Genomic DNA, 56,050 nt, shown 5'->3' on the forward strand with positions numbered 1-56,050 from the left:
GCAGGTGCGCTGCCTCGTTGCAGGCCAGCAACGTGCAGAACAAGGGGCGTCCGCGTTCGCGCAGGTGCAGCTCGGCACGATCCAGCACCTCCAGCCGCCGATCCCGGGACATTGCATCCAGCGCCACCAGCAGCGGCGGCTGGCGCAGATACCCACTCAGTTCCACCGGCTCCAGCGGCTCGCAGGAGAGATCGGCAAAGCAGGCGGCGGCCACCTGGGTGGGGTCGATGATGGCGTGGGTCTGCGCAAGGAAGGTGCGATGGCCCATGTCGATAGGCGCGTTGACGTGCGTGTCCAGGTCCATTGGAACTCTGCATCGGTGGATGCAGGCAGGCTACGAGGCGCGCGGGGGTGTAGCGAAGAGCCAGAACCGACAGTGCTTCGTGGGCTTCACAGTTTTTCTATTTCGATTTGCAGATGGCTCGCGAGCTTCCATATGGCATGCCTATCCGTGGCACGGACCTCCAACGCTCCGCAGCGGCGCATGATGGGCACGCCGCGCGGGCAACGCAGTCACCGGTGCTGTTCCACCAGTTGCCGCAGCGCTGCATCTTTCGGCACCAGCACGTCGAACAAGCCCAAGGCGTGCAGCCCGGGCAGCAGCGTCAGCAGGTCGCGTTCGGCGGCGTTGCGCGCCGCGGCATCCTGAGCGGCATCGAGCAGGATCGTCGCATTGGCCAGGAACGCGCCGACGCTGCCCTTGCGCACGGTGATGCCGGCGCGTTGCACATGGTCGTGGTCATCCGGCAGCAGGTCTTCAGGTCGCATCGGGGCAGGCTCCAAGTGGGGAACGCCAGTATCCAAGGGCAACGGCGGCGGTTCTGTCGTATAACTGCCACCTGATATGGCAGATCCGACACACTCCGCCCTGCTCGACCCGGCGCTGGCCGATGACCCCGCCGGCCCGCTTCTGTTCGCTGCCCGCACCTTCCCGCGGGGAGGCAAGGCCGGTCCACGACGCACACCGCGCCACCAGCATGCGCGTGGGCAACTGCTGGGCGCCGACAGCGGCCTGATGCAGATCGATGTGGGGGCCACGCACTGGCTGTTGCCGGCCGGCCACCTGGCCTGGATTCCGCCTGACCTGCCGCACGCGTTGCTGGCGCCACAGGGTTTCGAGGGGTGGAGCCTGTACTTCAACGTGGCCGCCAGCGCGCTGCTGCCCGACCAGCCCCGGATTCTGGCACCGGGCCCGCTGCTGCAGGCCGCCATCCAGCGCGCGCAACAGTGGCCACCCGGTCCGTTGGATGCTGCACAGCGACGTCTTGCAGGGGTGATCGTGGATGAGATCGCCACCCATCCGATGTTGCCGTTGGCCCTGGCACACCCGCAGGATCGACGCTTGCGACGCGTGGCCAGCGCGTTCGCCGCCCATCCCGAGGACAACCGCAGCGTCGAGCACTGGGCCGCGTTCGCCGGCCTGTCCAGCCGCACGCTCACCCGCCAATGGCAGCGCGAAACCGGCATGGGGCTGTCGCGTTGGCGGCAACGGCTACGGGTGCTGCATGCTCTGCCCCGGCTGGCGGCGGGTGACACGGTCACGCGTACCGCGTTGGCGCTGGGGTATGAGACCGCCAGCGCGTTCATCGCGGTATTCAAACGCGAACTGGGCGATACACCGGCGCGGTACGCGCGGGATGCACGCGGATGAGAGCAGGCGCCGAGGGGGCAGCCACGCATGGCGTGGCTCTACCTTGTGGGGAGCGAAGCAGAAAGGGGCGATGACGCACTCGCCATCGCCCCGGTGTGCTCAACCCGAAATCGCCAACCGCTCCTGGTGGTAACGGCGCACCGCCGCATACCACAGCACCGCGGCAAGGCCGAAGCCGGCGGCCAGGTAGACGGCCCACATCTGCATGCTGATCGCCTCGTGTCGGATGATCTTCAGCAGCATCTGGTTCTGCGCCAGGAACGGCACCGCGAACTGCCACAGCTCGCTCTTCAGCGGATACACCATCAGCGCGTAGCCGGGCAGCATTGGCAGCAGCATCAGCCAGGTCATGTGGCTCTGGGCTTCCTTCATGCTCTTGGCCGCTGCCGACAGGAAAGTCAGCAGCGAGGTGCCGATGAACAGCATCGGCAGCATGATCAGCAGCATCTGCGCCATCGGCAGGAAGCCCATGTTCAATTGCCGCCCTGCCCCGCTGCTGGACAGCTGCGCACTCAGTTTGAACGCGAGCAGGGTGAGCAGCAGCGACGCCATGCCGACCACGCAGGCAGCGGCGATCTTGCCGCTGACGATTGCACTCCGCGATGCGGGCGTGGCCAGCAGCGGTTCCAGCGATTGGCGCTCGCGCTCGCCGGCGGTGGTGTCCATCACCAGGTAGGCACCGCCCAGGAACGAGGTGATGGTCAGCAGCACCGGCAGCAGGAACGACAGCACCTGGCCACGCTTGGCCTCGGCCGTGGCCAGGTCCTGGGTGGCCAGGTCCAGAGGCCGCGCGACCTGCGCATCCACGCCACGGGCAAGCAGGCGCAGCGCGCCCACCTGCTGGTTGTAGCCGGCCAGCGCGGTCTGCAGGCGCATGCTCGGGATGTCGGCGGCGCGGCGGGTGCTGTCCTTGACGATCTCTACCAGCGCCGGGCGCCCTTCGGCCCAGTCCTTGCCGAAGTCCGGGCTGATCCGCAGCGCGACGTCGATCTGCTGGTCGCGGATGGCTGCGGTCAGGTCCTTGGGCGCATCCACCGCATTGAGCCCCTGCGCGGCCAGGAAGCGCACCAGGTTGGGGGCGTTCTCGCGGCCGATGGTGGCGATCTCCAGCGGTTTGTCGATCTGGGTCTTGACCCGGCTTTCGGCCAGCTTGCCCATGCCCAGGATCAGGATGGGATACAGCAGCGGGCCCAGCAGCAGGGTCAGCGCGAGGGTGCGACGGTCGCGGGAAAGATCGCGCAGTTCCTTGCGCATCACGGTCAACAACGTGCTCAACGAACTCATGCGTGCAATCCTTCTTCCGAACCGATCACCTTGACGAAGGCATCTTCCAGGTTGTCTTCCCCGGTCTGTGCACGCAGCTCATCGGCGCTGCCGGCCGCCATGACCGTGCCGTGGGCGATGATCACGATGCGATCGCACAGCGCGGCCACCTCCTGCATGATGTGGCTGGAAAAAATCACGCAGCGGCCCTCGTCGCGCAGGCCACGCAGGAAGCCACGCAGCGCGCGCGTGGTCATTACGTCCAGGCCGTTGGTGGGTTCATCCAGGATCACGTTGCGCGGGTCATGCACCAGCGCGCGGGCGATGGCGGTCTTGGTCCGCTGGCCCTGCGAGAAGCCGTCGGTCTGGCGGTCCAGGATGTCCTCCATGTCCAGCGCCTGCGACAGCACCTGGGTGCGCGCGCGGATCTGCGCGGCGCTCATGCCGTGCAGCTGGCCAAAGTAGGCGATGTTCTCTCGGGCGGTCAGGCGCTTGTACACACCGCGCGCGTCGGGCAGCACGCCCAGCCGGCGGCGTACCGCGACCGCATCGCTGGCCGCGTCGATGCCATCCACCAGCACGCGGCCCTGGTCGGGCGTCATCAGCGTGTACAGCATGCGCATGGTGGTGGTCTTGCCGGCGCCGTTGGGGCCGAGCAGGCCGGTGATCTGGCCGTCCTCGGCCTGGAAGCCGACGTTCTCCACTGCCTTGATCAGGCCGGTCTTGGTCTTGAAGGCTTTGTGCAGGTTCTCGGCGACGATCATGGTTCCCATCCGTTGAACGAGGTGAAGGCCGGCACCGGACTCAGCGAGTCCAGGCAGGTGGCGTCGAGCGATTTGGCGTCTGCCTTGTCCATGAACTGGCCCAGCAGGCGCGGCATGCAGCCGGCGTTGAGGGTGCCGTGGCCCTGGCCCTTGGCGATCAGATGACGGCCATTGGGCAGGGTCTTGAGCACCTGCTCGGCGTAGCGCGGCGGGGTGACCGGATCGAACTGGCCCGACAGCAGCAACACCGGCAGGTCGCTCTTCAGCGGTGCGGTGAACTCCTTCGGGCGCGTGCCGACCTTCCAGCCCGGGCAGGCGGCGAAGAACATGCGCGCCACTTCGGGGCCGAGCAGGCGATCGCTGGCGGCCGGCTCCTGGTAGCGGTCGGCATCCTCGGCGCAGATGACCGACCACTGCATGCCACGGTTCATCTGTACCCCCAGGGAGCGGCTGGCCATCCTGCTCAGCGACATCAGCGGGGCGTAGCGGCCGTGCGCCGCCTCATCCAGCACCACCGGCAGCAGCGAGGACAGCTCGGGCATGTAGGAGAACATGAAGGCCAGGCCGGTGACCGAATCGGACGTCAACACATCGCGCTTGGTGTCGGCGGTCCCCGGGTCACGGTACTCGACCTCCACCGGAGCCTTGGCCAGCGCGTCCATGACGTTCTTGAGCTGGGTGTGCGTATCGATCGGGAAGCGCTTGGCGCAGGCGGCATCCTTCCTGCACTGCGCCGCCTGCAGGTCGATGGCGGCTTCAAAGGTGTTGGCGAAATCACCGCCCACCACCACGTCGTTCGGGGCCACCCCGTCGATCACCACCGCACGGGTGTGCTTCGGGTAGTGCGCGGCGTACTGCTGGGCCACGCGGGTGCCGTACGAGCCGCCGATCAGATTGATCTTGTCCACGCCCAGCGCCGCACGCACGGTGTCGATGTCGGCGATGGCCTGGGTGGTGGTGTAGAAGCGGGTGTCGGCGCGGCTGGCCAGCGGCGCGGCGCACTGGGCGGCGAAGTCGGCAATGGCCTGGGTGGTCGGGGCGATGCTGTCGTCCAGCGCCATTTCCTTGCCGTCGGCCCCCAGGCAGGTGAGCGGGTTGGATTTGCCCGTGCCGCGCTGGTCGACCAGGATGATGTCGCGTTGCTTGCGCACTTCGCGCAACGCCACGTTGATCACCGCGGCCACTTCAGTCGCTGCCTGGCCCGGTCCACCGGCCAGGAAGAACACCGGGTCGCCCTTGCCCTCGCCTTCGTTGCTGGTATCCAGCCAGGCGATGTTCAACCCGATCTTGCGCCCGTCCGGCGCGGCCGGGTTCTCGGCCACCTGCAGGGTGGCGCACTGCGCTTCCACGTTGTCGCTGGCCTGGGTGCTGGTCAGCGTGCACGGCTTGAACGTCAGGTGTCCGTACTGGCGTTGCGCGGCTTCCGGGGTGGCCTCCGGTGTGGCCTGGCAGGCGGCCAGCAGCAGCAAGACTGCACCGGTCGCCAAGGGACGGCAGGAAACTCGCATGTTCGATCGCATCCTGGATTGAAGGGTCTCAGCATGCCATGACGAAGGGGCGCGCTGGATGTGACCAGCGCCCTGCCGACTGGGCGGACGCCTCGCGCCGGCCGGCCTCAGGCAGGCTGTGGCACCGCACTGACCGTGCGATCGCGGCCGTCGGCCTTGGCCTGGTAAAGCGCCCGGTCGGCGGCGGCCAGCAAGGCTGCGAGGTCGTGCGCGCCCGTGCCGACCACCAGCCCGATGCTGGTGGTGACCACCACCGGCGTGTCGCCCACGTGTGCGGGATGGGCCTGCAGCTGCGCACGAATGCTGGCCGCCTGTTCCCGGGCCCGGGCATGATCGCCCCCCGGCAACAGCACCACGAACTCCTCCCCGCCGTAGCGGCCCAGCAGATGCTGCTGGCTGGCCAGGCTGCCGGCCAGGACCGCGGCGAAGTGGTGCAGCACCTGGTCGCCGGTGAGATGCCCCCAGCGGTCGTTGATCTGCTTGAAGTGGTCCACGTCCAGCAGCAGCAGGGCCAACGGTTGTTGCTGCCGTTGGCACTGCAGCAGGCATGCCTGGCCATCGGCCAACACCGCGCTGCGGTTGAGCAGGCCGGTCAGGCCGTCGGTGCGTGCCGCGCGGCGCAGGTCCACCAGCATCCGCTCCACCAGCAGCAGGACCAGCGCGAAGCAACGGGCCAGCTCCAGGAAGATGCCCGCGAGGTAGGTGGCGAACATCGGCGCCCCAGCCCGGAAGATGTCCTGGCCGGCGTCGGGGGCCACCGGCAGCCACAGCCGCACCAGGTACACCACCGCTTCGGCCGCGAAGATGGCCGCGGCCAGCCAGCAGCTGGTGCGCTGCTGGGGCGGCGCATGGCGTACCAGCATCCAGGCCATCCAGCTGTTGACCAGTACCGAGAACAGGCTGGCCACGTTGAGCCGGACGGCCAGGTTCGGGAACGGCACCACGAACACAACGATGCCGGCCACGTATGCACCGGCCAGCACGGCCGGCTGCCAGGCCGGCAGCGGCCGCTGCAGGTGGCGCGCCACCCCGTACAGCATCAGCACCGCCGAGAGCGCCAGCACCGCATTGCCGAAGATCACCAGGGGAACGACGGGCAGCTGCGCGCGCAGCGCCACCGAGGTCAGGCTGAGTGCCAGCAGCCACAGGCTGGCCGTCCACAGGCGCAGCGCCGGTTGCCCGCGCAGGACCAGCAGCAGCAATGAGAAGCCCACTGCGATGCCCAGGCACAGCAGGTAGCCGAGCACGGCGACGGTGGGGAAATCCAGGGACATGCGGCCTCGCGCATGAGGGCGGCGCGCGCATCTTAGCGCGCGCCGTGCAGGTTACTTGCTGCTGACGTACTTCTCGCGCCGCACCTGCGGGGTCGGCAGGCCGGCGTCCTTCAACGCCTCGAAGGTGGCATCGACCATGTCCGGGTTGCCGCACAGGTAGGCGATGTCGGTGGCCGGGTTCGGGGCGAACTCGGCCAGGTGCTGCTGCACGTAGCCGTGGCGCACGTCCGGATGCGGGTTCTCCGGCAGCTCGCGCGACAGGCACGGCACGTAGCGGAAGCCCGGGTGGGCGGCCGCGAAGGCATAGAAGTCGTCGCTGTAGAGCAGCTCGGCGGGGGTGCGGGCGCCCTGGAGCAGCACCACCTCCACCCCACGGTCGGCCATGGCGGTGGCCAGCAGCGGCAGCATCGACCGGTACGGGGTGACCCCGGTGCCGGTGGCGATCAGCAGGTAGCGGGCGTTGTGGTCGCCCAGCTGCAGGCAGAACCGGCCGAACGGGCCGCTGGCGGTGACGTGGCCGCCGATGTCCAGGCCCTCGAACAGGGCCGTGGCGGCGCCGCCGGGGACGAAGCTGACCGCGATATCGACCGCTTCGCCCGCGCCAAGGGCGTGGTTGTGAATGGTGGCCAGTGAGTAACTGCGCTTGGTGGCGGTGCCGTCGGCGTACTCGAAATGAACCTGGATGAACTGGCCGGGCTGGAAATCCAGCGGCTGGCCGTCATCTCGCAGGAACTGGTAGTGGCCGACGGTCGGGGCCAGCATGCGCCGGTCGACCAGTTTGAGGGGGAATTGAACAGGCACGGCTTTTCGGGACGGTGTGTAGCCGGGGCAAGCCCTCGGGGTCTTCTATAATAGCCGCTCCCCGCCCCTATCCAGCGCCAGCCCATGGGCGCGAAGGCAAGAGCTTGGCTTCCCAGAACACTTCCGCGACCGGTACCCCCCCCGCCCTGCGGGTCCGTGACCTCCGTAAAACCTACGACAACGGCACCCAGGCCCTGAAGGGCGTCTCCCTGGATGTGGCCCCCGGCGACTTCTTCGCCCTGCTGGGCCCCAACGGCGCCGGCAAGTCGACCCTGATCGGCATCATCAGCTCGCTGGTGAACCTCAGCGAGGGCCAGGTCGAGGTGTTCGGCAGCGACCTGGTGCGCAACCGCAGCGCCACGATGCGCCTGATCGGCCTGGTACCGCAGGAGATCAACTTCAACCTGTTCGAAAAGCCCTTCGACATCCTGGTCAACTACGCCGGTTTCTATGGCGTGGCCCGTGCCGAGGCCGAGAAGATGGCCGAGGAGGAGCTCAAGCGCGCCCACCTGTGGGAAAAGGCCCAGGTGATGAGCCGCACCCTGTCCGGCGGCATGAAGCGCCGGCTGATGATCGCCCGCGCGATGATGACCCGCCCGCGCCTGCTGATCCTGGACGAGCCCACGGCCGGTGTGGACATCGAGATCCGCCGCGATATGTGGCGGGTGCTCAAGGAGATCAATGCCGCCGGCACCACGATCATCCTGACCACGCATTACCTGGAAGAGGCCGAGCATCTGTGCCGCAACCTGGCCATCATCAACCACGGCCAGATCGTCACCCAGGGGCCGATGCGTGAGCTGCTGGCCAAGCTGGACGTGGAGGGCTTCCTGTTCGATATCGACGGCAGCCTGCCGGCCGAGCTGCCGGTGATCGAAGGCGCCACGCTGATCGCCACCGATGGGCACACGCTGGACGTGGACATGCCGCGCGCGATGGACCTCAACCGGGTATTTGAAGCCTTGAACGCGGCCGGTATCCGGGTGCGTTCGATGCGGACCAAGAGCAACCGCCTGGAGGAGCTGTTCGTGCGCCTCACCGGCAACCAGGAGAATGCGGCATGAGCACCACCCCTACCCCGGTCCTGACCGACGGCCAGCGCAACCGGATCGCGTTGATGACGATCGTGCGCCGCGAAGTGGCGCGCATCCTGCGCATCTGGGGCCAGACCCTGGTGCCGCCGGCGATCACCATGACGCTGTACTTCCTGATCTTCGGCGGGCTGATCGGCTCGCGCGTGGGCGAGATGGGCGGCTACAGCTACATGCAGTTCATCGTGCCGGGCCTGGTGATGATGAGCGTGATCCAGAACAGTTACGGCAACATCAGTTCGTCGTTCTTCGGGGCCAAGTTCGGCCGCCACGTGGAAGAGCTGCTGGTGAGCCCGATGCCGAACTGGGTGATCCTGTGGGGCTACGTGTCCGGTGCGGTGCTGCGCGGCCTGATGGTGGGCGTTATCGTGCTGATCATCGCGATGTTCTTCACCCCGGTGCGCATCCCGCATCCGCTGGTGACGCTGACCACGGTGCTGCTGGGCGCGACGATCTTCTCGCTGGCCGGCTTCATCAATGCGGTGTACGCGAAGAAGTTCGATGACGTGGCGATCGTGCCGACGTTCATTCTGACGCCGCTGACGTATCTGGGCGGTGTGTTCTATTCGGTGAAGCTGCTGCCGACGTGGGCGGAGGCGGCGACGCACGCGAACCCGATTTTCTACATGGTCAATGCGTTCCGCTACGGGCTGCTGGGCACGAGTGATGTGCCGCTGTGGGTGGCGTATGCACTGATGATCGGGTTCGTGGTGGCGCTGACGGCGCTGGCGTTGTGGCTGCTCAAGCGCGGCGTGGGCATGCGGAGCTGAGGTGGGTGTAGTTTGCCGGGCCTGCGGCCCGGCGGCCCGCTTTACTGCCACAGCCAGAGCTGGAGCAACTGCAACAGCAACAGCAACTGCGGCTCTGGGTTGAATCGGGGTAGGCAGGGTGTGTGAGTCTGCGGGGGACGCCGCAAGTACGTCCCTGTAGGCTCGGTCGCGCCATCCATGGCGCTCACGCCCCCGCACACTCACACACCCCGCCTTCGACAGTTTCCTGGTGACGGCAGGGGAACAGCGATGACGGTTGCGGGATTCCGGTAGTGCCGGCCGCTGGCCGGCAACCTCGCGGTAATGATCGTTCCTGTGGAGCCGGGCTTTTGCCCGGCTCTTTTCGTATGCGATTGGATGAACTGTGAAGTTGGAGGAGAAGAATTCGGGTGTTGAAGCGCGGTGGTCTCGGCCGTGCGCTGGGCCACTTCGGCTTTTGCAATTGATGGGGTTGTACTGTGTGATTGCCGCCGTGCTCGACATCCATCGGTCCTGCTCAAGAAGGCGCTCCGCCAACCGCCACATAACGCCCTGCGGGTAGTGAGAAACTCCGGCACAATCGCAGGGTGAATCCCCCAACTGCAGTGAGCGTGCGATGCGTATCCTGATCCTCGGCGCCGGTGGTACCGGTGGTTACTTTGGTGGTCGGCTGGCCCAGGCCGGTGTGGACGTGACGTTCCTGGTGCGTCCCGCGCGTGCGGCGCAGCTGGCGGCCGAGGGGCTGGTGATCCGGAGTCCGCTTGGCGATGCCCGCGTCCCGGTGGCGCATGTCACGGCCGATGCGCTGCCTGCGTTGGCGGCGGCGCAGCCGTTCGATCTGGTGATGCTGAGCTGCAAGGCGTACGACCTGGACAGTTCAATCGAGGCGATTGCCCCGGCGATGGGACCGCGTACGACGCTGCTGCCGATCCTCAACGGGTTGCACCATTACGCGGCACTGGACGCGCGCTTCGGGCGCGATGCGGTGCTGGGCGGGCTGTGTTTCATCAGTGCGACCAAGGCCGCCGATGGGGCAGTGCTGCATCTGGCACCGGCGGCCAAGCTGACCTTCGGCGAGCGCGACGGTACCGGCAGCAGCGCGCGGGTGTTGGCGCTGGCGGCCGCGTGCGTGCAGGCGAACGTGGACCATGTGGCCAGCGATGCCATCGGGCAGGAGCAGTGGATCAAGTACACCTTCCTGACCACGTTGGCGGCGGCGACGTGCCTGCTGCGCGCCGACGTGGGCACGATCGTGGCCACCGACGATGGGGCGGCAATCGTGCGTGGGCTGTATGACGAATGCCTGGCCGTGGCCGATGCCGCGGGCGAGCCGATTCCGGCCAAGGCGCGCGAGATCGCGCTGACGGCCACGACCCAGGCCGGCTCGGCGTTGAAGGCGTCCATGCTGCGCGATCTGGAAGCGGGCCAGCAGGTGGAAGCCGAGCAGATCGTGGGCGACATGCTGGCGCGTGCACGCGCCGCCGGGCAGGCAGCGCCGCTGCTGGCGGTGGCCTACAGCCACCTGCAGGCCTACCAGCGCCAGCGCGGCGCCTGAGCATGCAGATGGCCGCGCCGGCGCACGTGCTGGTGCTGGGCATGGGCTACAGCGGGCGGCACCTGGCCGCCCTGCTCCAAGCCCAGGGCATCGCGTGCAGCGGCACCGTGCGCGACCCCGGCACCGCCCCCGATGACGGGCTGACGCGGTATCGGCTGGCCGAGGGCGTGCCGGTTGATGAGGGGCTGCGCACGGCGCTCCAGCGCGCGGACGCGATCGTGTGCAGCGTGCCGCCGGAGGACGCGGGCGACCCGGCGCTGCGCCTGCTCGCCGATGCACTGCACGACAGCCCCGCGCTGCGCTGGGTGGGCTACCTGTCCTCGACGGCGGTCTATGCCGACCGCGACGGGGGCTGGGTCGACGAACAGTCCAGCGCCGATGCTGACAACGACACCGCCCTGCGACGGCTACGTGCCGAGCAGCAGTGGCGTGCGTTCGCGCAGGCACGCGGTATCGCCTCGGCGGTGTTCCGCCTGCCCGCCCTGTACGGTCGGGGGCGCAACGCGCTGGTGCAGCTGGCGCAGGGCAAGGCCCGGCACGTGGTACGGCCCGGGCTGGTGTTCAACCGGCTGCATGTGGAAGACCTGGCCGCTGCAGTGCTGGCGGCGATGCAGCGTCCGCAGGGCCACGCGCTCTATCTGCCGGCCGACGACGCGCCGGCCCCGCCGCAGGACGTGCTGGCGCATGCCGCGTTGCTGAGTGGCCTGCCACTGCCCGCCGCGCAGGCCTGGGATGACCCGGCCCTCCCCGCCTCGCTGCGACGCTTCTACGCCAGCAACAAGCGCATCGACAGCCGCGGCACGCGTGCGGCGTTGCAGTGGCAACCCCGCTTCGCGACCTACCGCGATGGCCTGGCCGACGCCTGGGCAAACGGCGACGGCCGGTAGCCCACGACCGTTGGTCGTGGGGGCGGTATCAGGCGACGTCAGGCAACCGGAAGAACGCACGCGTGGCTGCGGTCGCGTTGGCGGCCGTGGTCTGCACGTCTTCGCCCCGATCGCGCGCCAGCTCCTCGACGATGTGCGACAGGAACATCGGCTCGTTGCGGCGGTCCTTGGGCATCGGCTTGAGCGAGCGCGGCAGCAGGTACGGCGCGTCAGTTTCGATCATCAGGCGGTTGGCCGGGATGTGCTTCACCAGCTCACGCAGGTGGCCGCCACGGCGTTCGTCGCACAACCAGCCGGTGATGCCGATGTACCAGTCCTGGTCCAGGTAGTCGAACAGCTCCTGGCGCTCGCCGGTGAAGCAGTGCACCACCGCCGCGCCCAACCGGCCGTCGAAGTTCTTCATCTGCGCCATGAAATCGGCGTGCGCATCGCGCTGGTGCAGGAACAGCGGCTTGCGCGCGCCATCGGCCGCCACCACGTCGGCCGCCAGCTGCAGCTGGCGCTCAAAGGCGCGGTGCTGGGCTGGGCGCGGGGCGAAATCACGGAAGTAATCCAGCCCGCACTCGCCCACCGCCACCACGTCGGCATGCGCATGCAGCGCGCGCATCTCGGCATCGCATTCGTCGGTGTATTCCACCGCGTGGTGCGGGTGCACGCCGGCGGTGGCATACAGGACGCCGGGATGCTGGCGTGCCAGCGCCAGCGCCATCGGCGAATGCTCGCGGCTGGCCCCGGTAATGATCATCTGTGCCACCCCCGCCTCGCGGGCACGCGCCAGCACGGCGTCGCGGTCGCGGTCGAAGGAGTCGTGGGTGAGGTTGGCGCCGATATCGATCAGTTGCATGGGGAGCTACAAGGCAGGTAACCCGCGCATTGTAGCTGCCCCCGCGCAGGCTCACTCCGGATCCGGCCCGGTGAGCAGCCGCTGCACCAGTTCACGCGACAGGCCTGTCAGCACGATCCGGTCGCCGTCGCGCATCACGGTGATGAACGGGTAGCCATCGCGTTCGAGGGTGTCGGCCGGTACGGGGCTGGCATCGACCGTGCCGCCTGCGGGAATGCGCAGGTACCAGACTTCCGCGCACAACGCAGAGAACGCCGGCAGCGGTTCCGGGTAGGTGCCGCCCCGGCCCGCCACCTCGGCGGTCTTCAACAACGCCAGCAGGCGCGGCAGCAGGTCGCCATAGGGCGTAGCGTCATCGAGGCCGAGCGAGGCGCCCAAGGCCTCGGGGGCGGTGCTCATGCTGAACAAGGTCGCGGTGGCGCGCGAGCGCGGCACCAGGCTGGTGCGAAGGGTCAGGCCTTGCCCCTTCCAGAGCGCCTCGCTGGCGCCGTGCAGGAACGGCTGGAGGTCGTGGTCGAAGCGCGTCAGCCACGCGTCGTACTGAAGGCGTGCCGCGTCCAGGTTCCAGCGTGGCAGCGCGCATTGCGCACCCGGTGCCTGGCGCTGCCAGCGCTCGGGAATCCCCACGCCCGCGCACTCGCGGCACACCAGCTCGGTGTCGGTCGGGCCCTCGAAGTGCAGGCTGGGCGCGTGGGCGTCGGCGCAATCGTCACTGTCGAGCAGCAGGCGAAAGCCCGTGGTGCCGGCGCAGCGCACCAGTGTGTTGCCATGCATGCCCAATGTGCTGTGGCCGAACTGCGAGAGCCAGACAAAGGCGCGGTCGTCGGCCAGCTGCAGGCTGGGGTAGAGCGGCTCGCGCAATGTGCCATGGGCCACCGCGCGGCGGATCGCCGCCTCGTTGTCCAACCCGGCAGGCAGGTACCGGGCATCCAGCGTGGGCTGCAGCAGCATCGCCAGCGGGTGGCCGTCGTAGGGCATGTGCAATCCCTCGCCCAGGTCGTCCTCAGGCGCCGCAGCGGGGCTGGCGGCGCTGACCGAGGCCAACGGACAGAGCAGAAGGAGCGACAACAACAGGCGAGCCAAGCGCGACATCTACACGTCCGGGTACGGCGGGGCGGCACAGGGAAGCATGCCTGCCCGGCGGCTGGCAATCGGCACGTCCGGCAGACGCCGTATCCTTGCGCTATGACTGCCCCGATTTTTCCAATCTCCCCGCTGCTGCCGCAGATTCTCGACCACCTGGCCGGCCACGCGCGCCTGGTGCTGGAGGCGCCCCCCGGCGCCGGCAAGACCACCCAGGTGCCGTTGGCCCTGCTGAACGCGCCGTGGCTGCAGGGCCAGAAGATCATCATGCTGGAACCGCGACGGGTGGCCGCGCGCAGCGCCGCGCAGTTCATGGCGCGGCAGCTGGGCGAAGCGGTGGGCGACACCGTCGGCTACCGCATCCGTTTCGAGAACAAGGTGTCGGCCCGCACCCGCGTCGAAGTGGTCACCGAAGGCATCCTGACCCGGATGCTGCAGGACGACCCGATGCTCGACGGCGTGGGCGCGCTGCTGTTCGATGAATTCCACGAGCGTCATCTGGCCGCCGATCTCGGCCTTGCACTGGCGCTGGACGTGCAGGCGCAGCTGCGCGAGGACCTGCGCATCGTGGTGATGTCGGCCACGCTGGATGGCGAGCGGCTGGCGCAGTTTCTCGACGCGCCCCGGCTGAGCAGCGCGGGCCGCAGCTTTCCGGTGGCGATCAGCCATTTCCCCGCCCGTCGCGAAGAATCGCTGGAAGCCCAGGCGCGGCGCGCGGTGGAACAGGCGCTGGCCGAGCATCCCGGCGATGTACTGGTGTTCCTGCCGGGCCAGCGCGAGATTGCGCGCACCCAGGCCGCGCTGGAGCAGGCGCTGCCAGCCACGGTGCAAGTGCTGCCGCTGCACGGCGAACTGCCGGTGGAGCAGCAGTCGCGGGTGCTGCAACCCGACCCGCAGGGCCAGCGCCGCGTGGTGCTGGCCACCAACGTGGCCGAATCCTCGGTCACGTTGCCGGGGGTGCGCGTGGTGATCGATGCCGGGCTGGCGCGCGAGCCGCGCTACGACCCCAACAGCGGCTTCGCCCGGCTGGACGTGGTGAGCATCGCGCAGGCGTCGGCCGACCAGCGCGCCGGGCGTGCCGGGCGTGTGGCCGAGGGCTGGGCGTGGCGGCTGTGGCCGCAGTCGCAGCGGCTGGAGGCCCAGCGCCGGCCGGAAATGGCGCAGGTGGAATTGACGTCGCTGGCGTTGGAGTTGGCCGCGTGGGGCAGCGATGACCTGCGCTTCGTCGACCCGCCACCGGTGGGCGCACTGGCGGCCGCGCGCGAGCTGTTGCAGCGGCTGGGTGCGATGAGCGACAGCGGCGGGCTGACTGCGCTGGGCCGGCGCATGCTCACCCTGGGCACCCACCCGCGGCTGGCGGCGATGCTGCTGGCGGCCAACGGTGGCAGCGAGCAGGCGCTGGCGTGCGACCTGGCCGCGCTGGTGGAAGCACGCGACCCGCTGCGCCACGGCGGTGACGCACTGGCCGCGCGGTGGCGCGCCTTGGCCGCGTTCCGCCAGGGCCGCGCGCCGCACGATGCCAACCGCGGCGCACTGGCCACCATCGATGCCGCCAGCACGCAGTGGCGGCGACGCCTGCGCTGTGACGCCGCGCCACCCACGTCGGTGGAGGCACACCAGCTCGGCGATCTGCTGGCCCACGCCTTCCCTGACCGCATCGCCGCGCGCCACCCCACCGATCCGCTGCGCTACCTGCTGGCCAACGGGCGCAGTGCGCGCCTGTTCGATCCCAGTGATCTGCGTGGGGAACCGTGGCTGGTGGCGGTGGAACTGCGCTATGAGGCGCGTGATGCCTTGCTGCTGCGCGCCGCGCCGGTCGATGAGAACCGACTGCGCCGCGATTTCCCCACCCGCTTCACCCAGCAGGACGTGGTGCGTTGGGACGGCGACAAGCGTGCGCTGGTGGCGCGCCGCGAAACCCGTTTCGACCGCATCGTGCTGGACAGCCGCTCGGCCGGGCGCGTGGATCCGGCGCATGCCGCACAGGCGCTGACCGAGGCCGTGGCCGAACTCGGCATCGACGCGCTGCCGTGGACCGACGGCCTGCGCCAGTGGCAGGCACGGGCGCTGGCGCTGCGTGCTTGGCTGCCGGAACTGGAGCTGCCGGACGTGTCCGATGCCGCGCTGATGGCGACGCTGCCCCAGTGGCTGACGCCCGCGTTCACCGGCAAGACGCGGCTGGATGCGCTGGACGAAGCCAGTCTGGGCGAGGCCCTGAAGTCGCCGTTGCCGTGGGCGCAGCGGCAGCTGATCGATCGGCACGCGCCGGTGCGAATGGCGGTGCCGTCGGGCATGGAGCGGCCGATTCACTACGCGGTAGACGCCGATGGCGTGACCCCGCAGGGACCGGTGCTGGCGGTAAAGCTGCAGGAACTGTTCGGGCTGGCCGACACCCCGCGCATCGCCGATGGCCGCGTGCCGCTCACCCTGCACCTGCTCTCGCCCGGTGGCCGCCCGCTGCAGGTCACCCAGGACCTGCGCAACTTCTGGGCCAACACCTACGCCGAGGTCAAAAAGGAGATGAAGGGGCGCTATCCAAGGCACCCATGGCCGGACGATCCGTGGACGGCGACCGCCACGCACCGGGCCAAGCCGCGCGGGACGTGACGCGGCTGTCGCATTCATGGCTGCCGGCTGACAGCGTCATCGCGCCGCACTGCAACGGCGCGGGCAAGTCGCTACAGTCGTGATCCGGCCGTGGCAGGTGGCTAACACGCCCTACACGGCCCGCGCGCCACACTGGATCAGAACCGAGGCAAAGGAACCCCCATGAGCAGACTGACTGTGATTACCGACCGCGCCCTTGAGCGCGCCCTGGACCTGGCAAGCAGCGCTGGCGACGGCCTCAAGCATGCCGGTGGCAGCCTGCGTCACCTTGGCCCGCAGGCCACGGACTGGATCAAGACCGGTGCCGCACTGGGCGCGGTGAAGACCGGCAGCAAGGTCGCCGCGAAGGTGGTCCGCCGCAATCCGGCCGTGACCATTGCCGCCGCTGCGGTGGGCGTGGGCCTGCTGGGCTACGCGCTGTACCGCAAGCAGCAGAAGAAGAAGCTCGCCAATGGCGGCGTGGTGGACGGCCAGGCGCAGCGCATCAGCGCCCGCAACCGCCGCACCAGCACCGTGGTGGATGAGCACAGCGATATCGGCAGCGACGCCTGATCTGCTGAGGCGTTACCGCAGCTGTATCGAAGCCGCCGGCCTTGTCCGGCGGTTTTTTTTGCCTTTCCAGACGCGTACCCACCAACGGTTGGTACCTACCGGCGGTGTTATCCGATCTGGCGCCACTGGCCGGGTTGCAGGTCGCCCAGCGCGTGCGGGCCCATGGAGGCGCGCACCAGGCGCAGCGTGGGCAGTCCCACGGCCGCGGTCATTCGTCGTACCTGGCGGTTGCGGCCTTCGCGCAGGGTGACGGCCAGCCAGCTGTCAGGCACGGTCTTGCGGAAGCGTACCGGTGGGTCACGCGCCCAAAGCGCGGGTGCGGGGTCGAGGCGCTCGATCTTGGCCGGCAGGGTCGGGCCGTCGTTGAGCTGCACGCCATCGCGCAGGGCCTGCAGCTGCGCGTCGCTGGGCGTGCCTTCCACCTGCACCCAGTAGGTCTTGTCGGCCTTGTGGCGCGGATCGGTGAGGGTGTGCGCCAGGCCACCGTCATCGGTGAGCAGCAGCAGGCCTTCGCTGTCGTAGTCCAGCCGCCCGGCCGCATACACCGCCGGCGGCAGCCCGAAGCCGGCCAGCGTCGCGCGCGGCGGCTGGCTGCGGTCGGTGAACTGGCACAGCACGTTGAAGGGTTTGTTGAAGGCGATCAGCATGGCGGAAACAACAGCGGGGGACGGGCCATTGTCCCATCCCCCGCAGGTCTGTGATGCATGGCGCCGCAGCAGGGCGCTGTGGGTCAGGGCTTCACGAAACGCAGGGTCATGCGGTCGCTTTCGCCGATGGCCTGGTACTTCGCATCGTCGGCCTTGTCGTGCTGGTTGGTCGGCGGCAGGGTCCACACCCCGTTCGGGTGGTCCTTGGTGTCGCGCGGGTTGGCGTTGATCTCGCTGCTCCCGGCCAGTTTGAAGCCGGCGGCTTCAGCCATTGCGATCACCTGCTTCTGGCCCACGTACCCGCTCTTGTCATCGGCCGGCACATCGGCCTTGGCACGGTGCTCCACCACGCCCAGCACGCCACCGGGCTTGAGCACCTTGTAGAAGCCCTGGAACATGCCCTCGGCCTGGTTTGCGCTGCGCCAGTTGTGCACATTGCGGAAGGTCAGCACCACGTCGGCCGAGTTGTCCGCACCGAACTGCGGCGCGGTCGGGTTGTAGGCCACCACCTGGGTCTTGCCATACAGCGCGGCATTGTCGGCGAACTTCTTCTGCAGGCTGTCACGGCTGCGCTGCTGGTAGTCGCGGCCGCGGCCTTCGGGTACCGCCATCGGATCGACCACCGCGGCGACATAGCTGCCCTTGTCGCGCAGCAACGGGCCCAGGATTTCCGAGTACCAGCCGCCGCCCGGGGTGATCTCGATGACGGTCTTGCCCGGTGCCACGCCGAAGAACGACAGCGTCTGCGCCGGATGTCGCCACGCATCGCGCTTGACGTTGGCCGGGTCGCGCCAGTCGCCCTGCACCGCCGTCTGCACCGCCGGGGTGATCGTGATCTGTGCATTGGGGCCGGCCGGCTTGGTCGCCAGGGCCGGGGCGGACAGCAGCAGCGTGGACAGGGTGAACAGGCAGGCAGTGGTCAGCGAACGGGTTTTCATCGGCGTCTTCCAGTGGCGGGATGCGGCGAGACTAGCAGCCGCGATGCCCAAGGTGTTCACAAAGCGTTAGTGCGATGCAGCACGGCGGAACACTGTTTTGTGGCAGCCGCCGCAGCGCTGTCATGGCCACGGAACTATGCTGATGCATTGGATTTCCACAGGAGCACCTCTCCCATGACTGCATCGCGCGAACTTGGCCGCTCCGGCCTGACTGTGCAACCCATTGCCTTCGGCGGCAACGTCTTCGGCTGGAGCGCCGACGAGAAAACGTCATTCGCGCTGCTGGATGCCTTCGTCGACGCCGGCTTCAACCTGGTGGACACCGCCGATGCGTATTCGGCCTGGGTGCCGGGCAACAGCGGCGGCGAATCGGAAACCATCCTGGGCCGCTGGTTCAAGCACAGCGGCAAGCGCGACAAGGTGGTGTTGGCCACCAAGGTCGCCAAGTGGGCCGAGCGCCCGGGCCTGTCGGCCGACAACATCGCCGCGGCGGTGGAAGATTCACTGCGCCGCCTGCAGACCGATGTGATCGATCTGTACCAGGCCCACGAAGACGACGAATCCACGCCGCTGGAAACCACCCTGGCCGCGTTCGGCCGCCTGATCGAGCAGGGCAAGGTGCGCGCCATCGGTGCGTCCAACTACAGCGCCAGCCGCCTGCGCGATGCCCTTGCGGTGTCGGCGGACTACGCGCTGCCGCGGTATGAAACGCTGCAACCGGAGTACAACCTGTACGACCGTGCCGGTTACGAGGCGGAACTGGAACCGCTGGTCCGCGACCAGGGCATCGGCGTGATCAGCTACTACTCGCTGGCCAGCGGCTTCCTGAGCGGCAAGTACCGCAGCGCCGCCGATGTGGACAAGAGCAGCGCGCGCGGCAAGAGCGTGGTGGACAAGTACCTCAACCCGCGCGGCCTGCGCATCCTGACGGCGTTGGACGACATCGCCAGCACGCACGGTGCCAGTGCGTCGCAGGTCGCTCTGGCGTGGCTGATCGCGCGGCCCGGCATTACCGCGCCGATCGTCAGTGCCACCAGTGTTGCGCAGCTGAAGGATGTGCTCGCGGCCGCGCAGGTGGTGCTGTCGGCCGAGGATGTGGCGCAGCTGGACGCGGCGAGCGCCGAGCAGAGCTGAGCCTGCTGGCCCACGTGTCGAACACGCAGCCGCCGCGAGGCGGCTGCGTCGTTTCGGTCATGCCGTGGTGCACGTACGCGATGCAACGGCGGTCGTCGCATTCGGCCGACATAATGTGTGGATTACATAGTCCGCTTGCAGCGGGAAACAAACCCGGGTAATGTTCGCGCCCATCGCCGCAGCCTGCGGCACCCTTTCCACCCACCGAGCCCGTCATGCCCCTTCGTTTCCCCGCCATCGCCCACCGACTGCACCGCGCGACAACTGCGCTGCGTCCGTGCGACGTTGCGGGCAAGGCCGACGCGCTGACCATCGACTGATCTTCCCGCACGGAGATCGGTCACCGATCTCCGAGGCACGCCAACGCCCTCGGATGCTGCATCCGGGGGCGTTTTCGTTTGCGTTGGTGTCGCCCACCTTTCGATCACATGACGTGATCTTCCATCGTCCACACCCGGGCAAGGATTGCCTGACCACACGGATGTGTTGCCAAGAGGCGCGAGAGCGCTGTGCCCAGGTGTGGGGCACGGGCAGCGGGAGATGATGTCTTTTTTTATTAACCGTGCCGGTTTACCCGGCACTGCCTGGCCGTGTCCAGTGATTATCTGGCGCCGCCACTCAATGGAATGAATGACCATGAACATAGAATCCACTTTCGAATTTCTGCACGCCGAAGGCACCACCCCCATCAAGGGGTGGGTACGCGGCGTGCCCGTGGACGAACTGGCCCAGGCGCAGCTGCGCAACATCGCCGCGGTGCCGTTCGTTGGCCCCTGGGTGGCGGTGATGCCGGACGTGCACGTAGGCAAAGGGGCTACCGTAGGCTCGGTGATCCCCACCCGCGGCGCGATCATCCCGGCCGCGGTCGGTGTGGACATCGGCTGCGGCATGGCGGCGGTACGCACCACGCTGCGTGCCGAGGACCTGCCCGACAACCTGGCCCGGCTGCGCAGCGACATCGAGCGCAGCGTGCCGGTCGGCAATGGCCGCGGCGGCGAACACCGGCAGCTGCCGGACAGCATCCACAGCCGGATCGTGCGTTCCGGGCTGGTCGAGCGGCTGGATGCCATCAAGCAGCGGCACCGGCGCGTGCGCACCGACAAGCTGGCCTGCCAGATCGGCACGCTCGGCGGTGGCAACCACTTCATCGAAATCTGCCTGGATGAAACCGGGGCGGTGTGGGTGATGCTGCACAGCGGCTCGCGCGGTACCGGCAACCTGATCGGCACCTACTTCATCGAGCAGGCGCGCGAGCAGTTGGCCCGGCGCGTGCTCGGCTTCCACCTGCCGGACAAGGACCTGGCCTTCTTCATGCAGGGCGAGCCGTTGTTCGATGACTATGTGCAGGCCGTGTCATGGGCGCAGGACTACGCCCGCGAGAACCGCGAGGCGATGATGGCGCGGGTGCTGGCCGAGATGCGGCTGCGGCTGCCGAAGTTCCAGTTGGAGAAGCTGGCGGTGAACTGCCACCACAACTACGTGCAGACCGAGACCCACGGGGGCGAGGAACTGCTGGTGACCCGCAAGGGTGCGGTCAGCGCGCGCGCCGGCGAGCTGGGGATCATCCCGGGCAGCATGGGCACGCGCAGCTATATCGTGCGTGGCAAGGGCAATGCCGAGAGCTTCCACAGCTGCAGCCATGGAGCGGGACGCGTGATGAGCCGCAGCGCGGCACGCCAGCAGATCACCCTGGCCCAGCACCGCGAGGCGACCGCGCACGTGGAATGCCGCAAGGATGCGGCGGTGATCGATGAGTCCCCCGCCGCCTACAAGTCGATCGACGCGGTGATGGCCGCGCAGCGCGACCTGGTGGAGGTGGTGCACACCCTGCGCCAGGTGGTGTGCATCAAGGGCTGAGCAGGCAGAGCGCGGCGGCCATCGACGGGTCGCCGCGCGTCTGTCAGGCCGCGCTGTCTTCGGCCACCAGCGCGTGGTGCAGGCTCACGCCCGCGCGCACACCTTCGGCGCTGGCCAGGCTGATGTTGCCCACCAGCGTCGCATCGCCTGCCGCGTAGATGCCGGGGACGCTGGTCTGCTTGCCCGCATCAACCTGGACGAGCACGCCCACCGGGCTTTCCTCCAGCGCGCAGCCGAGCTGTTGGACCAGCGGCGTGGCCATCTGCTGACGCGCGGTGACAAATAGCGCACGCAGTTCCACCCGGCGGCCATCGGCAAGCAGTGCTGCGCTCAACGCGGGCGCCTCGCCCTCCAGGCCAACCACCGCCTCATGCTCGATGCTCACGCCGCGACGCTGCAGGGTGGCCAGTTCATCTGCGGTCAGCGCCATGCTATGCGCGAACAGGGTGATCTGGCCCCAATCGGCCAGCAGCGCCGCCATCGTGGTCGACTTCTCGTGCCCGCCCAGCAGACCAATCGCGCCGCCGCCGATTTCATAGCCATGACAGTACGGGCAATGCACCACGCTGTGGCCCCAGCGCTCGGCCAGGCCCGGCAGGTCGGGTAGTTCGTCGCGGATGCCGGTGGCCAGCAGCAGTTTGCGCGTGGCCCAGGTCTCGTTGCCCGCGGTAGCCACCACGAAGCCATCGACCGTGGCGTGGGCCGTGGTGACGGTGTCGCTGATCCAGCGCACGGTGGGGTAGTCCAGCAACTGCGCCTTGGCGTTGCGCAGCAGCTCGGCGCCGGCGATGCCGTCCTGCCCAAGCACGCCGTGCGAATGCGCGGCAAAGCGGTTGCGCGGCAGGCCGCTGTCGATCACCAGGACCTCGCGACGCGCACGCGCCAGGATCAGGGCGGCGGACAGGCCGGCGAAACTGCCGCCGACAACAATTGCATCAAAGCTCATGGGGAACTCCTGCTGCATGGTGGGCCAAGTGGCGGGCGAAGGCCTCGCCGAGGGTGGCCAGGGTGGTGCCACGCAGGCGCTGCTCAAGCAGGGCCTGGGCCTGGCGGTAGCTGTCATCCAGTGCGTCGTTGACCACCTGCTGCACCGGGCAGCCGCGCCCGGTTTGGCGGGCACCGGTATGCAGCAGCGCCGGCGCACCGATGGCCACATACACGTCATGCAGGGTGATCTGGGCCGGGGCGCGGGCCAGTTGGCTGCCGCCGCCGTGGCCGCGCACACTGGTGACCAACCCGCCCTTGTGCAGAGCCGCGAGCAGGCGACGGATTACCACCGGGTGGGTGGGCAAGCAGGTGGCGAGCTGCTCGGAGGTACGCGGGCCCTCCTGACCGACCAGGTGGGCCATCACGTGCAGGGCATCGGAGAACTGGTTGCTGGATTTCATGTAACAACAATAGTTACATTAAAGTTGCCTGTCCAGTCCGGTTTCGTTCCATTTGCGACAATATTTGATCTGCACAAATTCTTCACGACGTTGAATGGAACAGTAATCCTGATTGGCGTCTCACTTCAGGCTGCTTCAGGCAGACCGATACCGCATTGCCCTTCCTTACTTTTCATTTCCCATGACGTCCTCCGCACCGGCGCGTCCACGCGCCCTGAGTCTTCAGTTCAAACTGCTGGGCGCGCTGTCGCTTGGCTTGGTGATCATCGTGCTGGCCGCGTTGGCCGGGCTGGGTTCGGCCTGGCGGAACCTGTCGACCGACGTGCCCGTCGAGGTCGCCCGCAAGGCGCAGGCCGAGCTGCTGCAGCGTGAATTCCGCCTGCAGGTGCAGGAGTGGAAGAACGTATTGATCCGGGGGGCAGACGATGCACTGCGCACGCGCCACCTGGCCGCGTTCGATGCGGAAGGACGCCGCATTGCAGACCTGGCCGGTGGGCTCGCCAGCAGCCGCGACGAGCAGACGCGTACGCTCGCCCATCAGTTCCTGACCGAGCATCGTGCCCTGGAGGCGCGCTACCGCGGTGCGCTGGAGGCGTTTGCGGCCAGTGGATACGATACGCAGGCCGGCGATGCGCTGGTGCGCGGTGCCGACCGCAGCGTCGGAACCACACTGGACGCGCTGGCGGCACGCGCCAACGAACGTGCCGAGTTCGAAACCAATGCCACCTCCGAGCGTGCACGCGCCGCGCTGGTGGCATCGGCGATCGTCACGGCGCTGGCGGCGGTGGTACTGCTGGGGGTGCTGGCACTGTGGCTGCGCCGCTCGGTGATCGCCCCGGTGATCGCGGTGGAAGCGGCCGCCCGTGCGGTCGCACGCGGCGATCTGGAGCATCCGGTGGCGGTGCACAGCCGCGACGAAATCGGCCGCCTCGGCACGGCCATGGGTGAGGTCACCCAGACCCTCAAGGCGGTACTGGCCGCTCAGGCGGTGATGGCGCAGCGCCATGAGGCTGGCCAGATCAGCTACCGGATGGATGCCGACGCGCTGCCCGGCGCGTATGGCCAGATGGTGCGCGAGAACAATGCGCTGGTGGCCAACCACATCCAGGTGAAACTGCGCGCGATCGAGATCATGGGCCACTACGCGGTCGGTGATCTGTCGGTGGACATGGAACGCCTGCCCGGCGAGAAGGCGGTGATCACCCAGGCGCTGGATACGGCCAAGGCCAACCTGGGTGCGATCAATGCCGAGATCAAGCGATTGGCGGCCGCCGCCGCGATGGGCGATTTCAGCCAGCGGGGCGATGAACGGCGCTACCAGCACGACTTCGGCGAGATGGTGGGCGGCCTCAACCGGCTGATGCAGACCACCGAGCAGGACCTGGGCGAAGTGTCGCGCGTACTGCAGGCAATCGCCGGCGGTGACCTCAGCGCGCGCATGCACGGCGACTTCCACGGTGTGTTCGCCCGCATGCGCGATGACATGGCCCGCACCACCGGTCAGCTGACCACGATCGTCGGCGACATCAAGCGTGCCGCGCAGTCGATCCAGACCGCCGCCGGCGAAATCGCCGCGGGCAACAGCGACCTGTCCCAGCGCACCGAACAGCAGGCCGCCAACCTGGAAGAAACCGCCGCGTCGATGGAGGAACTCACCTCCACTGTGCGCCAGAACGCCGAGCATGCGCGACAGGCCAACCAGCTCTCGATCAGCGCCGCATCGGTGGCTTCGCAGGGCGGTGAGGTGGTCGGTCAGGTGGTGCAGACCATGGGCGCGATTGAAACCTCGTCGAAGAAGATCGCCGAGATCATTTCGGTGATCGACGGCATCGCATTCCAGACCAACATCCTGGCGCTCAACGCGGCGGTGGAGGCGGCGCGGGCCGGCGAACAGGGCCGCGGCTTTGCGGTGGTGGCCAGCGAAGTGCGCACGCTGGCGCAGCGCTCGGCCGGCGCGGCCAAGGAAATCAAGTCGCTGATCGACGCCTCGGTCGGCGATGTCGCCACCGGCGCGCGTCTGGTGCACCAGGCCGGGCAGACCATGGGCGAGATCGTCACCGGCGTGCAGCGGGTGACCGACATCATGGCCGAGATCTCTGCCGCATCGCAGGAGCAGTCGGCCGGTATCGAACAGGTCAACCAGACCGTGGTGCACATGGACGAAGCCACCCAGCAGAACGCCGCCCTGGTGGAAGAGGCGTCGGCGGCGGCACGCAGCATGGAAGAACAGGCGGTGGCATTGAACGATGCCGTGGACGTGTTCGTGCTGGATGCCGGGCGCGCGCCGGCGCCGGGGCTGGCGCGCGCGGCGTGATGCACCGCGACGCCGGCCGTGGGCCGGCGTCAACGCGCGGATCAGTGCACGTAGGGGTCGCCCACCATCGCCGCCGCCAGGTGGTCCAGGAACGAGCTGATCCGCGCCGACACCGCGGTGTTGCGGTAGTACACCGCGTGGATCGGCTGCCGCACCTCCACGGTGTGCGCCGGCAGCAACTGCACCAGGCGGCCGTCCTGGCGGTCGCGGTGGGTCATGAAGTCGGACAGGCAGACGATTCCCACCCCTTCCAGGGCCAGCGCGCGCAACGTTTCGCCGCTGGATACCGCCATCGCCGGGCGCACATGCAGAAGCGCGTCGGTGTCGCCGGGCAGCGGCCAGTGGTTGAGCGAATCCGGCTCATTGAAGCCCAGCAGCGTGTGCGTGCGCAGGTCGGCCACGCTGGCCGGCGTGCCGTGCTCCTGCAGGTAGCCCGGGCTGGCCAGCACGCGCAGGCGGCTATGGGCCAGCGGCCGCGCATGCAGGGTGGAATCGGCCAGCGGCCCGATCCGGATCGCCACGTCGGTGCGCCGTTCCAGCAGGTCGATGTAGCGCTCGCTGCTGTTGAGTTCCAGCACCACGTCCGGATACCGCGCGCGGTAGCTCGCCACCAGCGGCGCGATCGCGTGCAGCACGAAGGGCATCGCCGCATCCACGCGCAACCGCCCCGCCGGTCGGTCGCGGCGAGCAGCGAGCTGCTCTTCGGCCGCTTCCACGGACGCCACGATCGCGCGGGCGTGGGCCAGGAACGCATCGCCCTCTTCGGTGAGCTGCAGGCGCCGGGTTGTGCGGGTCAGCAGCGTGGTGCCCAGCTTCTCTTCCAGCCGGCCCAGCGCGCGGCTCACCCCGGAGGTGGTCTGGCCCAGGGTTTCGGCGGCGGCGGTGATCGAACCGCTGTCGATCACCGCAATGAAGGCCTGCATTTCGTCGAGGGTGGTTTTCATGGCGGACACGCTGCGGGCAGAGGCCCATTATTGACCATCAGGCAAGAGTGATTGGCGTGAAGGCCGCTTTTTCGGCAAGAGTGCGGCGCGCAGACTGCGCAGCTCACCTCCCACCGGTAACCGTCATGTCCCGTGGTATTCCCTTGGCCCTGCTGGCGCTCACCCTCGGTGCGTATGCCATCGGCACCACCGAATTCGTCATCGTCGGGTTGATCCCGACCATCGCCGCCGACCTGGGCGTGTCCCTGCCCTCGGCCGGCCTGCTGGTCTCGCTGTACGCCCTGGGCGTGGCGGTCGGCGCACCGGTGCTCACCGCGCTCACCGGCCGGGTGCCACGCAAGACACTGCTGGTCGCGTTGATGGTGCTGTTCACGCTGGGCAATGTGATTGCGTGGATGGCACCCGGCTATGGCGCGCTGATCGTGGCGCGGGTCCTCACCGGCCTGGCGCACGGCGTGTTCTTCTCGATCGGGTCGATCATCGCCACCTCGGTGGTGCCCAAGGAAAAGGCGGCCAGCGCGATCGCGATCATGTTCACCGGGCTCACCGTGGCGCTGGTTACCGGCGTGCCGCTGGGCACCTTCATCGGCCAGCACCTGGGCTGGCGCGCCACCTTCCTGGCGGTGGCCGCGCTCGGCGTGATCGCGCTGATCGGCAGCCTGCTGTTCGTGCCGCGCAACCTGCAGCGCAGCGAGCCGGCCACGTTCGGCCAGCAGCTGTCGGTGCTGGCCCAGCCGCGCCTGCTACTGGTGTATGCGATCACCGCACTGGGCTACGGCGGCACCTTCCTGTCGTTCACCTACCTGGCCTCGATCCTGCAGGACGTCACCGGTTTTTCGGCCAATGCGGTCAGCGGCGTGCTGCTGGTGTACGGCGTGTCGGTGGCGATCGGCAATCTGTGGGGCGGCCGCCTGGCCGATCGCCGCGGCCCGATCCCGGCGCTGAAGCTGATCTTCGGCCTGCTGGCGGCCGTGCTGTTCGTGCTCACCTTCACCGCCTACACCACCTGGCTGGTGCTGCTGACCGTGCTGGCCCTGGGTGCGGTGGCGTTCGGCAACGTGCCGGGGCTGCAGGTGTACGTGGTCAAGCAGGCGCAGCGCTTTGCCCCGCAGGCCACCGACGTGGCGTCGGGCCTGAACATCGCCGCGTTCAACGTCGGCATCGCGCTCGGCGCCTCGCTGGGCGGGCTGGTGGTGGACCATTTCGGCCTGATGCACACCCCGTGGCTGGGTGCGCTGGTGGTGCTGGGCGCGTTGGGCCTGACCGTGCTGAGTGGCCGCCTGGATCGCCGCGATGGCGTGGCGGATCGCGCCGACGGCATCGCCGTGGGCGCGCATTGAGGGATTCCGGTCGCGGACCCGTGACAGCAGCCGACCAACGGTCGGCTCTACCGTCGTTTTACGGTGCACGGCGTAGCCTGCACCTCACCCCATGAAGGAGTTTCCATGAGCATTCCCGCATTCGGCCTCGGCACCTTCCGCCTGAAGGGCCAGACCGTCATCGACTCGGTCCGCAACGCATTGGACGTGGGCTACCGCGCCGTCGACACCGCGCAGATCTACGACAACGAGGCCGAGGTTGGCCAGGCCATCGCTGAATCCGGCGTGGCCCGCGATGATCTGTTTCTGACCACCAAGGTGTGGATCGCCAACTTCAGCCACGACGCGCTGCTGGACAGCCTGCGCGAGAGCCTGCGCAAGCTGCGCACCGACCACGTCGAGCTGACCCTGATCCACTGGCCCTCGCCCAAGGATGCGGTGCCGATGGCCGAGTACCTGGGCGCCTTGGCCGAAGCGAAGTCGCTGGGCCTGACCCGCCAGATCGGCATCTCCAACTTCACCATCGACCTGACCCGCCAGGCCATCGCGATCCTGGGCGCCGATGCCATCGCCACCAACCAGATCGAAGTCCACCCCCACCTGCAGAACCGCGCCCTGATCGCGTTCCTGAAGGAACAGGGCATCCACGTGACCGCCTACATGAGCCTGGCCTACGGCGAAGTGCTCAAGGACCCGGTGATCCAGTCGATCGCCGAACGCCACCAGGCCACCGCGGCCCAGGTGGCGCTGGCGTGGGCGCTGCAGCAGGGTTTCGCGGTGATCCCCTCTTCCACCAAGCGCGAGAACCTGGCCAGCAACCTGCTCGCCGCCGACCTGCACCTGAGCGATGCGGACATGGCGCAGATCGCCACGCTGGACCGCGGCCAGCGGCTGGCCAACCCGGACGGGATTGCGCCGGCCTGGGATTAACCGGTAGCGCCCGACCGTTGGTCGGGCGTGGGGGCGTGCCGACCAACGGTCGGCACCTACCCCAGGGATTTTCGCCGGTCTGGGATTGAGCGGTAGCGCCCGACCGATGCGGCGACAGTGCCGGATCAGGCCTGCAACCACGCACGCATCGCGGCGCTGACTTCTTCCGGTTTCTCCATCGGCGCCAGGTGCCCGCAATCGGGCAGCACCACCAGCGTGGAGCCTGGCACCAGCGCATGCATCTCCTCGCTGATCGGCAGCGGGGTGATGCGGTCGTTGGCGCCGCACACGATCAACAGCGGATCGCGGAAGCCGGCCAGTACGTCGTGGCCATCACCTCGTTCCAGCGCGCTCTGGCGCAGGAATACATCAGCACCCAGCCGCGCGGTCATGTCACGCACGCGCTGCACCAGCACGTAGTCATCCAGCCGCGAGGCGTCGATGTAGCTGCGCATCAGCTTGTCGCCAAAGCCGTGGAAGGTGCCGGGCAGGCGCACGCTGGCACGCTGCGACTGGCGCTGGGCGGCGCGCTCGGGCGAGTCGGCGTGGATCGAGGTGTCGATCAACGCAAGCCGCAGCACACGCTCCGGTGCGGTGCGCAGGATCTGCTGGGCGACGAAGCCGCCGAGCGAGAAACCTGCCAGGGCGAAACGCTCAGGCGCCTGCGCCAGCACGTCGTCGACCACGGCCTGCATCGTCTCGCCCCGGGTCTGGTCGCCTACGATGCAGTCCGCGATATCGGACAGGTCGGCGATCTGCGCACGCCAGAGTTCAGCGTCGTTGAGCAGGCCGGGGAGCAGCAGCAGGGGGAGGCGGTCGGTCATGGGCCTATTGTCGCCGCGCCGACGTGCACGGTCTGTGCCGCCGACGGCTCAGTGCGTTGCGGTATCTGGCACGTCCGGCACCTGCACCTCCTGCACCGGCAAGGTCACCACCATGACCGTGGAGTCGTCCGGGTCCAGCCTGGTCTTGAAGCCCAGGCTCTGGCACATCGCCAGCATGGTGCTGTTCTCGCGCAGCACCTGCCCTTCGACAATGTTCAGGCCCAGCCACTTGGCGTACTCGATCATGATCGCCATCAGCCGCCAGCCGATGCCGTGTCCTTTGAGATCCGAGCGGATCAGGATGCCGTACTCGCCGCGGTCGTAGTCGGCGTCGGCGTGCAGGCGCACCGCGCCGAGCATGTCGCCGCTGCGCGGGTCGATGGCCACCAGCGCGATCGACCGGGCGTAATCGAGCTGGGTCAGGCGCGCGATGAATTCATGGCTGAAGTGCTTCACCGACTGGAAGAAACGCAGGCGCAGGTCGTCGTCGGTGACGCGGGCGAAGAACGCGCGGAACAGCGCATCGTCTTCCGGCCGTACCGGGCGCACGAAGGCCGGCGCGCCGTCGGACAGGGTAATGGTGCGTTCCCATTCCTTGGGATACGGGAACACCGCAAAGCGCGGATGGCCACGGCCCTTGTGCAGTTTGCGCGAGGGCGCGATGGCCACGCGTGCATCGAGCGCGATCACCCCGTCACGGTCGGCGAGCAGCGGGTTGATGTCCAGGCTGCGGATCTCGGGAATGTCGGCGGCCAGCTGCGCCAGCTTGACCAGGATCAGCGCCACGGCGCGCTCATCGGCCGCCGGCACGTCGCGGTAGGCCTTGAGGATGCGCGAGACGCGGGTGCGGCCGATCAGCTCGTGCGACAGGCGCAGGTCCAGCGGCGGCAGCGCAAGCGCCTTGTCGTCGATCACTTCGACGGCGGTACCGCCGCGGCCGAACACGATCACCGGTCCGAAGGTGGGGTCGTCGGCGATGCCGGCGATCAGCTCGCGCGCCTTGGGGCGCACGATGGTGGGCTGCACCAGCACGCCGTCGATGCGGGCATCGGGGCGCTTCTCATGCGCGCGCGCGATGATCGAGGTGGCCGCCGCATGCACCGCCTGCAGCGAGCCGAGGTTGAGGCGCACGCCGTCCACGTCGGACTTGTGCGGGATGTCGGCGGAAAACACCTTCACCGCCACGGTGGCGCCCTGCTCCAGCAGCGGCTGGGCCAGCTCCATGGCCTCGCGCGCGTCGCGGGCCTGCATCACCGGCGCCGACGGAATGCCATAGGCGGTGAGCAGCTGGTGGGTGGCGATCGGGTCCAGCCACTGCTGCCCGGCCGCCAGCGCCGCCTCGACCAGCGCGCGCGCGGTGGTGGTATCGACCACGAAATCTTCGGGCAGGCTGGGCGGGGTTTCCATCAGCGCGGCCTGCGCGTCGCGGTAACGCACCAGGTGCTGGAAGCCGCGCACGGCCTCGGCTTCGGTGGGATAGGTGGGCACACGCGCGGCGTTGAGCGTGGCGGTGGCGCGGTCATCGTTGCCGAGCCAGACCGCGAACACGGGTTTGTCGCGGTGGTGGCGCGGGCGCAGGCCCAGCGTGCGGGTGAGGGCTTGGGCGGCGTCGGCCGAGGAGGTGAACGCGGTGGGCACGTTGACCACCAGCACGGCATCGTTTTCGCTGTCGGACATCAGCGCGTCGATGGCGGCGGCATAGCGCTCACCATCGGCGTCGACCACGATGTCGACCGGGTTGCTGCGCGACCAGCCCTGCGGCAGCACGCTGTCCAGCTGCGCCACGGTGGCCGGCGACAACTCGGCCAGGCTGCCGCGCAGGGCCAGCAGCTGGTCCACGGCCAGGCGCCCTACCCCGCCGCCGTTGCTGAGGATGGCCAGCCGGCGGCCGGGGAAGGTACCGAGGCGGCCAAGCGTTTCGGCGGCGGTGAACAGTTCGTCCAGTGCCCCCACGCGCAGCAGGCCGGCGCGGTTGAAGGCCGCGCCGTACACGGCGTCGGCGCTGGCCAGCGCCTGCACGTGGGTGTCGGCATCGGGGTTGATGCGGATGTGGCGGCCGGATTTGACCACCACCACCGGCTTGGCACGTGCGGCGGCACGCGCGGCCGACATGAACTTGCGCGCGTCTCCGATGTGTTCGACGTAGAGCAGGATGGCGCGGGTGCGGTAGTCGGTGGCGAAGTAGTCGAGCAGGTCACCGAAGTCGACGTCGAGGGTGTCGCCGAGCGAGACGACCGCGGAGAAGCCGACCGAGCGCGCCACGCCCCATTCGACCAGGGCCGCGGCGATGGCGCTGGATTCGGAGATCAGCGCCAGGTCGCCGGCCTGCGGGAAATGCGCGGCGATGCTGGCGTTCAAGCGCGCGTGCGGGGCGATGACGCCCAGGCAGTGCGGGCCGAGGATGCGCAGGCCCTTGGCGCGGGCGGCGGTTTCCACCTGCTCGGCCAGCGAGCCGGGGCCCTGGCCGAGGTTGGCAGTGAGGATGATGGCGGCGGCCACGCCACGTTCGGCGGCGGTGGCCACGACCTGGGGCACGATGCTGGCCGGCGCGGTGATGACGACCAGTTCGGGGACCCAGTCGAGGTCCTTGAGGCGTTTGACGGTGCGGATGCCGTCGATGTCGCTGTAGCGGGGGTTGATCCAGGCCACCTTGCCGGGGAAGCCGGTGCTGCGCAGGTTGCGCATGACGGCGCGGCCGGCGGAGCGTTCGCGCGGGCTGCCGCCGATGACGGCAACCGATTGCGGGCGGAAAACGGATTGCAGGTGGTAGGTGCTCATGGGGCCGATCAGTCACCGGTACATGGGATGACACGGTACACGGGTGCGGTGGTGGGTGGGATAAACCCGTCCCTGGGGGCTCGTGTACGGCATCCATGCCGTACAACGGTTCCGGTTGGGCCTGCCGCCTCGCACCTGGACGGGTTGGCTTCATCGGACACGAGAGCCTTTGCCCGGTCGGGACTCGTACACGGAAACCATCCCCGGTAGAGCCACGCCATGCGTGGCTGCGTCTCACCGTGTCCGGCTACAACAACGTGCCGCGCAGGATCATCGCGGCGATGCTGAAGTAGATGACCAGGCCGGTGACGTCCACGAGGGTGGCGACGAACGGGGCCGAGGCGCTGGCGGGGTCGAAGCCGAGGCGTTTGAGGATGAAGGGCAGCATCGAGCCGGACAGCGAGCCGAAGGTGACGATGCCCACCAGCGCCGCGCCGATGGTGAGGGCGAGCAGCTGCCAGTGCTGGCCGTAATCGTGCAGGCCGAGCAGCTGCCAGGAGACGATGCGGATCATCGCCAGCACGCCCAGGATGGCGCCGAGGGTGAGGCCGGTGGGGATTTCGCGCAGCGCCACTTTCCACCAGTCGCGCAGGCGCAGTTCGCGCAGAGCGAGGCTGCGGATCAGCAGGGAGGTGGCCTGGGAGCCGGAGTTGCCGCCCGAGCTCATGATCAGCGGAATGAACAGGGTGAGCACGACCGCGCGGGCCAGCTCGTCCTCGTAGTGCTGCATGGCGCTGGCGGTGAGCATTTCGCCCAGGAACAGCACGCTGAGCCAGCCGGCGCGCTTGCGGATCATGCCGAAGAAGCCGATCTGCATGTACGGCTTTTCCAGCGCTTCCATGCCGCCGAACTTGTGCGCGTCTTCGGTGGATTCCTCGATGAGGGCATCCAGGATGTCGTCCACGGTGACGATGCCGAGCACGTGCTGGGCCGGGTCCACCACGGGGATGGCGAGCAGGTCGTGGCGGCGGATCAGCTGGGCCACTTCTTCCTGGTCGAGCATGGCATCGACGGTGACCGGCGGGTTGGTCTGGGCCACGTCGAGGATGGGCTCGTCGGGCAGGCCGGTGATCAGGCGGCGCATGGTCACCACCTGCACCAGGGTGTGGGTGTGCGGGTCGAGCACGTAGATGGCGTAGACGGTTTCGCGGGTGCGCTCGACTTCGCGGATGTGCTGCAGGGTGCGGCCGACGGTCCAGTTGGCCGGCACGCTGACGAACTCGGTGGTCATCAGCGCACCAGCGGTGTGCGCGGGGTAGCTGAGCAGCTGCTGGATGGACTGGCGGGCGTCGGCGCTGAGCAGCGGGATCAGGCGCGCGCGTTCGTCCTCGTCCAGCTCATGGACGATGTCGGTGGCACGGTCGTCGGCCATCAGGCCCAGCAGCGCGGCGGCACGGGCCACCGGCAGCAGCGCCACCAGGTCGCCACTGCGGTTGAGCTCGGGCTGTTCGAGCATCTTCACCGCGCGCGGCAACGGCAAGGCCGCCAAGGTGTCGGCGGCGCGCGACAGCTCCAGGGTATTGAGGAATTCCACCGCGTCGGCGGTGTTGAAGCTGGCCAGGGGTGCGCTCAGGGCGGCGGCATCGGCCACCGGGCGCAGCAGGTCTTTCTGGTTCATCGGGTTCGCCTGTGGGGATCGCCATGCGCGACGCCAGCGGTGGCGAACCGTCCCTCGTCAGGCGGTGGCCATCACTGGCGTCGAGCAAGGTCGACTTCTACTGTCGCTGGACATCGGTTCGGGGACTCCGCAAGGGTGTACTGCCGGACATGCCGGCAGCGGCGGGCAGTCTGGACCCGGGCGCCGGGCGGGTCAACCCGGGCGCCGCTGCCGTGTTGGGCTGCGATTGACGTTGGGCCAACGTACGCGTCGCATAATGGGCGGCGGCCGTGGGCCGTGATGCCCTTTCCCTCGATGTTGCCCGGCGACGATCCCATGAGCAGGTTCTTCCATGCATAGCGGCGCGCTTGAGCTGGCCCTGGTGCTGCTGCTGGCAGCGGTGATCGCCGTGCCGGTGTTCAAGAAGCTGGGCTTCGGCGCGGTGCTGGGCTACCTGGCCGCAGGCGTGGTGCTGGGCCCGGACGGCCTGGGCTTCGTGCAGGACGCCGACCGCATCCTGGGCGCGGCCGAAATCGGCGTGGTAATGCTGCTGTTCGTGATCGGGCTGGAGCTGTCCCCGGCCCGCCTGAAGGTGATGCGGCGCTCGGTGTTCGGCGCCGGCGCGCTGCAGGTGGCGCTGAGCGCACTGGTGTTGGGCAGCCTGCTGCTGCTCGACCACTTCCAGTGGAAGAGCGCGCTGATCGTGGGCATTGCCCTTGCGCTGTCGTCCACCGCGGTGGGCCTGCAGCTGCTGTCCGAGCACAAGGCGATCAACAGCGATTACGGCCGGCTGGGGTTTGCCATCCTGCTGTTCCAGGACCTGATCGCCATTCCCCTGCTGGCGGCGATTCCGCTGCTGGGCGGGGCCAAGAACGAGACCCTGCAGTGGAGCGACGTGGCCGTGGCGCTGGGCGCGCTGGCGGTGGTGATCCTGTGCGGGCGGCCGGTGCTGCGCCGGCTGTTCAACATCATCGCGCGCACACGCAGCCCGGAAGTGTTCACCGCGATGGCGCTGCTGGTGGTGCTGGGCACGGCGTGGTTCATGCAGGAGGCCGGGCTGAGCCCGAGCCTGGGCGCGTTCCTGGCCGGCGTGCTGCTGTCCGATTCGGAATTCCGCCACGAGCTGGAATCGCAGATCGAACCGTTCAAGGGACTGCTGCTGGGGCTGTTCTTCATCGCGGTGGGCATGGGCATCGACCTGGACCGCATCGTCGCCGAGCCGGCGATGATCGCCGCCGGCGTGGCGATCCTGCTGGTGGTGAAGTTCGGTCTGCTGTTCGGCATCGGCAAGCTGGCCAAGCTGCGCACCCGGCATGCGGTGATGCTGGGCAGCGTGCTGTGGTTGGGCGGTGAGTTCGCCTTCGTGGTGTTCAACGAGGCGCAGCGCGCGCACCTGCTGGGCAGCGCCAACCACGACCGGCTTGTGGCGATCGTGGGCCTGTCGATGGCGATCACCCCGCTGTTGATGATCGCGCTGCTGCGCCTGCTGGGCCGCGAGGACGCGCCCAAGGGCAACGCGCCGCCAGCCGACACCGTCGACACCGGCGGCACCCAGCCGCAGGTGATGATCGCCGGCATGGGCCGCTTCGGGCAGGTGGTGGCGCGCCTGCTGACCGCACAGAAGATTCCGTTCGTGGCGCTGGAGTCGAACCCGGACACGGTGTCGGACCTGCGCCGGTTCGGCAACAAGCTGTACTACGGCGACCCGACCCGGCCGGAGATGCTGCGCGCCGCCGGTGGCGAGCACATCCGCGTGTACGTGGTGACGCTGGACGACCCGGACGCCAACCTGCGCGCCACGCGGCTGATCCGGCGCATGTACCCCGACGCGGTGGTGCTGGTGCGGGCGCGCAACCGCCAACATGCGTGGCGCTTGATGGACATGTCCGCCGAGCCGTTCCGTGAAGTGTTCGGCACCAGCCTGGAGCTGAGCGAGCGCATGCTGATCGCGCTGGGCTTCCCGGCCGATACCGCGCACAGCCACGTGCAGCGCTTCCGCGAGCACGACGAGAAACTGCTGCGCGACCAGTACCTGGTGTACGACGACGAAGCGGCGGTGATCCAGACCTCGCGTGATGCGCGGGCCGACCTGATGCGTCTGTTCGAGGCCGATGCGGAGCGCGACGCAAAGACGGACGCATCCGACCGGCACAGTTGACCCACACCCGTAGTGCCGGGCTCTGCCCGGCAACCGCACGCAGCGGCACCGGGCATCGCCCGGCATTGGCGGCAGCCGACCCACGGTCGGCTCTACGATCGTGGTGAGCGCGAGATCAGCCGTTGTCGCGCAGGAACCGCGCCATCGAAGACACACCGGGGACGCGCGGTGCGAACTCGCCGGCCACGTCGATGAAGCCGCGCATGACCGCGATCTCGCGCGGGTTGCGGTTGAGCGCATCGCGCACGTCCGGGTCGGCGCCCGCACGCATGAGGCGCTGCACCAGCAACGGCAGGCCGTGCAGGGCCGCCAGATGCAGCGGACCAAACCCGCGTGGATCGCGTACGTCCAGCGACACGTCCTCGTCGAGCAGGCGTTCCACCGCCGCCAGCACCACCTGTTCGTCGCAGGCGGTACCCGGTTCGGCACGCGCGCCCAGCAGCAGCAGCAGCGGCGTCACCGAGCCCGCGGCGGCCTGGTCCGGTTCGGCGCCGGCCAGCAGCAGGGTGTCGAGCAGGGCAAGCAGGCGCGAGCGGTCGCGTGCGCTGAATCCGTACAGCGCCGCGCAATGCAGCGGGCCCAGCTGCTGCGCGTCGCCGGCATGCACGTTGGCGCCGGCGGTGAGCAGGCGCGCAACGATGTCGGGCAGGCCCAGCGCAGAGGCCAGCATCAGCACGGTGACACCGCCCGGCAGGCGGTATTCCAGTTCGGCGCCGGCGTCGAGCAGCGCCGACACGATGTCGATCTGGCGCATGCTGACCGCCGCCGACAACGGCGTGGCGCCGCTGGCCGCCGCGTGCTGCGGGTTGGCACCGCGCGCCAGCAGCAGGTCGACCACGGCCAGGTGACCGCCGCCGGCGGCGCGCAGCAGGGCGGTGCAGCCCTGCGCATCCACCACGTCCACGGCAAACCCCAGGTCGATCAGGCGACGCACTGCATCGGCGTCGCCGGACATGGCGGCCGCCGGCAGGTCGGCGTCACGCAGGACGCGGCGCGGCAACGGCCACACCCGCCAGTCCAGCCAATCGGCGAGGTCGCGGCGACCGATCGACAGCGCCACGCCCAGCGGCGTCTGGCCATCGGCCGCGCGTGCTTCCGGCGAAGCGCCTTGCTGCACCAGCAGTTTCAGCGAGCCCTCGCGGGCCAGCGCCGTGGCCAGGTGCAGGGCGGTCATGCCGTGACTGTCGCGGGCCTCACGGTCCACGCCCAGTACCAGCAGCGCGTGCTGCAGCCGCAACCAGCCCAGCCGCACGGCCAGTGACAGCGGCGGATCGCCCGCTGGTGACGGGGCGAACGGATCGGCGCCGCGCTCCAGCAGTTCCAGGGCCAGCTGCTCCAGGCCCCGCGAGGCGTGGTCATGCTGGGCGCAGGCACTGAGCAGACGGGCCAGGCCACCGCGACCGGCCGGCGAGACGCCGCGGCGCAGCAGCACCTGCAGTGCCGGCACGGCATCGTTGCCGCGTGCCAGCAGGGCGAACATCGGGGTGTCGCCGCAGGCGTCGAGCACTTCCGGCGCGGCACCATGGGCCAGCAGCCAGTCGACCGCCTGCGGATCCAGCGCCAGTTCGGCGTCGTGCAGCAGGCCGCCCAGTTCCTGCGGATCGCACAGCCGCGCCAGCGCGGCCATGCCGTCGAAATTGCCGAACCCCAGCGCGTCGCGCAGCAGGTCCAGCGGCGGCCGGTCCGGCAGCGTCGGGGTGGACGGGTCCGCGTCTGCATCGGCGGTGCCCAGGCCATCGGTGACCGACGCCGGCAGCGGGTAGCTGCGGTCGAGCAGCGAGACGATGGTCCAGCGGCCGGCGCTTGCGGCGATGTCGACGGCGCGACGGCCCTGCGGATCGGGCACGTCGGCGGCGATGCCCAGTTCCAGCAGGCGGCGCACCAGCAGCGGCGACACGCTGTCGGCCATGCAGGCCAGCAGTACGGCGTTGCGCCCTTCCAGGTCGACCGCGTTGAGGTCGGGCTTGTGCGGCAGCAGGTGTTCGATCACGGCGGCACGGCCACCGCGGGCGGCTTCCAGCCACGGCGTGCGTGACAGGGCGTCGCGCGATTCCAGGTTGGCGCCGGCGGCCAGCAGGACGTCGATGATGTCGACATGGCCAGCCAGGGCGGCTTCGTGCAGGGCGCTGCGGCGCTGGCGGTCGCGCGCGTCGGCGCGGGCCTTGTGCTTGAGCAGCAGCTGCACGCCCGCCGGATCGTCTTCTTCGGTACCGGCGGCGGCCAGCAGGACCGGGGTGCCATCGGCCGGCTCGGTTTTGGCGCCGCGCTCGAGCAGGAACCGCGCCAGGCGCCAGTTGCCAACCTGGCAGGCCACGGCCAGGGGCGACCAGCTGTCCTTGTTGAGTGCGTCCACTTCGGCGGCGGCATCGCGCAACAGTGCGGCCACGCCCGGGTCGGAACTGCGGGCAGCATGATGCAACGGGGTGTTGCCGTCGCTGTCGACGGCGCGCGAATCGGCGCCGTTGGCCAGCAGGGTCATGACGGCTTCGGGACGGCCGTGCCAGCTGTCGCGGGTGGCGGCCAGCAACGGGGTCATGCCCCGGTAGGGGGCATTGATGTCGACGCCGCGCGCGATCAGTTCGCGCAGCAGGCGCAGGTCGGGCAGCACGGCAGCGAGCACCGGCAGGTTGCGCTGGTCGCGCCAGGCTGGATCGGGCAGGCCGTGCGGGTCGGCACCGGCGGCGAGCAGCTGCAGGGCGCGGTCGACGCGGCCGCTGCGGGCGGCATCGTACAAGGCAGGCAGGTGTTCGTGCGTGCCCAGCGGCTCCAGCGGCTGGGGTTCGGCGGCGTGCGCGGCGAAGGCGCTGGCCGCGTCGTTGTCGAGGTCGGCCGGGCCACGCACGGCCAGCGGGGCGGCGGGGGTGATGGCCTGCAGCAGCAGGTGCGCCAGCGGTGAGAGGACGACGATGGCGAGGGTGAGCGGCCAGCGCAGCGCATCGGAGACCAGGCCCGGCCAGGCGGGCAGCACCACCAGGGCGCAGACCACGACGACGAGGGCGGCGACGGCCAGGCCACGCCAGGCGCTCAGGTCACGGCCGGACAGGGCCTGCCAGTGGTCGGTGAGGCTGCCATCGGTGCGTTCGATTTCATTCCACAGCGGCCAGGTACGCCAGACGCCGAGCAGGGCGGCGCTGACGGCGACGCTGAGGCCGAGGACGGCGGCGAGGCTGCCGCTGTCATGCAGTGCGCCGAGCGGCCAGGCGACCAGTGCGGCCAGCAGCACGGGGCCGGCGACCCAGGGGGCCAGCAGTGCGGGCAGTTCCTGGCGCAGGAGCTGGGCGAGCGGATGCACGGGGCGGGTGCGGCGCCACCAGGAGATGCCGAGGGCGAACGCTGGCTGTGCGAGGGCGACACCGAGCGCGGCCGGTACGCCGCCGAGTGCGGCGGCGAGGGCCAGGAGGACGCCGGCGGCCAGGGCGATGGCGGTGGCGCGGCTGCGCAGGGCGTCAGTCATCGCGGCGCGGTACGCGCACGGGGGCGACCAGCGGCGGGGGCATCTGCAGATGGAAGCCGCGTTCGGCGAGGTTGGCGCGCACTTGCGCGGCGTCGGCCAGGGCGAGGCGACGGTCGGGGGTCAGGGCGACTTCAAGGACGAATGCGAACGGCGCCAGGCTGGCCTTCAACGCGTCGGGTACGGCGTTGAAGTCATCACGGACGGCGAGGTAGACGTAAGTGTCCTGCTTGCGTTGGCTTTTGTAGACGTAGGCTTGCATTGCCCGCGGGGCTTGGCCCTGGCAGTAGATAGGATGATTGTGGAGTAAAGCAGGCAAGGGGGAAAGCCGGGAGCGGGCTTAACTGGCGGTTTGATGGCGCGCGGCAGATTCAGGTTCATCAATGTCGCGGGGTTGTTCAGGTGGGTTTGGTGGTTTTGTCCGGTTTTTTGGAGCTAAAGCTACAGCCAGAGCCAGAGCTGGATCAAAAGCAGCGCCGCCTTTCGCGGGGGAGCGCTGGGGAGGGTGGATATCCGGGGCACGCTGCAAGTACATCCTTGTAAGCTCCGTCGCCGCATCCATGCGGCTCAGGGCCCCGGATATCCACCCTCCCCAACGCTTTCAGAAATTTCTGGTGCTTTTGGCGAGCAGGGCAACAGCCACGGCAGCAGCCGGAGCGGAGCACCGGTTTTCTTGGCGTGGGAGGAAGAGCTGCCGAGCGTGGCTCGGCAATACCAGCAGGTCGCGCGGCCTTGGGTCAGGTGGCGCCTTGGTCTGAGCTTTAGCCTTGCCGGTGACTTTGCCGTTCCATGCGAACCGACACACTGTCCTAGGGCAGGCCTGTGTGGGTTGCCGGGGCCGTGTGTTGCCATGGATGGCAACACCGAGCATCCAGGGACGGATTTACGGCGTGCCCCGGAAACCCACACAGGCCTGCCCTCCCCGGCACAGGTGAAAAATCGCTTTGGCTGTTGCTGCGGCTGTTGCTGCGGCTGTTGCTGCGGCTGTTGCTGCGGCTGTTGCTGCGGCTGTTGCTGTTGCTGTTGCTGTTGCTGTTGCCGTCGATCGAAGAACAACGCGCAGCCACCGCCCCCATCGGAGCGGTGGCTGGCGGCAGTCTTACTTGACCTTGGCGTAGGTGCCCTTGAGGGCGACCCCGGCCATGATCGTGCCGGCGTAGCACTCGTAGTTGGTGGTGCTCTTGAACTCGTTCTTCTTGTAGTAGCTCACGATGTCCACCACCGCGTTGGCGTTGCGCGACTTGGCGCCGTCCTGCAGCGCGCGCAGCGCCGACAGGGCGACCCAGCGGCAGGCTTCCTCGTCGCTCTTGTTGGCCGCGTTGGTCTTCTTGTTGGTCACGTCTTCGCCCAGGCGCTGCTGCACGTTGACCTTCTCGCCGGCCAGATAGAAGCGCACGCTGCCGTCGATGCCGGCATCACGGGCGGCCTGCGAGCTCACCAGCTCACGCAGCGATTGTTCAACACGGGTGTCACGGGCCTGGGCGGTGCTGGCGACGGCGAGCAGCGCGGTGGCGGCAATCAGGGCAAAACGACGCATTCAACTTTCTCCTTGTTGGTAGGACGCGGGGTGGTGCTGGGAAGAACCGACCCGTGCCCGGGTCGGGTGGATCAGATCAGGCCTGCCAGCGGCGGAAGATCAACGAGGTGTTGATGCCACCGAAGGCGAAGTTGTTGCTCATCACGTACTCGGGCTGCAGCGCGCGGCCCTCGCCCTGGATGTAGTCCAGCGCGCCGCAGCGCGGGTCCACCTCATGCAGGTTCAAGGTCGGTGCGAACCAGCCCTCGCGCATCATCTCGATGGTCATCCAGGCCTCGAACGCACCGCAGGCGCCCAGCATGTGGCCCACATAGCTCTTCAGCGAACTGATCGGCATGCCCGGACCGAACACCTGCGCGGTGGCCTGGGTCTCGGCGATGTCGCCATGGTCGGTCGCCGTGCCGTGCGCGTTCACGTAGCCGATCTGCGCTGCCTCCAGGCCCGCGTCTTCCAGCGCCAGACGCATCGCCTGGGCCATGGTGTCCGCGCTCGGCTGGGTGACGTGCTGGCCGTCGCTGTTGGTGCCATACCCGACCACCTCGGCCAGGATCGTCGCCCCGCGTGCCTGCGCGTGCTCCAGCTCTTCCAGGATCAGCGTGCCGGCGCCCTCGCCCAGCACCAGGCCATCGCGGTGCGCGTCGAACGGGCTCGGCGTGGTCTGCGGCGCATCGTTGCGCACGCTGGTGGCAAACAGCGTGTCGAACACCGCCGCAGCCGTGGCATCCAGCTGCTCGGCGCCCCCGGTGACCATCACCAACTGCTTGCCCCCGCGGATCGCCTCGTAGCCGGCACCCACGCCCTGGCTGCCCGACGTACAGGCGCTGGACGTGGTGTACACACGACCGGACAACCCGAAGAACACCCCGATGTTGACCGGCGAGGTGTGGCTCATCATTTTCAGGTAGGTAGTGGCGCTGATGCCGTCGGTGGTGTGTTCGTGCAGCATGCGGCCAAATTCAGCGGTGGCCTCGTGGCTGCCCGACGATGAGCCATAGGCCACGCCGGCCATGCCACTGCGCAGCACCGGGTGGCCGAGCAGGCCGGCCGATTCCAGCGCCAGTTCGGTGGCGCGCACCGACATCACCGCCACCTTGCCCATGCTGCGGGTGGTCTTGCGGTTGTAGTGCGCCGGCAGGTCGTAGTCCTGCACGGGCGCGGCCAGGCGCGTGTTGAGGCCGTCGAACACTTCCCACTCGGGGATGTAGCGCACCGCGTTGACGCGTGCGTGCAGGCGCTCGCGGATGCTCGGCCAGTCGTGGCCCAGCGGGCTGAGCGCGGCGGCACCGGTGACCACCACGCGACGTTCGGTTCGGCTCATCAGACCATGCCTCCATTGACCGAGATCACCTGGCGGGTGATGTAGCCGGCCGATTCGGACAGCAGGAAGGACACCGCATGGGCGACCTCGTCCGGCTGGCCCATGCGCCCGGCGGGAATCAGTTTGAGCGCGTGGTCCAGCACTTCCTGGTTGATCATGTCGGTCTCGATCAGGCCCGGGGCCACGCAGTTGACGGTGATCGCGCGGCTGGCCAGCTCCAGCGCCAGCGCCTTGGTGGCGCCGATGATGCCGGCCTTGGCCGCGCTGTAGTTGGTCTGCCCGCGGTTGCCGACCAGCCCCGACACCGACGACAGGGTGACGATGCGGCCCGGCTTGCGCCGCCGCACCATCGGCATCACCAGCGGATGCAGCACGTTGTAGAAACTGTCCAGGTTGGTGTGCACCACCGCGTCCCAGTCTTCGGCGGGCATCGCCGGGAACGCGCCGTCGCGGGCGATGCCTGCGTTGCAGACCACCCCGTAGTAGGCGCCGTGCGCCTCCACGTCGGCCTCCAGCGCGGTACGCGCAGCGTCGCGGTCGGCCACGTCGAACATCAGCACGCGGGCCTGCCGGCCCAGTGCCTGGATCTGGGCCACCACGTCCTGTGCTTCCTCGATGCGGCTGCGGCAATGCACCACCACATCGAAACCGTCGCGCGCGATGCGCAGCGCGATGGCGCGGCCGATGCCCCGGCTGGCGCCGGTCACCAGCACTGTGAGATTCCCTGTCATGCCTCTCCACTCTCCAGATAAGCCATCGCATCGCGTGGTTCGAACACCGATACGTTGGCGACCGCCAATTCGGTAGCGCCTGCCAGGATCCGGCAGGCGAACATGCCCAGCCCATTTTCGCCCATCAGCTCGCACTGTGCCTCTACCCGCAGGCAGCTGCCGGCGGCGAAGTACGGCTGGTGCGCGGTGTAGCGGCGGGTGCCCAGCAGGAACCCGATCGAGGGCTCGCGCCCGGCCTGGCGTGCCTTGCAGCCTGCCCACGCGGCGATCGCCTGGGCCATGTATTCCACGCCCACCCAGGCCGGAACGCCCTCGGCATGGTTGAACAGGCCCTGATGGGGAACGTCCACCTCGACCACGATCGACTCCGGCTGCCAGTCCAGCAGACGGTCGATCAGGCGCATGCTGTCGCGGTGGGGCAGCACCTCATCGATGTTCAGCGGCAGCTGCATGCTTGTCCTTTCGCCAGGGCCAGGACGGCATTGCTGCCGCCAAAGGCGAACGAGTGGCTGAGCACGTGCTGCGGCGCCCGGGCGGCGTGGGTGCCTGGTGCCACCAGCGCGAGCGCCGGCAACGCGGCGTCGCCCTGCCCGTCCCACCAGTGGGTGGGCAGCTGCTGCTGCGGATTGTCGGCCAGCACCATCCAGCACAGCGCCGCTTCGATCGCCCCGGACGCGCCCAGGGTGTGGCCGGTCAGCGGCTTGGTCGAGCTGGCCGGCACCGTGGTGCCCAGCACCGCCGCCACGGCCTGGCTTTCCATCGCGTCGTTGTGACCGGTGGCAGTGCCGTGCAGGTTCACGTAATCCACCTGCGACGGCGCCCAGCCGGCCCGGTCCAGCGCCTGCTGCATGGCGTCGATCGCGCCGCGTGCCTGCGGGTCCGGCGCGGACATGTGGTGTGCGTCGGACGACTCGCCCCACCCGGCCAGGCACACCGGGCCGGGCGTCGCGGTCATCAGGAACAGTGCGGCGCCCTCGCCGATGTTGATGCCGTTGCGGTTGGCCGAGAACGGGTTGCAGCGCGCCACCGAGACCGACTCCAGCGCGCTGAAGCCGGCCACGGTGAACCGGCACATCGAATCGGCACCGCCGGCCACCACCGCGTCCACCACCCCGGCCCGCAGCAGGCGCGCGGCGGCCATCAGCGCCTTGGCGCTGGACGAGCAGGCGGTGGAGATGGTCCAGGCCGGCCCGGTGCTGCCGATGCGCTCACGCACGAACCGCGCCGAGGTGCCCATTTCCTGCTGTGCGTAATCGAAGCCCGGCGGCCACTGGCCGCTTTCGCGATGGCAGCGCAGCGCGTTTTCCGATTCCCCGATGCCCGAGGTACTGGTGCCGATGATCACCGCCACCCGGTCGGCGCCATGACGCGCGATGGCCGCGTCCACGGCCGGGCGGATCTGCACCAGGGCCGCCTCGAGCAGGGCGTTGTTGCGCCCGCGCAGCGCCACCGGCAGCGCGGACAGGTCCGGCAGTGGGGTGGTCACTTCGCCCAGGGCCAGGGTGCGGCCGGCGATGATCTGGTCGTTGTCGCGGAGCCCGCCGGGCTGGTCGGCAAACAGGCCGGCGCGCACCTGCGCGCGGTCGCCGCCGAGCGCGCAGACCACGCCAAGGTCATTCAGATAGATCGCGCTGCTGCTACTGCTCACGGCGGTGCCTGTCCCATGTCCAACGATTCAATCACCAGTTCATAGCCTTCGGCCAGGTTGCGCAGGCGCACGCGGCCATCGGGCAGCGGTTCCACCAGCAGCCACGCCTTGCCGGCCTGCTCCAGGCGGCGCTCGCGGCCTTCCTCGACCAGGGTCCAGCCCGCCGGCAGGGCGGCGCGGATGGCCTGCGCCGGCCACAGCGCGAACTGCAGGTCGTCCAGCACGCGCTCGCCGCGCACCTGCGGCGGCAGCCACGGCGCGCGGGTCTGTTCCAGCGTGGTGCCGTCCCAGACCATGCGCACGCCGGTCTGGCCCATGGCCTGCACCGCCAGACGCACTTGGCTGCCGTCGGCTTCCAGCAACGCATCCAGCTCGCGTTCGTGGGTGCCGAAGCGGAACTGCAGGCGCTGCTGCAGCTGCAACGGCTGCGGCAGCGCCGACGGCGCCAGCTGCAGGGGGGGCAGCTGCACCAGCGGCGCGGGCATTCGGGTGCTGGCGCAGGAGGCCAGCAGCACGCAGACAAGCAACAGGACGATCAGCCGCTGCACAGTTCCTCCAGCACCCGCAGGCGGCGGCCGCTGTCATCGGCCACGTACGGGTTGTGGGTGTCCCAGGCGTAGCCGGCCAGGATCGAGGAGATCATGCGGCGCACGTCGGGCTGCGGGTCGGGGTGGTAGATGATTTTCTGGAAGCCGCCGGCGTACCAGGCTTCGACGAAGCGGCGGAAGGTCTTGACCCCGGCGCGCAGCGGAATGGAGAAGTCCTTCTCCCAGTCCACCGTCTGCCCGTCGTATTCGCGGGCAATGCACGCGCTGGCCAGCTCCGCCGATTTGAAGGCAATGGTGACGCCCGAGGAGAACACCGGGTCGAGGAACTCGCCGGCGTTGCCCAGCAGCGCGTAGCCTTCGCCCCACAACGAGGACACGTTGGCCGAGTACCCGGTGATGGTGCGCACCGGCAGCACGGCCCACTCGGCGTTGGCGAGCAGGCGGGTCAGGTTGGGGTCTTCACCGACGATGGCGCGCAGCTTGTCTTCGTCGCTGCCGGGATACTTCTCGAAGAAGCTGGGCTCGGCGACCACGCCCAGCGAGCAGCAGCCGTTGGAGAACGGGATGGTCCAGTACCACACGTCCACGTGCTCGGGATGGGTGGTGATCAGGATCTTGTTGCGGTCAAAGCCCGCGTCGGCCGGGATATGGTCGCGCACGTGGCAGAAGATCGCGCCGCGCACCGGGAAGTTCGACGGCGATTCGAGGTTCAACAGGCGCGGCAACAACCGCGCGAAGCCGCTGGCGTCGAGGATGAAGCCGGCTTCGATGGTGTACTCGCTGCCATCGGGGCGGCGTACCTGCACCCGCGCCGGCCGGCCCGGCTGCACCGACAGCACTTCATCGCCAAACCGCAGCGTGGTGCCCATGCGCTCGGCACCGCGTGCCAGCACGTTGTCGAAGTCGGCGCGCTGCACCTGGTAGGTGGTGCCCCAACCGGGCGAGAACTTGTCGCGGAAATCGAACTCGGTGCTCGCCTCGCCGCGCACGAAGGCCGCGCCGTTCTTGTACTGAAAACCGGCCTGCACCACGTCCTGCAGCAGCCCCGCCGCTTCGATGTATTCCATGCTCTGCGGCAGCAGGCTCTCGCCGATGGAGAAGCGCGGGAACTGCTGGCGCTCGATCATCAGCACCTGGCGGCCCTGCCTGCGCAGCATCGCCGCGGCGACCGAGCCGGCCGGGCCGGCACCGATCACGAGGACCTCGGTTGTTTCCACTTGCGGGTTCATCGATACATCCTTGATCAAGAAAAATGGCGGACGGGAAACGCGCGTTGCTCAGTGCGGTGCGTCGTGCGGTGGTGGGCGGAACAGCGGCGAGATGATCCACACCAGGCCGATGCCGAACAGCAGGGTCAGGCCGAACGCACGCAGCGCCGGCGTGGCCGACAGGCCCAGCAGGCCAAACGACAGCCAGGTACTGGCCGCGCCCACGCACACCGCCAGCCACGCACTGGCATCACCGCGGTGTTCGATCAGGAAGATGCCGTAATCGATGCCCATGCCCAGCAGCAGCATCAACGCCAGCACGTTGAACAGCTGCAGCGGCTGGCCGAACAGGCCCAGCAGGGCCAGGGTCAGCGCGCCGGCCACCAGGGTCGGGGCAAACACGCGCCAGGCCTGCGCGCGGTAGCGCCAGTACAGCACGGCAAACACCAGCACGATGCCCACCAGCAGCAACCCGCTCATCAACTTGCGGTAGTGCTTGAGCAGCGAGGAGAAATCGGCGGTGCGGTCGACCCAGCGTACGCCGTCGATACCCTTGGCCTGGGTTTCAAGCAGGGTCAACGCATCGGCGCGCGACAGATCGTCGACCATCACCACGGTGGCCAGGCCCGCACCCACCTTGCCCAGCCACAGGTGATGGAACGGCATCGCCGCCGGGGAGGCCAGGAAGGCCTCGGCGTCCAGGTCGCGACCGGCGTAATCCGGGCGTGACAGGGTCTCCCCCACCGCCTGGCCGACCTTGCCCAGCACCTGCGGCTCGACCTTGGCGGTAAGCGCGGCATCGGCGTGCTGGCGCTGCACCGAGGGCAGCCACTCGCTGATCGCGCGGTACCCGCCGATCTGCTTGTTGGCCGCGAGCACGCGCAGGCGGTCGATCAGCGCCTCCTCGCGTTGCAGCACCTGTTCGGCGGTGTCGCCCTGCACCAGGTAGAACTGCGCCGGGCTGGGCATGCCCAGCATCTGGCTGATGCGGATCTGCTGGTCGATCAGGCTCTTGGGCGAGGACTGCAGGCTGCGCAGGTCATCGTTGCTGTCCAGCCGGGCAATGCCCACGGCCGAGAGCAGCGCCGCCACGCCCAGGAAAATCGCGGCCTTGCGCCCGTGCAGGCGCGGCCAGCGCTCCAGCGTGCCGCCCAGCCAGCGCGAGAAGCCGGTGGTGCGGATCTCGCCGCCGTCCAGCCACGGGAACCAGAAAATCACGGTGAGGAAGGCAGCGGCCAGGCCGACCACCGAGAACAGCGCCATCTGGCGCAGCCCCGGGAACGGTGCCAGCCCCAGCGCCAGGTAGGCCAGCGCGCTGGTCAGCAGCGCCAGCCACAGGCCCGGCAGCAGGTGCCGCAGCAGGCGCCAGCGGCGGTCGGCCGGCTCGGCCTGGCGCGAGGCGAACCAGTGGATGCCGTAGTCCTCGGCCACGCCCACCAGCGACGCGCCGAACACCAGCGTGAGTACGTGCACCTTGCCGAACACCAGCACCGTGACCGCCAGGGCCACGCCGCAGCCGATCAGCAGCGATGCGGCCACCAGCAGGATCGGGCGCAGCGAACGAAACGCCAGCCACACCAGCAGCAGCACCGCCGCCAGCGAGCCCCAGCCAATAGTGTTGATTTCCCAGTTGGCCTGCACGGCCGCCGCTTCGGCGTGCAGCGGTACGCCGGCGCGCAACACTTCCAGGCCGGGCGCGTGCCTGCCGGCCGCCGCCGCGGCCTGGTCCAGCAGCACGTCGATGTGGCGTTCGCCATCAAGCTGGAACGCCGAACCCACGGTGTCGTACTGCACGATCGACCAGTGCTTGCCGTCGGCCTCGAGCAGGCCGTCATCGCCCATCTGCAGGCCCGAGCCCAGCGCGCGTTCCTGCCACCACTGCGGCCACAGCGACAGCGGGTCCTGGCGCCATTCGGTAAGCCGCGGGGCGCCCATGGGGCCGTACAGGGCCGCCAGCGCGGCGTCGGCCAGGCCATCCACCGGCTCGGACTGCAGGCGTTGGCGTTGCTCACTGGTGAGCAGGCGGTCGCGGTACGGCGCATAGAACGCCCGCGCCTGTTCGAACCAGCCTTCGATGGAGCCGCTTTCCTGCAGTAGAGCGGGGCTCTGCCCCGCTGGAACGTCACCTTCGGCAGGCAGCGGGGCAGAGCCCCGCGCTACGTTGGTTGATCTTGGGGTGATGGTGGCGCGGAAGGCGGCTTCGGCCGCCTTGGTCTGCGCGGCGTCGGCGCTGCCCAGCAGCACCACGATCCGGCGTGCGTTGGCGTCGGCGATGCGCCGGGTGACGTCGGACAGCAGACGGTCGTGTGCGTCCTGCGGCAACAGCGCCAGGATGTCGGTATCGATCCGCGATTCGCTCTTCCACAGCTGCCACTGCTGCACGCCCAGGCCAAGCAGCACCAGCAGCCACAGCACGGCCAGCCAGCGCCAGATGCGCTGCAGGCGGCCGTTCGAATTCAGTGCGTCATTCAAACTTGCCGCCCTCTTCCGCACTCAACGCAGCCGGCGTTTCGCTCATGCCGGTGAAGTGGATGCGGGTGACATCCTGGTTGGCCTCGGTGATCTCCACGTCGCGCACGTAGCGGTCGCCCTGCAGCTTCAACCCGGTGAACACCTTGCCCAGCATCGCCGAGCGCGGGCTCAGCTGCATGCTCCAGCCGTTGTTCGGCCGGGCCTCCACCTTCACCGTGAACTGGGCCGACAGTGCCTGTGCGTCGCCGCTCATCAGCGCGAACATGATCGCGTTGACCGAGCGCATCGCCGGCTGCTGGCGGCCGTCCAGCTCGACCCGGCTGCTGCCGTCGCGCTGGCGGCTGAGGATGCGGTCAAGGGTGACCACCACTTCGGAAGGGAACGGCTTGAGCGTGGTCCACACCACGCCGTGGTCCTGGGCCAGCACGAAGCGCCCCTGCGAACGCAGCGGGTTCTTGAAGCCAGCCACCTGCTTTTCCTGGCTGAACTCGCCGCGCAGCACGCCCACCTTGGCCACGCGCTGCTTGACCAGATCCACATCCGCCGCGGGGGCGGCAAGCACCGGCGCGGCCACGACCAACGACACCAGCACGACCAGCGTGCGCAGCAGAGCGTTCATTGCATTTCCACTCCCAGACGGTCCCACAGCACGCGCGGGCACAGGTACAGCATTTCATTGGTGGCCGCGTCGACCGCCACCTGGATGGTGTGGGCGCGGGTCAGCACCTGGCCACTGTCGGCATCGAGGATCTCGTAGGCAATCTTCAACCGGTTCTCCCATTCGGTGATGGTGGCGCGCACGCGCAGCGCCTGCCCGTACAGCAGCGGCCGGATGTACTTCACCCGCGCGTCCACCACCGGCCAGATGTAGCCGGATTCGCGCATCTGCGGGTAGTCGTAGTCGTATTGCTGCAGCAGCGCGCAGCGGGCCACTTCGAAGTACTTGAAGTAGTTGCCGTGCCACACCACGTGCATTGGATCGCAGTCGTGGAAGGTGGGCGACAGGCGCACCTCCAGGCTCAGGTCAGGGCTGGTCATACAGGCTCCAGCGCTGGCCACGGATGTCATCGAGCAGCGCGCGCAGCTCGCCGTCCAGCGCGCGGTCTTCCTCGACCAGCGCGATGCGCGCGCACAGGTCCTGGTACATCGCGTCCAGCTCCCCGTGCAGGATGGCCTTCATGCCTACCCGCTGGCGCAGCGCCACGCCCTGGCGGGCGGTGATAAGCAGCGCGGCAACCACCTGTTCGGTCAGTTCGATCACGCGCAGGCAGTCGCGCGCGGCGATGGTGCCCATGCTGACCTTGTCCTGGTTGTGGCACTCGGTGGAACGCGAGAACACCGAAGCCGGCATGGTCTGCTTGAGCGCCTCGGCAGTCCACGCCGACACGCTGATCTGCAGCGCCTTCAGCCCGTGGTTGATCGCCGCGCGCTCACCGGTGGCCGCCGACAGGTTGGCCGGCAGGCCGTGGTTGTAGCGCGCGTCCACCACCAGTGCCATCTGCCGGTCGAGCAGGTCGGCCAGGTTGGCGATGGTGTTCTTCAGGGCGTCCATCGCAAAGGCGATGTGGCCGCCGTAGAAGTGGCCGCCGTGCAGGATGCGCTCGCCGTCGGCGTCGATCAGCGGGTTGTCGTTGGCGCTGTTGAGTTCGGTTTCGATCAGCTGGCGCATCAACGGCAGGGCGTCCTGCACCACGCCGATCACGTGCGGGGCGCAGCGCAGCGAGTAGCGGTCCTGCAGGCGCTGTTCGTTGCGCGGCGGACGGTCGCTGTGCAGGTCCTGGCGCAGGCGCGCGGCGATCTGCATCTGGCCCGGGTGTGGCTTGGCGGCGAACAGCATTTCATCGAAATGGTGCGCGTTGCCATCGCTGGCCAGCACGTTGAACGCGGTCAGGCGGGTGGCCAGCCTGGTCAGGTAGTCGGCGCGGTCGTAGGCCAGACAGGCCAGCGCGGTCATCACCGCGGTGCCGTTCATGATCGCCAGGCCTTCCTTGGGGCGCAGCCGTAGCGGGATCATGCCGATCTCGGCCAGCACCTCGGCGGCCGGGCGGCGCACGCCCTGGTACATCACCTCGCGCTCGCCACACAGCACCGCAGCCACGTAGGACAGCGGGGTCAGGTCGCCGCTGGCGCCCACCGAGCCTTCGGCCGGGATCAGCGGCAGCACGTCGTGGCGCAACAGCGTGGCCAGCCCGTCCAGCAGCGGATGGCTGACCCCGGACATGCCGCGCACCAGCGAGGCCAGGCGCGCGGCGATCACCGCGCGGGTCTCCTGCGGGTCCAGGAACCGGCCAAGGCCGCAGCCGTGGTAGGTGAACAGGTGGTGCGGCAGTTCGGCCACCAGCGCCGGCGGAATGTTCACCGTGCACGAGTCGCCGTAGCCGGTGGTCACCCCGTAGATGACACCGTCCTCGCGCAGCAGGCGGTCGAGGAAATCGGCCCCCTTCTGGATGCGCGCCTGGAAGGCCGGGTCGTCGCTGACCACGGCCTGGGCCTGGCGCTGCGACAGCGCGACCACGTCTTCGATGGTCAGCGGCGCATCGCCGAAGCGGATATCGGATGACTTACTTGCCATGAGATGCCTGATCCCAGAAGGGGAAGAAATTGAACCAGTCCAAGGGTGCCTGGGTGACCTGAACTTCCAGCCACCGGGCGAAATGTTCGGCCTGCGCGGTCAGCGCGGCGTCACGCGAGCCACGCGGCAGCACGATGCGGTCGCTGAAATGCTCGAAGCGCACACGGTAGCCGTCGCCGTCGCCGTCGTGCAGGCAGGCCATGGTGTACACCGGGCAGGCCAGCGCCGAGGCCAGCACGTAGGCGCCGATCGGGAACTGCGCCACGTGGCCCAGGAACGGCGCCGGCACGGTCCGCCCACCCCGCAGCGGCACGCGGTCGCCGACGATGGCCACGAAGCCGCCGTCGTTGACCCGCCGCTGCAGTTCCACCGCGGTGGCCGGGCCCATGTCGGTAACCTGCATCAGCTCCACCGACGCCAGCGGGTCCAGCCGCTGCATCAGCCGGTTGAAGCGTTGCGCGTGCGCGGTGTGCACCAGCACGGTAATGCGGAATCCCGGCACCTGTTCGGCCAGCACCTGGCACAATTCCAGGCAGCCGATGTGCGCGGTGAGGATCAACCCGCCCTCGCGGCGCGCGATCTTTTCCAGCATGAGGTCGCGCTGCAGGCGGATCTGGTTGGGTGGGTAGCGCCCGCCCAGGCCGAGCAGCTTGTCCAGCAGGGTGTCGGCGAACAGCGCGAAGTGTTTCAGGCTGGTCCAGCGCCCCGGCACGCCGCCCAGGACGCCGGTGTATGCCTGCAGCCGCTGCAGGTACTGCAGCGACGACTGCCGCGCCACGCGGTTGCCCAGCCAATGGCACAGCACCACCGGATACACGCACAGGCGGAACGGCCAACGCCCGAACCAACGGTGCACCCAGCACAGGAACAGCACCCCGGCAGCCGAGGTGGTCTCGCCCAGGTCGGCCCAGTGCGGGGCGTTGGCCGGTGCCGGTGCGGTCATGCGCGTGGCGCTCCGGCCCGCGGCGCACCGGTGATGCGCCGCCACAGCAGGCGCGGCGCGCGCCACAGCATGCCGAAGAACAGGCGGGTGTGCATGCGGCTGATGCGCACGTTGTCGCGCCACACATCGAAGTGCGACACGCCATCGCTGGGATAGGTCACCCGCGTAGACAGGCTGATCACCGGCACGTCGCGCCAGAACAGGCGCACCAGGATCTCGCTGTCGAAGTCCATGCGCCGGCCGATGGTTTCCTGCCCCACCAGCGCCGTCACCGGCGCCAGCGGGTACAGCCGGAAGCCGCACATCGAATCGCGGATCTGCAGCGACAGTGTGTTGATCCACACCCAGATGTGGGTGGCGTAACGGCCGTACAGGCGCGCCTTGGGCACGCTGTCGTCGTAGGCCGGAATGCCGCAGATCACCGCGTCGGGATGCTGCCGCGACAGGGCCACAAAGCGCGGGATATCGGTCGGGTCGTGCTGGCCGTCGGCGTCGATCTGCAGCACATGGCTGTGGCCACGGCGCGCCGCCTCGGCAAACCCGGCCAGCATCGCCCCGCCCTTGCCCTGGTTCGCCGGCAGTCGCAGCACTGTGACCTGCGCGGGGTATCCCGCCGCGAGGGCATCCAGCGCCTGCGCGCAAGCAGGGTGCGAGCCATCGTCCACCAGCAGGCACGGCAGCCCGCTGGCCAGCACGCCGCGCACGACGGCGCCGATGGCATGCTCATGGTCGTAGACCGGAATCACCACCAGCGGCGCAAAGGGCGCAGCCGGGGGACCAGCGCGAAGCGTGTCAGACATCGCCGAACACCACCCGGCCACTGGCATGCACGCCGTGGTCGGAGACATAACGGAAGCTCAGCACCGACTTGGCCGCATCCCAGCCCAGGGTGAGCTGCAGGCAATCGCCGGGGCGCGCCACGTGCTGGAATTTCAACGCGTCCATGCGTTCGAAGCGCGGCGGCATGGTGAACACGTCGCGGGCGTAGTGGATGGCCCAGTCCAGCTGGACCACGCCCGGAAGGATCTTGGCCTGCGGGAAATGCCCATCGAAGGCAATCAAGTCCGGGTCCAGCGGCAACAGCAGCGCTGCCGTGTCGGCCTCGCGCCGCTCCCATTGGACCACCGGGAACTGCGGCCGGAACAGCGCTGTCAGAGCGGCGAAGGTGACCTTGCCCTGTGTGTTCAACGGCAGCGCGTCGACGAAGCGCCAGCGCCGCGGACGGGTCACTGCATCGTGGCTGCTGGCCAGGTGCGCGCCTAGCGCCTGCGCCTGCCGACGCCGCTGGGCGTCGTCCCAGCTGGCCACGTCGGCCTGCTGCGGCACCACCACGGCCGCCAGTTGTTCGCGCGCGCCCGGCAGCACCAGCACGCGTACGTCCTGTACCGCCGGATGCGCGCGCAGCTGCTGTTCCAGCGCGTCCAGCGACACCCGGCGTTCTTCGATCTTGACGATGCGGTCGGCCCGGCCGAGCAGGCGGAAGCTGCGCCCGGCGTCGGCCTCCACGCGGTCCTGGGTCTGCCACCAGTCGGTGTTTTCCAGATGCGGCGAGGACACCGCCAGGCAGCCGTCCTGGATGCGCCAGGCCACGCCGGGCAACGGGTGCCATTGCGGCTGCCCGGCACTCCAGCGGCGCCAGGCGATGCCGCCGGTTTCGCTGCTGCCGAACACCTCGGTGGGGGCCACGCCGAGCAATGCCCGCGCCTGCAGCGCGGCCTCTTCGGGCAGCGGACCGCCGGAGGAAAACACCGCGCGCAGCTGGCCCTGCAGCGAGGACCAGTCCAGTTGTTCGGGCAGGCGCTTGAGGTGGGCCGGGGTGGCCACCAGCACCGACGGCTGCTGCGCCAACGCACTGACCAGGTCTTCATGGAAGAACCGGCGCGGCTGGATGGCGCGGCCGGCGGCCAGCGGCCACAGCACGCGGAACAACAGGCCATAGATATGCTGGTGCGAGACGGTGCCGTGCACCTGGGTGCCTTCCAGCTGCTCGCCGAACGCGGCCTGCAGCGCCTCCACTTCGCGCGTCAGCTGGCGCATGCGCTTGACGATCGCACTCGGCGCGCCGGTGCTGCCGGAGGTGAACACCACCAGCTCCAGCTGGTCTTCGTCCAGCGGCACCAGGTCGCCCTCGACGTCGGCATCGGCATCGGGCTGCAGCGGAGCGTGGTGCGCGGGCACGTCACCGGCAAACCCGGCCACGCGCGGGCGCAGCGCGTCCAGCGTGGCCGGCAGGTTGTCGCCGCCCAGGAACACCCGCTTGCCGGCGTGCCAGGCACCCAGCAGGGCGGCGGCAAAGGCCAGGGTGTCGTCGAAGTACAGCGCCCAGTCGTGTCCCGGCGCACGGGCGAACGCCTGTTGCCAGCGCATCACCTGCCGGCGGAAGTCCGGGTGCAACACCGCGCCGTGCTCGGCTTCGCCCACGATCCGACCGGGCCGTGGCGACACCGCCAGCCGGTCCAATGCGATCCACTCAACCATGCGCGTGCGCCGCCTTCACCCGTCGCCGCACCAGCCATTCGCCACCAAACAAGGCACCCATCATCACGTACGCCAACAATCCGTTGTACAGCGCCCAGACCTGGTTGGACGCCCACAGCGCCGTGGCCAGGGCCAGACTTCCGTTGAAGACAAAAAAGCCGCACCAGATCCACGTGACGCGACGGGTATAGATCACGGCGAACGGCGGCAGGTCCGGCTCGCTCAGCCGCGCCAGGCGCTCCACCGCGCTGGGCGGGAACCGCAGGCTGGTGGCGAAGATCACCAGCATCACCGCGTTCACCAGCGCCGGGTACAGCTTCAGCGGCAGGGCCTCGTTGAAGGCCGTAGCCACCAGGGCGAGCACACCGGTGCCGAGTGCGGCCACCCACCACACCGCCTGGCGGGTGGTCAGCGCGCGCAGCGCGGCCAGGGTGAACAGCAACAGCGACAGCCAGCGCGGCTCGAACCGGCCCAGCGACAGGTACACCACCAGCGGGTATGCCAGCGACAGCAACGCAAACGCCGCGACGCGCACCCGGACCATGGTCAGTGTCCTGCGGCAGCCGTCAGGCGGCTGCTTGACCGGGCAGCAGCCCGTGCACCACGTCGACGATGTCCTGCACGGTACGCACGGCCTTGAAGGCCTCCGGCTGCAGGTTGCGGCCCAGCAAGGGCTTGAGCTGCACGATCAGGTCGACCGCGTCGATGCTGTCGATGTCCAGGTCGTCGTACAGACGGGCCTGGGGCGTGATGCGCGCCGGTTCGATCTCAAAGCTGTCCTTGAGGATCTTGACGATGCGATCGAAAAGTTCGTTCTTGGTCATGGCAAATCCTGACGCGCCGTTACGACGACTGGCGTGCGGCGACAAACTCGCCCAGGGCACGCACGCTGGAGAAATGGCGACGGGTCTCTTCCGAATCCGCAGACAGGCTGACACCGTACTTTTTCTGCAGGGCCAAACCAAGTTCAAGTGCGTCAATCGAATCCAACCCCAACCCCTCGACGAACAGGGGCGCTTCCGCGTCGATGTCTTCGGGCGTGATGTCTTCCAGCGACAGCGATGAAATGATCAATTCCTTGATCTCGTGCTCAAGTGCCTGCACGGCTTGGTTCTCCAGCGAAGTCAAAGTAATGGGCAAGATGGTCGGTCACGCGCCGGGCCGCCAAGGCATCCCCCCTGGGCGTGTCGCCGGCCGCCGCCAGGAACGGGGCGATCGGGAGATCTTCCCCGACTTCCAGCTGAACGTGAAAACGCCGTGATGGCACACGATACCATTTCTGGCCCTTGGTCAGGGTAAGCGGGGTACAGGTGATCCTGACCGGGGTAATGTCCAGGCCGCCGCGCACGGCGATGTTGGCCGCCCCGCGCTGCAGGCGCAGCGGCTGGCCCGGCACGGTCCGGGTGCCCTCGGGGAAGATGACCAGGGTTCCACCGGCCTTCACGGCGGCGATGCAGTCGTCGATCAGCCCCGCACCGTCGTCGTTGGACACATACCCCGCCGCCCTCACCGGACCGCGCATGAACGGGTTGCAGGCCACGGCCCGCTTGACCACGCAGTCGGCATTGGGCAGCTGGGCGATCAGCAGAACCACGTCGATCAGGGTCGGGTGGTTGGCCAGGATCAGCAGCCCGTTGCGCTGCAGGCGCTCGGCCCCGCGTATTTCATAGGTCATCACGCCCAGCCG

Annotated in this window: 51 protein-coding genes (2 of these 51 running past the window's edge); 14 read left to right on the plus strand and 37 right to left on the minus strand. The window is 68.8% G+C overall.

Annotation, left to right across the window (positions count from 1 at the left end; translation table 11 throughout):
* Together GQ674_RS18735 and GQ674_RS18740 are read right to left on the minus strand one after the other, a co-directional pair.
* On the minus strand, nucleotides 1-304 hold the 5' portion of the coding sequence (locus GQ674_RS18735) for a DUF4123 domain-containing protein (RefSeq protein WP_159498306.1). It extends 179 nt beyond the left edge of the window; the window shows 304 of its 483 coding nt (coding positions 1-304); its start codon is at nucleotides 302-304; its stop codon lies beyond the left edge, outside the window.
* A gap of 209 nt (nucleotides 305-513) precedes the next feature.
* A complete protein-coding gene (locus GQ674_RS18740) occupies nucleotides 514-768 on the minus strand; it encodes a hypothetical protein (RefSeq protein WP_159498308.1) in 255 nt (84 codons plus the stop codon).
* 76 nt (nucleotides 769-844) lie between these two features.
* Between GQ674_RS18740 and GQ674_RS18745 the strand changes: the two genes are divergently transcribed.
* Nucleotides 845-1,651 (plus strand): helix-turn-helix transcriptional regulator, encoded by an 807-nt coding sequence (locus tag GQ674_RS18745; protein WP_159498310.1) that lies wholly within the window; start codon nucleotides 845-847, stop codon nucleotides 1,649-1,651.
* A gap of 99 nt (nucleotides 1,652-1,750) precedes the next feature.
* Here the strand turns inward: GQ674_RS18745 and GQ674_RS18750 are convergent, their stop codons facing one another.
* The 5 genes from GQ674_RS18750 to GQ674_RS18770 form a co-directional block, all read right to left on the minus strand.
* On the minus strand, nucleotides 1,751-2,944 hold the full coding sequence (locus GQ674_RS18750; protein ID WP_128096076.1) for an ABC transporter permease: 1,194 nt from the start codon (nucleotides 2,942-2,944) through the stop codon (nucleotides 1,751-1,753).
* Nucleotides 2,932-3,678, minus strand: coding sequence for an ATP-binding cassette domain-containing protein (locus GQ674_RS18755; RefSeq protein WP_159498312.1), 747 nt, complete (start codon nucleotides 3,676-3,678; stop codon nucleotides 2,932-2,934). Before GQ674_RS18755 ends, GQ674_RS18750 begins: the two co-directional genes overlap by 13 nt.
* Nucleotides 3,675-5,186, minus strand: coding sequence for an alpha/beta fold hydrolase (locus GQ674_RS18760; RefSeq protein ID WP_159498314.1), 1,512 nt, complete (start codon nucleotides 5,184-5,186; stop codon nucleotides 3,675-3,677). The genes GQ674_RS18755 and GQ674_RS18760 overlap by 4 nt, the downstream gene beginning before the upstream one ends.
* Nucleotides 5,187-5,293: 107 nt before the next feature.
* Nucleotides 5,294-6,460, minus strand: a complete 1,167-nt coding sequence (locus tag GQ674_RS18765) for a GGDEF domain-containing protein (RefSeq protein WP_159498316.1) — start codon at nucleotides 6,458-6,460, stop codon at nucleotides 5,294-5,296.
* Nucleotides 6,461-6,511: 51 nt separating this feature from the next.
* The gene (locus GQ674_RS18770) at nucleotides 6,512-7,261 is read right to left on the minus strand and encodes a ferredoxin--NADP reductase (protein ID WP_159498318.1); all 750 of its coding nucleotides are present in this window, start codon (nucleotides 7,259-7,261) and stop codon (nucleotides 6,512-6,514) included.
* 104 nt (nucleotides 7,262-7,365) lie between these two features.
* Between GQ674_RS18770 and GQ674_RS18775 the strand changes: the two genes are divergently transcribed.
* From GQ674_RS18775 to GQ674_RS18790, 4 genes are all read left to right on the plus strand, one after another.
* Nucleotides 7,366-8,325 (plus strand): ABC transporter ATP-binding protein, encoded by a 960-nt coding sequence (locus GQ674_RS18775; protein WP_159498320.1) that lies wholly within the window; start codon nucleotides 7,366-7,368, stop codon nucleotides 8,323-8,325.
* Entirely contained in the window at nucleotides 8,322-9,122 is an 801-nt protein-coding gene (locus GQ674_RS18780; protein ID WP_159498322.1) for an ABC transporter permease, read from the plus strand. Before GQ674_RS18775 ends, GQ674_RS18780 begins: the two co-directional genes overlap by 4 nt.
* Nucleotides 9,123-9,717: 595 nt before the next feature.
* The gene (gene panE / locus GQ674_RS18785) at nucleotides 9,718-10,656 is read left to right on the plus strand and encodes a 2-dehydropantoate 2-reductase (RefSeq protein WP_159498324.1); all 939 of its coding nucleotides are present in this window, start codon (nucleotides 9,718-9,720) and stop codon (nucleotides 10,654-10,656) included.
* 2 nt (nucleotides 10,657-10,658) lie between these two features.
* On the plus strand, nucleotides 10,659-11,543 hold the full coding sequence (locus tag GQ674_RS18790) for an NAD-dependent epimerase/dehydratase family protein (protein WP_159498326.1): 885 nt from the start codon (nucleotides 10,659-10,661) through the stop codon (nucleotides 11,541-11,543).
* Between the two features lie 28 nt (nucleotides 11,544-11,571).
* On the opposite strand, the gene GQ674_RS18795 is transcribed toward GQ674_RS18790, so the two are convergent.
* Together GQ674_RS18795 and GQ674_RS18800 are read right to left on the minus strand one after the other, a co-directional pair.
* Nucleotides 11,572-12,387, minus strand: coding sequence for a TatD family hydrolase (locus GQ674_RS18795; RefSeq protein ID WP_159498328.1), 816 nt, complete (start codon nucleotides 12,385-12,387; stop codon nucleotides 11,572-11,574).
* Nucleotides 12,388-12,438: 51 nt separating this feature from the next.
* Entirely contained in the window at nucleotides 12,439-13,479 is a 1,041-nt protein-coding gene (locus GQ674_RS18800; RefSeq protein ID WP_159498330.1) for a hypothetical protein, read from the minus strand.
* Between the two features lie 93 nt (nucleotides 13,480-13,572).
* Between GQ674_RS18800 and hrpB the strand changes: the two genes are divergently transcribed.
* A complete protein-coding gene (gene hrpB / locus GQ674_RS18805) occupies nucleotides 13,573-16,077 on the plus strand; it encodes an ATP-dependent helicase HrpB (protein WP_159498332.1) in 2,505 nt (834 codons plus the stop codon).
* Nucleotides 16,078-16,239: 162 nt separating this feature from the next.
* Nucleotides 16,240-16,629, plus strand: a complete 390-nt coding sequence (locus GQ674_RS18810) for a hypothetical protein (protein WP_038685585.1) — start codon at nucleotides 16,240-16,242, stop codon at nucleotides 16,627-16,629.
* A gap of 107 nt (nucleotides 16,630-16,736) precedes the next feature.
* Here GQ674_RS18810 and GQ674_RS18815 read toward each other — a convergent pair whose 3' ends face one another.
* Both GQ674_RS18815 and GQ674_RS18820 read right to left on the minus strand, forming a co-directional pair.
* A complete protein-coding gene (locus GQ674_RS18815) occupies nucleotides 16,737-17,276 on the minus strand; it encodes a pseudouridine synthase (protein ID WP_159498334.1) in 540 nt (179 codons plus the stop codon).
* Nucleotides 17,277-17,359: 83 nt separating this feature from the next.
* Complete coding sequence (locus GQ674_RS18820) at nucleotides 17,360-18,214, minus strand: methyltransferase (RefSeq protein ID WP_159498355.1); 855 nt, start codon at nucleotides 18,212-18,214, stop codon at nucleotides 17,360-17,362.
* A 174-nt stretch (nucleotides 18,215-18,388) separates the two neighbouring features.
* Between GQ674_RS18820 and GQ674_RS18825 the strand changes: the two genes are divergently transcribed.
* Together GQ674_RS18825 and GQ674_RS18830 are read left to right on the plus strand one after the other, a co-directional pair.
* The gene (locus tag GQ674_RS18825; RefSeq protein WP_159498357.1) at nucleotides 18,389-19,348 is read left to right on the plus strand and encodes an aldo/keto reductase; all 960 of its coding nucleotides are present in this window, start codon (nucleotides 18,389-18,391) and stop codon (nucleotides 19,346-19,348) included.
* Nucleotides 19,349-19,984: 636 nt separating this feature from the next.
* A complete protein-coding gene (locus GQ674_RS18830; protein WP_128096090.1) occupies nucleotides 19,985-21,205 on the plus strand; it encodes an RtcB family protein in 1,221 nt (406 codons plus the stop codon).
* Nucleotides 21,206-21,248: 43 nt separating this feature from the next.
* On the opposite strand, the gene GQ674_RS18835 is transcribed toward GQ674_RS18830, so the two are convergent.
* Both GQ674_RS18835 and GQ674_RS18840 read right to left on the minus strand, forming a co-directional pair.
* Entirely contained in the window at nucleotides 21,249-22,151 is a 903-nt protein-coding gene (locus GQ674_RS18835; RefSeq protein WP_159498359.1) for an NAD(P)/FAD-dependent oxidoreductase, read from the minus strand.
* Nucleotides 22,141-22,593, minus strand: coding sequence for an Rrf2 family transcriptional regulator (locus tag GQ674_RS18840; protein ID WP_159498361.1), 453 nt, complete (start codon nucleotides 22,591-22,593; stop codon nucleotides 22,141-22,143). Before GQ674_RS18840 ends, GQ674_RS18835 begins: the two co-directional genes overlap by 11 nt.
* A 181-nt stretch (nucleotides 22,594-22,774) precedes the next feature.
* Here GQ674_RS18840 and GQ674_RS18845 point away from each other — a divergent pair, with 181 nt between their 5' ends.
* Entirely contained in the window at nucleotides 22,775-24,907 is a 2,133-nt protein-coding gene (locus GQ674_RS18845) for a methyl-accepting chemotaxis protein (RefSeq protein WP_159498363.1), read from the plus strand.
* Between the two features lie 41 nt (nucleotides 24,908-24,948).
* Here GQ674_RS18845 and GQ674_RS18850 read toward each other — a convergent pair whose 3' ends face one another.
* A complete protein-coding gene (locus GQ674_RS18850) occupies nucleotides 24,949-25,851 on the minus strand; it encodes a LysR substrate-binding domain-containing protein (protein WP_159498365.1) in 903 nt (300 codons plus the stop codon).
* A 125-nt stretch (nucleotides 25,852-25,976) separates the two neighbouring features.
* Between GQ674_RS18850 and GQ674_RS18855 the strand changes: the two genes are divergently transcribed.
* Together GQ674_RS18855 and dkgB are read left to right on the plus strand one after the other, a co-directional pair.
* A complete protein-coding gene (locus GQ674_RS18855) occupies nucleotides 25,977-27,191 on the plus strand; it encodes an MFS transporter (protein WP_159498367.1) in 1,215 nt (404 codons plus the stop codon).
* Between the two features lie 105 nt (nucleotides 27,192-27,296).
* Nucleotides 27,297-28,100 carry a 2,5-didehydrogluconate reductase DkgB gene (gene dkgB / locus GQ674_RS18860; RefSeq protein WP_159498369.1) on the plus strand — a complete coding sequence of 268 codons (804 nt, stop codon included), beginning with the start codon at nucleotides 27,297-27,299 and terminating at the stop codon, nucleotides 28,098-28,100.
* Between the two features lie 125 nt (nucleotides 28,101-28,225).
* Here dkgB and GQ674_RS18865 read toward each other — a convergent pair whose 3' ends face one another.
* The 3 genes from GQ674_RS18865 to mgtE all read right to left on the minus strand — a co-directional run bounded on the left by GQ674_RS18865 (nucleotide 28,226) and on the right by mgtE (nucleotide 33,320).
* Entirely contained in the window at nucleotides 28,226-28,924 is a 699-nt protein-coding gene (locus GQ674_RS18865) for an alpha/beta fold hydrolase (RefSeq protein WP_159498371.1), read from the minus strand.
* A gap of 48 nt (nucleotides 28,925-28,972) precedes the next feature.
* The gene (locus GQ674_RS18870) at nucleotides 28,973-31,702 is read right to left on the minus strand and encodes a bifunctional acetate--CoA ligase family protein/GNAT family N-acetyltransferase (protein WP_141058887.1); all 2,730 of its coding nucleotides are present in this window, start codon (nucleotides 31,700-31,702) and stop codon (nucleotides 28,973-28,975) included.
* 247 nt (nucleotides 31,703-31,949) lie between these two features.
* A complete protein-coding gene (gene mgtE, locus GQ674_RS18875) occupies nucleotides 31,950-33,320 on the minus strand; it encodes a magnesium transporter (RefSeq protein WP_159498373.1) in 1,371 nt (456 codons plus the stop codon).
* Between the two features lie 331 nt (nucleotides 33,321-33,651).
* On the opposite strand from mgtE, the gene GQ674_RS18880 reads away from it, so the two are divergent.
* Nucleotides 33,652-35,457: a monovalent cation:proton antiporter-2 (CPA2) family protein gene (locus GQ674_RS18880; RefSeq protein WP_159498375.1), complete on the plus strand. Its 1,806-nt coding sequence runs from the start codon at nucleotides 33,652-33,654 to the stop codon at nucleotides 35,455-35,457.
* A 115-nt stretch (nucleotides 35,458-35,572) separates the two neighbouring features.
* On the opposite strand, the gene GQ674_RS18885 is transcribed toward GQ674_RS18880, so the two are convergent.
* Both GQ674_RS18885 and GQ674_RS18890 read right to left on the minus strand, forming a co-directional pair.
* Nucleotides 35,573-38,911 (minus strand): ankyrin repeat domain-containing protein, encoded by a 3,339-nt coding sequence (locus tag GQ674_RS18885; RefSeq protein ID WP_159498377.1) that lies wholly within the window; start codon nucleotides 38,909-38,911, stop codon nucleotides 35,573-35,575.
* Nucleotides 38,904-39,170 (minus strand): YcgL domain-containing protein, encoded by a 267-nt coding sequence (locus tag GQ674_RS18890; RefSeq protein WP_128096105.1) that lies wholly within the window; start codon nucleotides 39,168-39,170, stop codon nucleotides 38,904-38,906. The genes GQ674_RS18885 and GQ674_RS18890 overlap by 8 nt, the downstream gene beginning before the upstream one ends.
* 689 nt (nucleotides 39,171-39,859) lie before the next feature.
* Here GQ674_RS18890 and GQ674_RS21530 point away from each other — a divergent pair.
* Nucleotides 39,860-40,015 carry a hypothetical protein gene (locus GQ674_RS21530; RefSeq protein ID WP_201290182.1) on the plus strand — a complete coding sequence of 52 codons (156 nt, stop codon included), beginning with the start codon at nucleotides 39,860-39,862 and terminating at the stop codon, nucleotides 40,013-40,015.
* Here the strand turns inward: GQ674_RS21530 and GQ674_RS18900 are convergent.
* From GQ674_RS18900 to GQ674_RS18985, 18 genes are all read right to left on the minus strand, one after another.
* Nucleotides 40,008-40,445 (minus strand): excinuclease ATPase subunit, encoded by a 438-nt coding sequence (locus tag GQ674_RS18900; protein WP_159498381.1) that lies wholly within the window; start codon nucleotides 40,443-40,445, stop codon nucleotides 40,008-40,010. The genes GQ674_RS21530 and GQ674_RS18900 overlap by 8 nt on opposite strands.
* A 76-nt stretch (nucleotides 40,446-40,521) precedes the next feature.
* Nucleotides 40,522-41,763, minus strand: coding sequence for a beta-ketoacyl-ACP synthase (locus GQ674_RS18905; protein WP_159498383.1), 1,242 nt, complete (start codon nucleotides 41,761-41,763; stop codon nucleotides 40,522-40,524).
* Nucleotides 41,763-42,494, minus strand: a complete 732-nt coding sequence (gene fabG, locus GQ674_RS18910) for a 3-oxoacyl-ACP reductase FabG (RefSeq protein ID WP_038685546.1) — start codon at nucleotides 42,492-42,494, stop codon at nucleotides 41,763-41,765. Before fabG ends, GQ674_RS18905 begins: the two co-directional genes overlap by 1 nt.
* Entirely contained in the window at nucleotides 42,491-42,946 is a 456-nt protein-coding gene (locus GQ674_RS18915) for a hotdog family protein (RefSeq protein WP_128096732.1), read from the minus strand. The genes fabG and GQ674_RS18915 overlap by 4 nt, the downstream gene beginning before the upstream one ends.
* Nucleotides 42,931-44,142 carry a beta-ketoacyl-[acyl-carrier-protein] synthase family protein gene (locus GQ674_RS18920; protein ID WP_159498385.1) on the minus strand — a complete coding sequence of 404 codons (1,212 nt, stop codon included), beginning with the start codon at nucleotides 44,140-44,142 and terminating at the stop codon, nucleotides 42,931-42,933. Before GQ674_RS18920 ends, GQ674_RS18915 begins: the two co-directional genes overlap by 16 nt.
* Nucleotides 44,139-44,690, minus strand: a complete 552-nt coding sequence (locus tag GQ674_RS18925) for a DUF3261 domain-containing protein (protein WP_159498387.1) — start codon at nucleotides 44,688-44,690, stop codon at nucleotides 44,139-44,141. The genes GQ674_RS18920 and GQ674_RS18925 overlap by 4 nt, the downstream gene beginning before the upstream one ends.
* Nucleotides 44,678-45,919 carry an NAD(P)/FAD-dependent oxidoreductase gene (locus GQ674_RS18930; protein ID WP_159498389.1) on the minus strand — a complete coding sequence of 414 codons (1,242 nt, stop codon included), beginning with the start codon at nucleotides 45,917-45,919 and terminating at the stop codon, nucleotides 44,678-44,680. Before GQ674_RS18930 ends, GQ674_RS18925 begins: the two co-directional genes overlap by 13 nt.
* Before the next feature lie 48 nt (nucleotides 45,920-45,967).
* Complete coding sequence (locus tag GQ674_RS18935) at nucleotides 45,968-48,370, minus strand: MMPL family transporter (RefSeq protein WP_159498391.1); 2,403 nt, start codon at nucleotides 48,368-48,370, stop codon at nucleotides 45,968-45,970.
* A complete protein-coding gene (locus tag GQ674_RS18940; protein WP_159498393.1) occupies nucleotides 48,363-48,989 on the minus strand; it encodes an outer membrane lipoprotein carrier protein LolA in 627 nt (208 codons plus the stop codon). The genes GQ674_RS18935 and GQ674_RS18940 overlap by 8 nt, the downstream gene beginning before the upstream one ends.
* Entirely contained in the window at nucleotides 48,986-49,408 is a 423-nt protein-coding gene (locus GQ674_RS18945; protein ID WP_159498395.1) for a thioesterase family protein, read from the minus strand. Before GQ674_RS18945 ends, GQ674_RS18940 begins: the two co-directional genes overlap by 4 nt.
* Nucleotides 49,395-50,942: an aromatic amino acid ammonia-lyase gene (locus tag GQ674_RS18950; protein WP_159498397.1), complete on the minus strand. Its 1,548-nt coding sequence runs from the start codon at nucleotides 50,940-50,942 to the stop codon at nucleotides 49,395-49,397. The genes GQ674_RS18945 and GQ674_RS18950 overlap by 14 nt, the downstream gene beginning before the upstream one ends.
* Nucleotides 50,932-51,885 carry an acyltransferase gene (locus GQ674_RS18955; protein WP_159498399.1) on the minus strand — a complete coding sequence of 318 codons (954 nt, stop codon included), beginning with the start codon at nucleotides 51,883-51,885 and terminating at the stop codon, nucleotides 50,932-50,934. Before GQ674_RS18955 ends, GQ674_RS18950 begins: the two co-directional genes overlap by 11 nt.
* Nucleotides 51,882-52,685 carry a glycosyltransferase family 2 protein gene (locus GQ674_RS18960; RefSeq protein ID WP_159498401.1) on the minus strand — a complete coding sequence of 268 codons (804 nt, stop codon included), beginning with the start codon at nucleotides 52,683-52,685 and terminating at the stop codon, nucleotides 51,882-51,884. Before GQ674_RS18960 ends, GQ674_RS18955 begins: the two co-directional genes overlap by 4 nt.
* On the minus strand, nucleotides 52,678-54,363 hold the full coding sequence (locus tag GQ674_RS18965; protein ID WP_159498403.1) for an AMP-binding protein: 1,686 nt from the start codon (nucleotides 54,361-54,363) through the stop codon (nucleotides 52,678-52,680). The genes GQ674_RS18960 and GQ674_RS18965 overlap by 8 nt, the downstream gene beginning before the upstream one ends.
* The gene (locus GQ674_RS18970; RefSeq protein ID WP_159498405.1) at nucleotides 54,356-54,907 is read right to left on the minus strand and encodes a hypothetical protein; all 552 of its coding nucleotides are present in this window, start codon (nucleotides 54,905-54,907) and stop codon (nucleotides 54,356-54,358) included. Before GQ674_RS18970 ends, GQ674_RS18965 begins: the two co-directional genes overlap by 8 nt.
* A 22-nt stretch (nucleotides 54,908-54,929) precedes the next feature.
* Nucleotides 54,930-55,187, minus strand: a complete 258-nt coding sequence (locus tag GQ674_RS18975) for an acyl carrier protein (RefSeq protein ID WP_038685533.1) — start codon at nucleotides 55,185-55,187, stop codon at nucleotides 54,930-54,932.
* A 19-nt stretch (nucleotides 55,188-55,206) separates the two neighbouring features.
* Nucleotides 55,207-55,467 (minus strand): phosphopantetheine-binding protein, encoded by a 261-nt coding sequence (locus GQ674_RS18980; protein ID WP_038685531.1) that lies wholly within the window; start codon nucleotides 55,465-55,467, stop codon nucleotides 55,207-55,209.
* Nucleotides 55,454-56,050, minus strand: the 3' portion of a protein-coding gene (locus tag GQ674_RS18985) for a lysophospholipid acyltransferase family protein (protein WP_159498407.1). 207 nt of this gene lie beyond the right edge of the window; only the last 597 of its 804 coding nucleotides appear in the window; the start codon falls outside the window, past its right edge; its stop codon occupies nucleotides 55,454-55,456. Before GQ674_RS18985 ends, GQ674_RS18980 begins: the two co-directional genes overlap by 14 nt.

It is taken from the genome of Stenotrophomonas sp. 364 (assembly GCF_009832905.1).
GTDB classification, from domain to species: domain Bacteria; phylum Pseudomonadota; class Gammaproteobacteria; order Xanthomonadales; family Xanthomonadaceae; genus Stenotrophomonas; species Stenotrophomonas maltophilia_AP.

What these genes read in the sequence shown, in the direction of transcription:
- GQ674_RS18855 (WP_159498367.1), top strand. Translation starts at nt 25,977, where the DNA reads ATGTCCCGTGGTATTCCCTTGGCCCTGCTGGCGCTCACCCTCGGTGCG.
- GQ674_RS18905 (WP_159498383.1), bottom strand. Translation starts at nt 41,763, where the DNA reads ATGAGCCGAACCGAACGTCGCGTGGTGGTCACCGGTGCCGCCGCGCTC.
- dkgB (WP_159498369.1), top strand. Translation starts at nt 27,297, where the DNA reads ATGAGCATTCCCGCATTCGGCCTCGGCACCTTCCGCCTGAAGGGCCAG.
- GQ674_RS18745 (WP_159498310.1), top strand. Translation starts at nt 845, where the DNA reads ATGGCAGATCCGACACACTCCGCCCTGCTCGACCCGGCGCTGGCCGAT.
- GQ674_RS18825 (WP_159498357.1), top strand. Translation starts at nt 18,389, where the DNA reads ATGACTGCATCGCGCGAACTTGGCCGCTCCGGCCTGACTGTGCAACCC.
- GQ674_RS18865 (WP_159498371.1), bottom strand. Translation starts at nt 28,924, where the DNA reads ATGACCGACCGCCTCCCCCTGCTGCTGCTCCCCGGCCTGCTCAACGAC.
- GQ674_RS18890 (WP_128096105.1), bottom strand. Translation starts at nt 39,170, where the DNA reads ATGCAAGCCTACGTCTACAAAAGCCAACGCAAGCAGGACACTTACGTC.
- GQ674_RS18965 (WP_159498403.1), bottom strand. Translation starts at nt 54,363, where the DNA reads ATGGTTGAGTGGATCGCATTGGACCGGCTGGCGGTGTCGCCACGGCCC.
- GQ674_RS18820 (WP_159498355.1), bottom strand. Translation starts at nt 18,214, where the DNA reads ATGAAAACCCGTTCGCTGACCACTGCCTGCCTGTTCACCCTGTCCACG.
- GQ674_RS18845 (WP_159498363.1), top strand. Translation starts at nt 22,775, where the DNA reads ATGACGTCCTCCGCACCGGCGCGTCCACGCGCCCTGAGTCTTCAGTTC.
- GQ674_RS18960 (WP_159498401.1), bottom strand. Translation starts at nt 52,685, where the DNA reads ATGTCTGACACGCTTCGCGCTGGTCCCCCGGCTGCGCCCTTTGCGCCG.
- hrpB (WP_159498332.1), top strand. Translation starts at nt 13,573, where the DNA reads ATGACTGCCCCGATTTTTCCAATCTCCCCGCTGCTGCCGCAGATTCTC.
- GQ674_RS18970 (WP_159498405.1), bottom strand. Translation starts at nt 54,907, where the DNA reads ATGGTCCGGGTGCGCGTCGCGGCGTTTGCGTTGCTGTCGCTGGCATAC.
- GQ674_RS18810 (WP_038685585.1), top strand. Translation starts at nt 16,240, where the DNA reads ATGAGCAGACTGACTGTGATTACCGACCGCGCCCTTGAGCGCGCCCTG.
- GQ674_RS18790 (WP_159498326.1), top strand. Translation starts at nt 10,659, where the DNA reads ATGCAGATGGCCGCGCCGGCGCACGTGCTGGTGCTGGGCATGGGCTAC.
- GQ674_RS18955 (WP_159498399.1), bottom strand. Translation starts at nt 51,885, where the DNA reads ATGACCGCACCGGCACCGGCCAACGCCCCGCACTGGGCCGACCTGGGC.
- GQ674_RS18850 (WP_159498365.1), bottom strand. Translation starts at nt 25,851, where the DNA reads ATGAAAACCACCCTCGACGAAATGCAGGCCTTCATTGCGGTGATCGAC.
- GQ674_RS18940 (WP_159498393.1), bottom strand. Translation starts at nt 48,989, where the DNA reads ATGAACGCTCTGCTGCGCACGCTGGTCGTGCTGGTGTCGTTGGTCGTG.
- GQ674_RS18885 (WP_159498377.1), bottom strand. Translation starts at nt 38,911, where the DNA reads ATGACTGACGCCCTGCGCAGCCGCGCCACCGCCATCGCCCTGGCCGCC.
- GQ674_RS18900 (WP_159498381.1), bottom strand. Translation starts at nt 40,445, where the DNA reads ATGCGTCGTTTTGCCCTGATTGCCGCCACCGCGCTGCTCGCCGTCGCC.
- GQ674_RS18840 (WP_159498361.1), bottom strand. Translation starts at nt 22,593, where the DNA reads ATGAAATCCAGCAACCAGTTCTCCGATGCCCTGCACGTGATGGCCCAC.
- GQ674_RS18870 (WP_141058887.1), bottom strand. Translation starts at nt 31,702, where the DNA reads ATGAGCACCTACCACCTGCAATCCGTTTTCCGCCCGCAATCGGTTGCC.
- GQ674_RS18795 (WP_159498328.1), bottom strand. Translation starts at nt 12,387, where the DNA reads ATGCAACTGATCGATATCGGCGCCAACCTCACCCACGACTCCTTCGAC.
- GQ674_RS18755 (WP_159498312.1), bottom strand. Translation starts at nt 3,678, where the DNA reads ATGATCGTCGCCGAGAACCTGCACAAAGCCTTCAAGACCAAGACCGGC.
- GQ674_RS18830 (WP_128096090.1), top strand. Translation starts at nt 19,985, where the DNA reads ATGAACATAGAATCCACTTTCGAATTTCTGCACGCCGAAGGCACCACC.
- GQ674_RS18800 (WP_159498330.1), bottom strand. Translation starts at nt 13,479, where the DNA reads ATGTCGCGCTTGGCTCGCCTGTTGTTGTCGCTCCTTCTGCTCTGTCCG.
- panE (WP_159498324.1), top strand. Translation starts at nt 9,718, where the DNA reads ATGCGTATCCTGATCCTCGGCGCCGGTGGTACCGGTGGTTACTTTGGT.
- GQ674_RS18740 (WP_159498308.1), bottom strand. Translation starts at nt 768, where the DNA reads ATGCGACCTGAAGACCTGCTGCCGGATGACCACGACCATGTGCAACGC.
- GQ674_RS18915 (WP_128096732.1), bottom strand. Translation starts at nt 42,946, where the DNA reads ATGCAGCTGCCGCTGAACATCGATGAGGTGCTGCCCCACCGCGACAGC.
- GQ674_RS18950 (WP_159498397.1), bottom strand. Translation starts at nt 50,942, where the DNA reads ATGGCAAGTAAGTCATCCGATATCCGCTTCGGCGATGCGCCGCTGACC.
- GQ674_RS18760 (WP_159498314.1), bottom strand. Translation starts at nt 5,186, where the DNA reads ATGCGAGTTTCCTGCCGTCCCTTGGCGACCGGTGCAGTCTTGCTGCTG.
- GQ674_RS18930 (WP_159498389.1), bottom strand. Translation starts at nt 45,919, where the DNA reads ATGAACCCGCAAGTGGAAACAACCGAGGTCCTCGTGATCGGTGCCGGC.
- mgtE (WP_159498373.1), bottom strand. Translation starts at nt 33,320, where the DNA reads ATGAACCAGAAAGACCTGCTGCGCCCGGTGGCCGATGCCGCCGCCCTG.
- GQ674_RS18765 (WP_159498316.1), bottom strand. Translation starts at nt 6,460, where the DNA reads ATGTCCCTGGATTTCCCCACCGTCGCCGTGCTCGGCTACCTGCTGTGC.
- GQ674_RS18780 (WP_159498322.1), top strand. Translation starts at nt 8,322, where the DNA reads ATGAGCACCACCCCTACCCCGGTCCTGACCGACGGCCAGCGCAACCGG.
- GQ674_RS18815 (WP_159498334.1), bottom strand. Translation starts at nt 17,276, where the DNA reads ATGCTGATCGCCTTCAACAAACCCTTCAACGTGCTGTGCCAGTTCACC.
- GQ674_RS18835 (WP_159498359.1), bottom strand. Translation starts at nt 22,151, where the DNA reads ATGAGCTTTGATGCAATTGTTGTCGGCGGCAGTTTCGCCGGCCTGTCC.
- fabG (WP_038685546.1), bottom strand. Translation starts at nt 42,494, where the DNA reads ATGACAGGGAATCTCACAGTGCTGGTGACCGGCGCCAGCCGGGGCATC.
- GQ674_RS18945 (WP_159498395.1), bottom strand. Translation starts at nt 49,408, where the DNA reads ATGACCAGCCCTGACCTGAGCCTGGAGGTGCGCCTGTCGCCCACCTTC.
- GQ674_RS18975 (WP_038685533.1), bottom strand. Translation starts at nt 55,187, where the DNA reads ATGACCAAGAACGAACTTTTCGATCGCATCGTCAAGATCCTCAAGGAC.
- GQ674_RS18880 (WP_159498375.1), top strand. Translation starts at nt 33,652, where the DNA reads ATGCATAGCGGCGCGCTTGAGCTGGCCCTGGTGCTGCTGCTGGCAGCG.